The organism is Nocardiopsis sp. NPDC006832 (assembly GCF_040635885.1).
Classification (GTDB): Bacteria; Actinomycetota; Actinomycetes; order Streptosporangiales; family Streptosporangiaceae; genus Nocardiopsis.
On record NZ_JBEYLC010000031.1, the window covers coordinates 1 to 57,369 of the forward strand.

Here is a 57,369-nt window from a genome sequence, read left to right on the forward strand (position 1 = left end):
CGCCTTGACGCGTGCGGTGCGGGCGGCAACAATCACGCGGCGGGGAAGGAGGGAGAACCCACCCCCACCCCGCCCGACCACCGGCAGGTTCTCTACCTGAGGCGCCCCACCAGCAGACGTTGGGCAGCACGAAACCGGTGGTACCCAAGCTCCCCCTATATCAAGAGGAACATGCTGGGAGCTCCCGGAGCCACTGGAGATCGATGGGCTGTGGATAAGTGCACGGTGGGGATATACCGCATTGGTGATCTGGGTTCATCCCATGTCGTAAGCTGGAGGATACGAGTACTACTATGCGCTGCTACTGGTCAAGGTGGCAGCGCTTTTGAATGTTGACGGACGGGTTCGATGACTGAGGAAAGCCGATCGGGAGACCGCGAGGACTCCGGAGCACACGACCACAGCGGTAACGGCTCCGGTGGGCCTGGCGGACGCGGGCGCGGTGACGACTCCCGCTCCCGGTCCGGCTACAGGGGATCCCGGGACGATCGCCGGGATGATCGTCGTGGTGGTGGGAACCAGGGTGACCGTCGTGGTGGTGGTTATCAGGGTGGCCGGGGCCAGGACCGGGATCGTCGTGGTGGTGGGTTCCGGGGTGAGCGGGATCGTCGCGATGACCGGGGTGGTTATGGGCGTCGTGATGATCGTCCTGGCGCCAGTGCGGGTGGCGGTGGCGGCCGCGATTTCCGTCGGGACGACCGTCGCGATGACCGACGTGACGACCGGGGCGGCCAGAGCCAGGGCCGCGACCGCCGTCCTGTCGGCAACCGGGACGATCGCCGGGATGATCGTCGTGGTGGTGGTTATCAGGGTGGCCGGGGCCAGGACCGGGATCGTCGTGGTGGTGGGTTCCGGGGTGAGCGGGATCGTCGCGATGACCGGGGTGGTTATGGGCGTCGTGATGATCGTCCTGGCGCCAGTGCGGGTGGCGGTGGCGGCCGTGACTTCCGTCGGGACGACCGACGCGATGACCGACGTGACGACCGACGTGGTCCCCGTGAGGAGCGGGACCCGGCGGACCTCGCTCCGCCGCTGCCGGATGAGGCCACCTACAACCAGATCGACCCGGAGACCAAGCGCGATCTGCACTCGCTGCCCAAGTCCCTGGCCGAGCTGATCGGCAAGCACATCGTGGCCGCCGGCCTGTTCGTCGACGAGGACCCCGAGAGGGCCTACAAGCACGCCGCCTACGCCCGCCGCAAGGCCTCTCGCCTGCCGACGGTCCGTGAGGCCTCCGGCATCGCCGCCTACACGGTCGGCAAGTGGCAGGAGGCCCTCTCAGACCTGCGCGCGGCGCGGCGGATGAGCGGTCGGGACACCTTCCTGGCGGTCATGGCGGACTGCGAACGTGGTCTGGGCCGGCCGGAGCGGGCGCTGGAGATCACCAACGACCCGGCCGGGAAGGACCTGGACACCGCGGACCGGATCGAGTTGCGCATTGTGGCCGCCGGTGCCCGTAGGGACATGGGTGACGTCAAGGCCGCGCTGGCCGAGCTGCAGGTGCCGGAGCTCAAGGAACGCCGTGCCCGTCCGTACGTGGCCCGGTTGTTCTACGCCTACGCCGACGTCCTGGAGGAGCTGGGCCGTACCGATGACGCCCGCGAGTACTTCGCCCGGGCCTCTTCGGTGGACCGAGAAGGCATGACCGACGCCGACGAGCGTCTGGCCGCGCTGGAGGGCGTGGAACTGGTCGACCACGACGTCGAGGACGGCGTTGTCTGGACCGACGTCGAGGAGGACGCGGACCAGGCGGCGGAGGAGGCCGAGGAACGTAGGGGTCGGGACTGACCTTCCCCGAACCGATCGATGCGCCGTCGGGTGGTGAGAAGCCACTCGGCGGCGCCGTCGTGCGTCTGGGGGAGGTGCCCGCCGAGTACGACTCGGTGGTGTGCCTGACCTACCTGGGGGAGCGTCCCTTGATGGTCCGCAATCGTGAACGGGCCTGGGAGTTCCCCGGCGGGCATCGGGAGCCGGGGGAGGGGATCTCCGACACGGCTCGCCGTGAGGTGTGGGAGGAGGCCGGTGCCACCCTCGGGGAGATCCGGGTGATGGGTCACTACGTGCTGGCCAAGGGGCACACCACGGTGGTCACGCACGCCCGGGTGCGCGAGTTGGAGCCGTTGACCGGCCGTTTCGAGACCAGCGAGGTGCGCGCCTTCGACCGGCTGCCGGCCGACGATGAGTTGTCCTGGGCGGATGGTCTGTACGCGCACCTGCTCCGGATCCTGGACCTGCCCGGGGCGCCCTAGGGTTCAGGGCCTGCGGTAGGTCTGCTCGCTGCCGATGACGCCGTACCCGAGCCGGTCGTTGATGGCGAGCATGGGTTCGTTGTCGGCGTGGTTACCGGTGTAGGCGTACCGGATGCCCTTCTCCCGTGCGCGGTGCAGTGCCGTGGTCTTGGTGTAGGTGGCCAGCCCACGCTTTCGGTACTCGCGCAGGGTGCCGGTCATCCCCGATTCCATTCGGCCGGTGCCGTCCGAGTTGTAGCAGGAGATCGCCACGGGGACCCCGTCCAGCAGGAGCGCCAGGCTGAGGTCGCGGTCGGCCAGCGGGTTGCCCCACAGGATGCGGACCCAGTCCTCGTAGGGCAGGAATCCGTCGTCGAGGCCTCCGGGTTCGTCTTCGCTGGTGGCCTTGTCGATCTCGTAGATGGGGCGGGGGTCGTCGTCGAACTCCCGGAGGGTACGCAGTTCAGCGCCCTCGGGGGTGGGCGGAGCTTCCGGGAGCGTGGTCAGGTCCAGGCCGAGGATCTGGGCGCTTTCGGCGAGTTCGTACCCGCGGTCCAGGATCGCCCGTCGGAAGCCCTCCCCGCCGACCTGGACGCTCTCCTCGGCGGCGTCGGCGCCCAAGAGGTCGGCGCCACCGTCGACCAGGCGCCGTTCGGAGGTTTCCAGCAGCCGAGCGGGGAGGTCCCCGTGGACGAAGCGCGGTGCCACGGCGGCCATGTACGACTGCCCGTGCGTGCGCCCGTTCTCGCCCTCGTACAGACGGGAGAGGACGTGTCCGACCACTTGATCGCCCTCCACCGCGACGAAGCGTTGATCCCGGAAGTAGGTCAAGGGCCGGTCGAAGCGCTCCGTGAGGAGGGTCTCGGTGAGCACCAAGCAGGGGTAGGACGTCCGGATGAGCGCGAACGTTCCGGGGATGTCCGTGCGGCGCATCGGACGGATCTCGATCGTCATGCCGGGGACACTACGTCGCGGCCCCCTCGGGGCGCATCCGGTTTTTCTCGCTTCAAGCGCGTTCCTCTTCGGCCTTCCTCGCGGTGTCGGCCTGCTCTTGGGCGAGCCGGTCCAGCCAGTGCACGATCCCACCGACGTTGGCCTCGGCGCCGCTGAGGATGTCGAGTACCGCGGCGGCGTCGGGTGAGGCGTCCGGGGGCAGTGGCTTGTACCGGGAGATCACCTTGTCCTTGACCATGGCCACGGCGTGATCCAGGTCCCCACCGGTGTCCTGGGAGTCGCGGACGGTCTCCACCCACAGGCGTAGTTCGCGCTCGGCCCGGTCGAGTTTCTCGCCGACCCCGTCCACCGCGCCGAAGTGGGAGAACATCAGGCGCTGGGCGCCGATGTCACCGAACAGACGCAGCGTGCCCAGGCAGGCGTTCATGTCGAAGTCCGGCGGCGGGGTGGCGGGACGCAGGTCGCCGGTGAGCGGGTTGTACACGCCGAGGGCGTCGCCGACGTAGAGGTCGCCGGTGGCGGTGTCGACCAGACCCATGTGGTGCTTGGCGTGGCCGGGCGCGTAGTGCGATACGAGTTTGCGTCCCGCGCCGAGGTCGATCTCGCCGGTCTCGGCGACCGAACGGATTCGGGTCGCCTCGGTGGGACGCATGTGCCCGAAGAGGGTCTCCAACCGGTCGCCCCACACCATCTTGGCGCTGGCCATGAGCCGGCTGGGGTCGGCCAGGTGCCGGGCGCCGCGTTCGTGCACCACGATCTCGGCGTTGGGGAACAGTGCCGCCATGTCGCCGGTGCCGCCGGCGTGGTCCAGGTGGATGTGCGTGACCACGATGGTGGCCAGGTCGTCGGGGGACAGACCGAGTCGGATGACGGCGTCGCGCAGGACCGGGGCGGATCCGGCGGTGCCGACCTCCACGATGCAGGGCCGTTCGGTGCGGATGAGGTAGGCGGACACCACCCCCGGGTACCCGGCCAGCATCGTGTCGATGGCGTAGATCTCGTCGCCCAAGGGGATGATCCCCTCGGGCAGGTCGTCGGTGTTCACGTCTTTGTGCACGTCCGAGCACCCTTCTTCTACCGTTGCGGACCGAACCCGACTCTAGGGCACGGGGCCTGGACGGTCCTGTGTCGGGGGTCACCTGGGGCTCGGGTTATCCACAGATTCTCGAACGGTCTTTTCTCGCATCCTGCCGGCGGGGATCCTGGAATCAGTGCGCGCACCAGGTCACCCTCTACCGGGAAGGTTCCTCGTGCTCATCCGGAAACCCTCAGAAACCAAGGACACGACCAAGACCACGATCACGACCGAGGCCACGACAAAGGATCAGGGCCATCTCAACCAGGTGTTGGTGGTCGGGCGGATCACCGCCGCGCCGACCGTACGCGAACTGCCCAGCGGGGATCGGTTGGTCTCCTGGCGGATCGGGGTGGTCCGCCCCGAGGATCCGCGGCGTCCTGGGCATCGGCTGGACTCGCTGACCCTGGTCTCCTTCGAGGATTCGATGGTGGACCGGGTCCGGGAGTACCGGACGGGGGAGGTGGTCCGGGCGTCAGGGGCTCTGCGTCGTCGGATCTGGCGCGGCCCACAGGGGGTGCGCAGCATCCTGGAGGTCGAGGTGAGCACCGTCGCCATCGAACGGAGGCCCGTGGGGTGAGGCTCCTACCTACCAGCCCAGGACCCGAAGGGCGGCGGCCACCGACTCTCCGGTGGGGTCGATGGAGTCGTCGGCCCACACCGCGTCGCACAGGGCCCGCAGTCCGTCCAGCCGGTCACCGTTTCCGGACAGCTCGACCGCACCCGTGCCGGTGGTGGCGGTCCAACCACCGCACACCGACCGGTCGCCTTCTCGCCGTGGGCCGGGGTGGGTCTCGTTCATCCCCGACACGTCCCAGGACAGGTAACGGGGACGCTGATGGGGCGGGGCGGCCACCAGGTCGCGGGGTGTGACGACCCCGGACAGCACCAGCAGTCCGGCCGCGCCGTGGGTGGTGGCGCCCTCGATGTCGGTGTCCAACCGGTCGCCGACGATCAACGGGTCGGTGGCCCCGGTGCGGAGCATCCCCTCTTCGTGCAGGGGGCGCATGGGCTTGCCGGCGATCACCGGTTCCACTCCGGTGGCGTGCGCGATGACGCGTACGAAGGATCCGTTGGCGGGGGTGATGCCCCACTCGCCGGGGGCGGTGGCGTCGGCGTTGCTCGCCACGTAGTAGGCGCCGCGCGCCACCGCCAGCGCGCCCTGGTCGAGGAGTTCGCGGTTCATGGTGCGGGAGAAGCCCTGGACCACGGCCACCGTCGAGGTGTCGGCGATGGTGACGGGCCGCAGCCCCATACGACGTACCGCTTGCCGCAGCCCGGTGTCGCCGACCACGAGGACGTCCGAACCGGAGGGGAAACGCTCGGCGATCAGTCGGGCGGCGGCCTCCGCGGAGGTGACGACGTCCTCGGGGGCGGCCGGCACGCCCAGGTGGGTGAGGTGTTCGGCGATCCGAGCGGGGGTGCGTCCGGCGTTGTTGGTGACGAAGGCGACCTTGACTCCGGCGGCGCGTGCCTTGCCGATCGCCTCGGGTGCGGCGGGGACGGCTTCGGCACCGATGTAGACCACGCCGTCCAGGTCCAGGAGCATCGCGTCGTGGAGCTCGTTGAGCGGGCGGTCTGCTGCCTGGAGGGACATGGAGGTCGGCCCGTCTTTCCGTGTGGTGATGGTGGTCGCTTCCAGGCTAGGCGGCTCCGCCCCGCGGGGCCTCCCCACGGGGTGTGTGGTCCGTCGCAGCCGGGGCGCGGTGTTCGGTCAACCAGTCGGTGGCGAAGCGCACCGCCTCGGCGAGGGGGAAAAGGCGTGCGGTGGCGGCGCCCACGGTGTCGACCGTGACCGTGCCCGTTCGTTCCAGGTCCGTGCCCAGGGCGGCGAAGTCGTCGGCGTCGAAGGCGATGTCCTGGACGCTCAGCCAGGTCCGATCGCCATCGGGGGTTCGGACGGCGCAGGAGGTGTCGGCCCGGGCCGGGTTCGGTACCCGGTATTCGGCCAGATGGAAGGTGGTGCAGGTGTCGTAGCCGACACCTAATAGCAGGACGTGGGCGCCGAAGTCCGCCAACCTGGCCAGGGGCGATTCCTCGCCCAGGGCCGAGCCGAGCGGGTGGGGACGCATGAGGTGGTGGGCGTGGGGGCCCAACGCCGCGAAGGAGGTCTGCGGATGGGGGCTGCGTACCGCTCCCGGCCAGGTGCGCACCATCTCCGAGATCCGACCCATGTGGGCGCCGGGGGTGGCGAGGGGGTCGAACGCGGGTGTGTGTTCGCGGATGGTCGGCCACCAAGACTCGGGCACCGGCGGGTTCCGCCAGCCGGAGGGGTCGGTGTTGTCCGAGGTCTGGGTGGGCACCACCAGGGTCCCTCGGGGGCCGACCGCGTCCATCAGGGCCTGCACCACGGCCTGCTCGGCGCCGCACACCCACCCCAGGGAGCCGAGGGAGGAGTGCACGAGGAGGGAGTCGCCTCGGCGTACACCCAACCGGGCCAGGTCTCGGGCCAGGAGTACACGGGTCTGGGGGTGGTCGACGGGCATGTCCGTGTTCTCCTCTGCCGGGGTGGGAACACCCAGCGTGGCAGGGGGTGCGCGCCGGCGACAGAGGTTTTCTCGATGCCTTCGGCGACCGGGGCGCACCCTGGTCGCCCATGCGGGTCAGTCCAGAACCCGCATGACCAGGCCGGTGCGGGGTTTGGGTCCGAAGGAGGTGGATTTTCGGGGGGTGAGCTCGCCGCGGTCGGCGACGGCGTAGACCTGCTCCACCCGCAGTGGGGGCACGATGATCGCGGTGCCCCGTTCGGTGCGGGCGACGGCGATCGCTTCGGCCGGGTCGTCGTGCACCATGCGCACCTGTTCCTCGGGGACGCCCCACAGGGGTAGCAGGACCCGGTGCAGGGCGGCGGTGCTCAGGTGTCGCCACTGCGCCGAGCGTTCGGGCATGGCCCGTGACAGTGCTCGGTCGGTGAAGTCGTGCACCAGGTGGGCGGTGCCGTCGGGGGCGGCCACGATCAGGGCGGGGGAGTCCACGCCGTCCAGGTGGGTGGGGCCCGCGTCGGGAAGGGGGGAGACGGTGGCGACGGCGCGGGCCTGGTCCAGTGCCCGCGCGGTGTCCAGTCCGGGCAGGACGCGGTGGATGGCACCGAGCCGGGGCGGGTGGGTGTCACTGTCCACCAGCAGCGCCAGGCCGTGCCGCCAGGCGGGATCGGTGTGTTCGTCGCGCAGGCGTCGGTAGGCGGAGTAGCGGTGGTGTCCGTCGGCGATCAGGGCCGTGCGGGGAGCCAGGTCCTGGGCGACGCGGTGGTGGACGGCCGGGTCGGTGATCGCCCACAGGCGGTGTCGGGCTCCGTCGCCGGTGCGGGTGGAGATCAGTGGTGTGCCCTGGGCGGCGGCCTCGGTGGCGGTGGAGGCGGCTCCGCCCTCGCCCCGGTAGACCAGGAAGATCGGTTCGAGGTTGGCGCGGGCGGCGCCCATCAGCAGGAAGCGGTCGAGTACGGGGGGTTCGGCCACGTCCTCGTGCGGGCGGACCGCCGGTGTCGCCTCTTGGTCCTCGGGGAGTCCGAGGGCTCCGATGAGTCCGCGTTGGAGACGGCCGTCGGGGGTGATCTGCTCGTACACGTACAGGGCCGGTTCGGGGTCCTGGGCGAGATAACCGTCGTCGATCCAGCTGCGCAGCAGGGTGGCGGCGCCGCGGTAGCGGTGGGCGGCGGCGTCCTGGCGGGACAATTCGAAGGGGAGTGTGACCCTGGCCGCGTTGTGCGGGTCGGAGCGTTGGAGTTCCCGCGCCTCTCGGGCGTCGGGGATGTCGTAGGGCGGGGCCAGGAGTCGGGAGACGTCGAAACCATCGTCGATGAAGCGGTCGACGTCGGGCGCGGCGTAGCGGAGGCCGCGGAAGGGGGCCAGGTCAAGGGATTGGCGTGGCATCTCAGAAAGGTATCGTCCCGGCGGGCGGGCCGGGGCACCGCCCGGGATCAGAGCAGACGGCGCAGGCGCAGCAGGTCGCCGAAGCTCGCGTCGATCTTCAGACGGCGACCGAACAGGGCCTTGGCGGGGTCCAGGCGTTCCTCGGACAGGGCGACGAAGTCCTCGCTCGAAACGGTCACCGTGACCTGGGGTCCGGGGCCCGGCGTGGAGCGCGGGCGGTGGGTGACGTCGGTGAGGCCGTCGACGGTCAGGCACATGTCGAAGGCGGTGTCCAGGTCGGGGACGATCACGCTCACGGTGCGTTCGCGGATGTGCCTGCGGCGCCGTTCGAGGGGTTCTCGCAGGAGGCGCTCGTTTGCCCGGGCGATGCTTTCGAGGCACGCGTCGATGCTGCTCATCGGATCATGATGCCGTATCGGCGCGGAGATCGTCCGTTCGCGTGTCACCGGGACCGTGGGAACGGTAGCGTTGGCGTCGTCCCCCGGAACGAGGCCCCTCCCTCACCCGCGCCCTCTTTTCGTTCGTTTCCTCCCGCGGTCCCATCAAGGAGCACGTCATCATGGTCGTCGACGCGGTACGCACCTACCTCGATGCCGCCAATGGCCTCACCGAACTCTCTCGTAAGGAGGCGGTGGCGGCCGCCAAGGCGTTGTTGCGGGCCGGTGGCGCCAACGGCGCACCGGTCCCTTCGGTGGACGCCGCTCAGGGTCCGCCGCCGCGAGTGGGGCAGAACATCCAGGCGTTGGCGGGTGAGCTGATCGAGACCAGTCAGGCGAACCGGGCGGCCATCGCCGATCTGGTGCGCGCCGAGGTGGGGCGTGCCCTGGAGGAGTTGGACGTGGTGCCGCGCGCCGAGCACGACCGGTTGGTGCGCAGGGTCGCGGAGTTGGAGCGTCGCCTGGGTGCCAGGTACGCCGTGGAGCGGGTGCCCGGCCGGCTGGAGCCGGTGGCCGAGGAGGAGACCTCGAAGGCGGAGCCCGCCGAGCCCGACCCCGCCCCCGAGCCCGTGGAGGGCCCCGCCGACGAGGCCGAGCCCGTGAGCGAGCCCGAGCCCGAGTCCGCTCCCACCGAGCAGCCGGCCTCTCCCAGCGCCAAGACCGGTACCGGGACCAAGACCGCCACCAAGCCCACGGCCAAGAACACCCGTGCGCGCTCCACCGCCAAACGCACCACCAAGGGCAAGAGCGCCAAGAAGTGAACGAACGATAGTGTCGGGACGTGAGCGAGGGACGGGGGTCGTATGGGCGCCGACGAGCAGGCCGAGGCTTTGGCCGAACAGACCCTTCGGGCTACCAGGGAACGGTTGGCCGGGCTGGACGAGGTGCCCACGCACGAACACGTGGCGGTCTTCGACACCCTGCAACAGGAGTTGTCCGGTGTGCTCGGTGCGCTCGGGCAGGGGTCCCAGAGCGGGCGATAATGCCCGGTACCCTAGGTGACCATGGCAAAACGTAGTCGGCTCGACGCGGAACTGGTCCGCCGCGGTCACGCACGCTCCCGCGGTCACGCGGCCGAGATGATCGAGGGCGGATTCGTTCTCGTGTCCGGGATGGCCGCCTCCAAGGCCGCCACCCAGATCGGGACCGACCAGCCCATCGTGGTGCGCACACCCTCCGAGGAACCGACCTACGTCTCCCGTGGGGCGCACAAGCTCGTCGGCGCGCTGGACGCGTTCGAGCTCTCGGTGAAGGGGCGCCGCGCCCTGGACGCCGGCGCCTCCACCGGCGGGTTCACCGACGTGCTGTTGCGAAGAGGCGTCGAACGTGTCACCGCGGTCGACGTCGGTTACGGGCAACTGGCCTGGTCGTTGCGCAGCGACGATCGGGTCGAGGTGATGGAGCGCGTCAACGTCCGCGAACTCACCCCCGAGCAGATCTCCGAGCCTCGCCCCGACCTGGTGGTGGGCGATCTGTCGTTCATCTCCCTGAAGCTGGTGTTGGGTCCGCTGCGCGGGTGCGTCGACCCGGCCGCTGATTTCGTGATGATGGTCAAACCCCAGTTCGAGGTAGGCAAGGACCGGGTGGGCGCCGGCGGTGTGGTGCGTGAGCCGGCGCTGCGGGCCGAGGCCGTGTCCGACGTGGCCGCGCACGCCCTCACCTTGGGTCTTGGGGTGGTCGACGTGGCCGCGAGCCCCCTCCCCGGCCCCTCGGGCAACGTCGAGTACTTCCTGTGGATGCGGGCCGGTGCCGACCCGTTGGACCCCGCCCGACTCGAACGGGCGATCGAGGAGGGACCGGCCTGAGGGCGTGGCCCATGGTCGTAAGTGTCCGGTAGCGTGACCCGGCCGGGTCCGGGCGAGGCATCCGGTCGGTACCAGTGCTCCCGACCGGGGAGTGAATGTAAGGGGACGGCGATGACCGGCGGACGCAGTGTTCTGCTGCTGGCCCATACCGGTAGACCCGCGGCTGTGCGCAGCGCACGGTTGGTCCACGAAAGGCTCAGCGGGGCCGGGCTGACCGTTCGCATGCTCAAGAGCGAGCTGGAGAACCTGGCGGCCGAGGGTTGTGAGTTGTCCCCGGTGGAACCGGTGGAGGGCCCCCACGCCGCCGAGGGGGTGGAACTGGTCATGGTCCTGGGCGGTGACGGCACCCTTTTGCGGGCGGCCGAGATCGCCCGCCCCGCCGGGGCGCCGCTGCTCGGGGTCAACCTCGGGCACGTCGGGTTCCTTGCCGAGGCCGAACGCGAGGACCTGGGCGCCACGGTGCGCAGTGTGGTCCGACGCGAGTACGTCGTCGAGGAGCGCATGACCCTGGACGTGGCGGTCTTCAACGGAGGCCGTGGTGACGGGGCGCCCCCGGTGCGTTCCTGGGCGCTCAACGAGGCGACCTTGGAGAAGGCCGACACCCGCCGGATGTTGGAGATGGTCCTGGAGGTGGACGGGCGCCCCCTGTCCAGCTGGGGTTGTGACGGTGTGGTGTGCGCGACCCCCACCGGTTCCACCGCGCACGCCTTCTCCGCGGGTGGTCCCGTGGTGTGGCCGGACGTGGAGGCGTTGCTGGTCGTGCCGATCAGCGCGCACGCTTTGTTCGCCCGCCCCCTGGTGGTGGGCCCGGACGCGACCGTGGCGCTGGAGGTGTTGCCGGACACCACGCCGGGCGTGCTCTGGTGTGATGGACGGCGTATGGTCGAATTGCCCGCGGGGGCACGAATCGAGATCACCCGTGCCGATACGCCTGTTCGTCTGGCCCGGCTGCACCGCGCGCCGTTCACCGACCGGTTGGTGGCCAAGTTCGGTCTGCCGGTCACCGGGTGGCGGGGACGCGCCGGTCGCGAACGTTGAACGACTATTGCAGGAGAGGGTTCGGTGCTCGAAGAAGTCCGCATCCAAGGCCTCGGTGTCATCGACGACGCCGTGTTGGAGCTGTCACCGGGTTTGACCGTGGTCACCGGTGAGACCGGCGCGGGTAAGACCATGGTCGTCACGGGGCTGGGACTGCTCTTCGGTGGGCGTGCCGATCCCCAGCGGGTCCGGCCGGGTGCCGACCGGGCGGTGGTCGAGGGTCGGTTGACGGTGCCCGAGGGCGGTCGGGTGGCCACCCGGGTGTTCGAGGCCGGTGGCGACATCGACGACGACGTACTGATCCTGAACCGGACGGTGTCGGCGGAGGGGCGTTCGCGCGCGACCATGGGCGGTCGTTCCGCGCCGGTGAGCCTGTTGGCCTACCTCGCCGATGACCTGGTGGCGGTGCACGGTCAGTCCGACCAGCAGCGTCTGCTGCGCTCGGACCGTCAGCGTTCGTCGTTGGACCGGTTCGCCGGTGACGAGTTGGCCAAGGCGATGAAGCGTTACTCGGTGGCCTATCGGCGCCACCGCGAGATCTCGGCCGAGCTGGAGGAGTTGGTGGAGCGGGCGCGTGAGCGCGCCCAGGAGGCCGACCTGCTCCGGTTCGGGGTGGAGGAGATCGCCGCCGCCGAGCCGTTGCCGGGTGAGGACGCCGAGTTGCTCGCCGAGGAGACGCGGTTGGCGCACGCCGACGGGTTGCGGGTGGCGTCCACCACCGCGCACGAGGCGCTCACCGGGGACCCTGCCGCCGCGGAGGTGCAGGCCGACGTGGTGGGGTTGTTGTCGGCGGCGCGTCAGGCGGTGGCCTCGGTCAGCGAGCACGACCCGGACCTGGCCGCGATCGGTGGCCGGTTGGACGAGGCGTCCTACATCATCACCGACGCCGCCACCGAGCTGGCGTCCTATTCGGAGTCGGTGGACGCCGATCCGGGCAGGCTGGCGGAGGTGCAGGAGCGTCGTTCCCTGCTCACCCAGCTTTCGCGCAAGTACGGCGCGACCACCGATGAGGTGTTGACCTGGGCGGAGAACGCGGCCAAGCGGCTGGCGGACCTGGACGGTGACGACGAGCGCATCGACGCGTTGCGCGCCGAGACCGAGGACCTGGCCGCCCGTATGGACGAGGCGGCCGGTGAGCTCACCGGGATCCGTGAGGTGGCGGCCGAGCGGTTCGGTACGGCGGTCACCGAGGAGCTGATCGCGCTGGCGATGCCGCACGCGCGGGTGAGCGTGCGCATCACCACCGGTGAGGAGTTCGGTTCGCACGGGCGCGACGAGGTGGAACTGCTGCTGGCCCCGCATCCGAGTTCGCCTCCGTTGCCGCTGAACAAAGGCGCTTCCGGTGGTGAGCTCTCGCGGGTGATGCTGGCCATCGAGGTGGTCTTCGCGGGCTCCGACCCGGTCCCCACGTTCGTGTTCGACGAGGTGGACGCGGGCGTGGGTGGTAAGGCGGCCGTGGAGATCGGGCGGCGCCTGGCCCGCTTGGCCCAGCGTGCCCAGGTGATCGTGGTCACGCACCTGCCTCAGGTGGCGGCGTTCGCCGACGCCCATCTGGTGGTGGAGAAGTCCACGGAGGGTCTGGTCATCGAGAGCGGTGTGGTGCTGCTGGATCGGGCCGGCCGTGTGCGTGAGCTCTCGCGGATGCTCGCGGGTCTGGAGGACTCGGAGTTGGGGCGGGCGCACGCCGAGGAGTTGCTGGGTAACGCCGACCCCGAGCGGGCCTACCCGGCGGCCTGAACGATCGGCTCGACCTTCGCCGGTGCCCGGAATCCGGGCATCGGCGGTGTTTTGTCCTGAAAACGCCGTTCGGTCGACCGTCGTGACTCCGGGTGAGCGAAGTCTGACAGTATGCCAGCGATGAAGGTACTGCGATTCCGCCGCCCACGCGTGGAGGCCCCCGCCGGGCTGGTCGCTCCCGTTCGTTCGGACCGTCGAACCAAGAACCTGACCAGGCGCCTGCGTCCCGGTGACATCGCCGTGATCGACCACGTCGACCTGGACCGGGTCAGCGCGGAAGCGCTCGTGGGTTGCGGTGTGGCCGCCGTGGTCAACGTGGCCCCCGGCATCAGTGGTCGCTACCCCAACCAAGGGCCCGAACTCCTCGTGGGCGCGGGCATCCCCCTGATCGACGACGTCGACCCCGAGGTGTTCACCCGCGTGCGCGAGGGCGAACGGCTGCGCCTGGAGGACGACACCCTGTACCGGGGCGAAGAGGTGGTGGCGCGCGGGACCCGCCAGGATCGGGCCTCGGTCGACGCCGCCATGGAACTCGCCCGCGCCGGGCTGGCCACTCAGCTGGAGGCCTTCGCCGCCAACACCATGGCCTACCTCCAACGCGAACGCGACCTGCTGTTGGACGGTATCGGCATCCCCGTGATCGGCACCGCCATGGAGGGCCGCCACGTGCTCATCGTGGTGCGCGGGTACCACTACCGGGAGGACCTCGCGGCGCTGCGCCCCTACATCCGCGAGTTCCGTCCGGTCATCGTCGGTGTGGACGGCGGCGCCGACGCGGTCATGGAGGCCGGGTACCGACCCGACATCATCGTCGGGGACTTCGACTCCGTCTCCGACCGGGCCCTGGACAGCGGCGCCGAACTCGTGGTGCACGCCTACCGTGACGGGCGCGCGCCCGGACTGCAACGCCTGCGCGACCTGGACCACAAGGCCGTGGTCTTCCCCGCCACCGGCACCAGCGAGGACGTGGCGATGATGCTCGCCGACGGCGCCGGGGCCGCCCTCATCGTGGCGGTGGGCGCCCACGCCACCCTGGAGGAGTTCCTGGACAAGGGACGAGCGGGCATGGCCAGTACCTTCCTGACCCGATTGCGGGTGGGCGGCAAGCTCGTCGACGCCAAGGGCGTGAGCCGGCTGTACCGCTCGCGCATCTCCCCGTGGGCGCTGCTGGCGATGGTGGCCGCCTGCCTGCTCACCATCGTGGTCGCCGCGTACTGCTCACCGGCCGGCCAGGTCTACCTCACCTTCCTGGCGGCGCGTTGGGACGCGTTCGCCTATTCGTCGATGGGGCTGTTCACGTGATCGACTTCCGTTACCACCTGGTGTCCATCGTCGCGGTGTTCCTGGCCCTGACGGTCGGACTCGTGCTGGGCACCACCATGCTCCAGGATCCTCTGCTGGAGTCGATGCAGTCCGAGACCGCGGACCTGCGCGGCCAGAGCGAGGACCTGCGCGTCGAACGCGACGAGGCCGAACTGCTCAACGCCGGCGCGGACCAGTTGGCGCGGGCCACCGCCGGTGAGGTGCTCACCGACCGGCTCAAGGGTGTGGAGCTGGTAGTGGTCACCGCGCCCGGGGCCGACGAGGACGTGGTGCACGGGTTGGGGGAGCGGGCCGAGGAGGCCGGCGCCGAGGTCACCGGGCGTGTGCTGATACGGGACGCGCTCCTGGCCGAGGACGGGGCCACCTTCGTCGACGAACTCGCCCTACAGGTCTCCGACGCTCCCACGGAGCTGACCGGTGGGGCCCACGACAAGGCGGGCGCGGAACTGGGGCGGGCCCTGGTGGTTCGACAGGACGATGACGAGGGCGGACACGCCGCCGCGACCCTGGCCGCCTTCGAGGAGGGCGGCCTGATCACCGTGCAGGGTTCGCCCGCGACCGCCGCACGGGCCCTGATCGTGGTGGCCCCCACCGGGCCGGCCGAGGAGGAGGCCGAGTCCGCGACCACGGCGTTGCTCGCGCTCACCGGGGCGATGAACCGCCAAGTGGGGGCGACGGTCCTGGCCGGAGGTACCGAGGCCGCGCACGAGGGCGGGGTCATCGCCCGAGCCCTGGCCGAGGACGCCTCCTACAGCACCGTGGACGTGGCGGGCCGCCCCGCCGGTGACGTGGTCGTCGCCCTGGCCCTGGCCGAGGCCCTGGACGGTGGCCGTGGTGCCTACGGCGTGGGTGAGGGAGCCTCCGGGTTCCTTCCCGAACCCCTGCCCGAAGCCAGGAGTGGGGACGCGCCCTCGGAGATCGAGGCCGACGCGGCGGCCAGGACCACGGAGTGAACGCCGTGCGCGGACTGACCGGCGCCGCCCTGGGAGGCCTGTCCGCCCACTGCGCCTACCGGTGGCTGACACGGCGCCGCGACCATCTTTGGGAGCGGGTGAACTTCCGCGGTCGTACCGTCACCCTGCAAGCGGGGACCGCGTTGGCGTCGGGGATGTGCGCGGCCATGGCCCTGACCCCCGGAACCGACCCGAGGGTGCGGGCCGCCTCGACGCTGGCCGCCGCCGGTGCCGCCGCCTTCGGCGCGTACGACGACCTGTCCGGCTCGGCCGAGACCAAGGGCCTGCGCGGCCACCTGGGTGCGCTGGCCCGAGGCCGCGTCACCACCGGAGCGGTCAAGATGGCGGGCATCGGCGCCACCGGTGTGGCCGCCGCGTCGCTGCTGCGGCGGGGCCCGGCCGACACCCTGGTCGACGGGGCCTTGATCGCGGCCGGCGCCAACCTGGTCAACCTGTTCGACCTGCGCCCCGGGCGCGCGGTGAAGTTCGCCCTGCTGGCCGCCGCCCCGGCGCTGACCACCCCGGCCGCACCGCTGGTCGGCCCGTTGGTGGGGGCCTCCATCGCCCTGCTCCCCGACGAACTGGCCGAACGTTCCATGCTCGGCGACACGGGCGCCAACGCCTTGGGCGCCGCGCTGGGGGTGGCCGCCGTGGTGCGGGCCCCGCGACCGGTCCGGCTGGCCCTGCTCGGTGGCGTGAGCGCCCTGACCCTGGCCGGTGAGGTCACCGGCTTCTCCCGGGTGATCGACCGTGTGCCGCTGTTGCGCCGCCTGGACCACTGGGGTCGGTCGCCGACATGACCCGTGGTGTGGCCACGGCGGCCGCGCTCATCGCCGTGGTCACCGTGGGGGCGAGGTCGGCGGGTTTCGGTCGTACCGTCGTCTTCTCCCAGACGGTCGGTGACACCTGTCTGGGCACCGCCTACGTCACGGCGAACCAGCTGCCGGCGGTTCTGTTCGAGATCGTCATCGGTGGGGCCCTGACCGCCATGGTGGTCCCCGTCCTGGCGGTGGCGGTCCGGCGGGACGAACATGAACAGGTGCGGCACACCGTTTCCGCGCTGGTCACCTGGGTCCTGCTGCTCTCCCTGCCGCTGGCCGCCCTGTTGGCCCTGGCCTCGGTGCCGGCGATGACGCTGATGTTGGGGACGGGCCTGGGGTGTGATGGCGCCGCGTTGATCTCCCTGGCCGCGCGCATGCTCGTGGTGTTCGCCCCGCAGGTCGTCTTCTACGGGCTGGCCGCCGTGCTCTTCGGGGTGGCGCAGGCCCATCGGCGCTTCCTCGGTCCGGCCCTGGCCCCGTTGGTCTCCAGTCTGGTGGTGGTCGCCGCCTACCTGGCCTTCGTTCCCTTGGGGTCCGGACACCGTCAGGAACCGCAAACCCTGCCCCTCGGCGCCGAACTCACGCTCTCGTTGGGGACCACGGCGGGGGTGGTGGCCCTGTTCGTCACGGCGCTGGTGTCCGCCCGGGGCCTGGGGATCCGTCTCAGGGCACGCCTGACCTTCCCGCCCGGGGTGGGGGAGCGGGTGCGGTCCCTGGCCACCGCCTCCCTGCTGCCGTTGGTGGTGATGCAGGCGTCGCTCCTGTTGGCGGTGGTGTTGGCCAACCGGGGTGGGGGAGCGGGTGCGGCGGTGCACCACAGCTACGCGTGGGCGCTGTTCACCCTGCCCTACGGGGTGATCGCGGTGCCCGTGGCCACCAGTGCCTTCACCGAACTGGCGGTGGCGCACGCCGAACACGACCGGTCCCGGTTCGCCCGCTTGCTGGCGGGTGGGGTCAGGGCCGTGGTGGTGATCACCGCCGCGGCGGGCACCGCGCTGGCCGCGGCGGCCGGTCCGCTCGCGACGGTCCTGGCCCGGGTCGATCCCCTGCCCTTGGAACGAGGGCTGCTCGCCTACGCGCCCGGGGTGGTGGGTTTCGCGCTGGTGGCGCTGCTGAGCCGGGCCCTGTACGCCTCCCACGACGGCAGGCGGGCCGCCATCGCGCAGGTCACGGGGTGGCTGGTGGTCATGGTGTGCTCTTGTGCCCTGGTGTGGGCGTTGCCGGCCGGGTGGGCGATCACGGGGTTGGGCTCCGCCACCACCGTCGGTACGGGGCTGGCCGCGGTGCTGCTGTGCGCCGCGGTGATGAGTGTGCACGGACGTGACAGTCTGGCCGGACTGTCACGTTCGTTGGCGGCGGCGGTGCCGGCCGGGGTGGTCGGCGCGGTCGCGGGTAGGGCGGTGGCCGCGGTGTCGGCGCCGACCGGGGTCTGGGCGGCCGTGGGGACGGCGCTGGTGTCGGGCGGGGCGGCGCTGGTGGTGTTCGGCGCGGTCGTGGCCCTGTTGGACCGGTCGGCGGTGCGCGTGGTGAGCGGTCGGGCCCGGAAGGTACTCGAACGCAGGAGGGGGACACGGTGAACGGCAGGATCGCGCTGGTGGTCGGGACCAGTACCGGAGGTGTGGGCCGCCATGTGCGCTCGTTGGGGGCGGGGTTGCTCAGACGCGGATACCGGGTGGCGGTGGTCGGCCCGCCCGAGGTCGAGCGGGAGTTCGGTTTCACCGAGGCCGGGATGCGGTTCTCGCCGGTGCGGATCGGCACGGGGCCCTCATGGTCCGACCCCGGGGCGGTACTGCGGTTGCGGGCCGTGCTCGGTGGTGCGGACGTGGTGCACGCGCACGGTCTGCGCGCCGGTGCCCTGTGCGCCCTGGCCGGGGCGCGTCCGCTGGTGGTGACAGCGCACAACGGGCCGCCCCGGACGGAAGGGCCGCCGGCCGCGGTCTATCCGGTGCTGGAGCGGATCGTGGCGTTGCGCGCCGACGCCGTGCTGGGGGTCTCCGGTGACCTGGTGGAGCGGTTGCGGGCGGCGGGGGCCGAGGGCGCGCGCATGGCGGTGGTGGCGGCGCCGGGGACGGGGCGGGAGCTCAAGGGCCGTGAGGAGACCCGCCGCGACCTGGCGGTTTCACCGGAGAGACCATTGCTGCTCACGGTGGCGCGTCTGGCCGAGCAGAAGGGGATCGACATGCTGCTGGACGCGGCGTCGACGCTCGCCGGCCGGACGCCCGAACCGGTGGTGGTGATCGCCGGGGACGGACCGTTGTGGGGAGAGTTGCACGACGTGGCCGCGGAGATGGACGCGGACGTGCGCATGTTGGGTCGTCGTGACGACGTGGCGGACCTGTTGGCCGCCGCCGACGTGTTCTGTCTCACCAGCCGCTGGGAGGGTCCTTCCCTGGTGATCATGGAGGCTTTGCGGGCCGGTCTGCCGGTGGTGGCCACCCGGGTGGGCGGCATTCCCGATCTGTACGCGGGCACGGTGCTGATGGTGCCGCCCGGGGACCCTAGGGCGTTCGCCGCCGCGGTCGGGCGGGTGCTCGACGATCCCGGGCTCGCCGACGACCTGCGCGCGCGTTCACGCGAGGCGGCGCGGTCGTTGCCCACGGAGGAGGACGTGTTGGAGTCGGTGTGTTCGATCTACAAGACGGTGGCCCGATGGTGAGGGCGTTCGGCAAGGGGGATATGGCTCTCCGGAATGGTCGTTACCACCGTCGGGGCGACTTCCCCCCGGGCGTGGTTCATGGCATCCTGAGGACCGGCTCGGATGGCGTACCCTTTGTTGGTGCGCTTCTTGCGCCTGCTTCACCACGTGAGGGGAGTATCCCTGTCGCGGCGGCGCCGTCATCACGGACCACAACGTTGTGTTCCCGGTTCCGTCGGTCCACACCTTTGAGGTGCGGGCGGGAGAGACCTCCGGTTAGTTTTCGTGCGCGCACAACGCTCGCGCGCACCGACCGGAGGAGAATCCGTCAGTGAACGTTCCCCTGTGGGTCTGGGCTGCCACCATCGCGGCCATGATCCTGATCCTTGCCGTGGATCTGATCATCGTCGATCGCCCCTGGAGTAAGACCAAGGGCCCGATGGAATTCGGGATGAAGCAGGCCGGCTGGTGGGCGGTCTTCTACATCGGCCTCGCCGTGGTCTTCGGTTTCGGTGTCATGTACTTCGGCGGTGGCACCGCGGGTGCCGAGTACTTCGCCGGCTTCGTCACCGAGAAAAGCCTGAGCATCGACAACCTGTTCGTCTTCTATCTGTTGTTGACGGGCTTCGCGGTGCCCAAGAAGTACCAGCACGAGGTGTTGCTGGTCGGCATCGTCATCGCGATCGTGATGCGCGGCATCTTCATCGTCCTGGGCGCCCAGGTCATCAACGCCTGGAGCGAGGTCTTCTACCTCTTCGGCGTCTTCCTCATCTACACCGGTTACAAGATCATCCGGGACCACCTCAAGGGTGACGAGGACGACAAGGACTTCACGCAGACCCCGGTGGTCCGCCTGGTCAAGCGTTTCTGGCCGGTGACGAACGACTACCACGACGCCAAGATGACCGTGAAGCTCGACGGCCGTCGTCACGTGACCCCGATGCTGCTGGTGATCGTCGCGATCGGTGTCATCGACCTGGTCTTCGCCGTCGACTCCATCCCGGCGATCTTCGGTCTGACCCAGGACGCCTACATCGTCTTCACCGCCAACGCCTTCGCCCTGATGGGTCTGCGTCAGCTGTACTTCCTCCTGGCCGGTCTCATGGACCGCCTGGCCTACATCAGCTGGGGCCTGTCGGCGATCATGGTCTTCATCGGCGTGAAGATGATCCTGCACGCGCTGCACGAGAACGGCGTGCACGTCATCGAGGTCGGTATCGGCACCTCGCTGACCGTCATCCTGGGCATCATGACCATCACCATCATCGGCAGCCTGATCAAGTCGCGCTCGGACGAGGGCAAGGACAAGCGGGCCGAGGTGGAGACGGACAGCTCCGCCGACCGGTCCTGAGGGCCCTGGAGAACTTCAAAGAACCCCAGATATTCGAACGGTTGTTCGTCTATAGTGGTGGTGGTCTGACGCCGACGCGTCATGGCCACCACCACTTCTGCTTGGTGGAAGAAACCGTCACGGGCGATCGTTAGTCTTGGCGGACGGGGGAGGTGACCCCCTCCCCACATCCCCGCCATGGCCCGGACGGGCCTGCGACCGCCGTACCGCGAAGGATGTCTCACTCGATGGTCGAACAACTGGTGGTCCGTGGAGCACGGGAGCACAACCTCAAGGACGTCTCCCTGGATCTGCCCCGCGACTCCATGATCGTGTTCACGGGCCTCTCCGGCTCGGGCAAGTCCTCACTCGCCTTCGACACGATCTTCGCCGAGGGCCAGCGCCGCTATGTCGAGTCACTGTCGGCGTACGCCCGTCAGTTCCTCGGACAGATGGACAAACCCGACGTCGATTTCATCGAGGGCCTCTCGCCCGCGGTCTCCATCGACCAGAAGTCCACCAGCCGCAACCCGCGTTCCACGGTGGGGACCATCACCGAGGTCTACGACTACCTGCGCCTGTTGTGGGCGCGCGTGGGCGTGCCGCACTGCCCAGAGTGCCACCGCGAGATCGCCCGGCAGAGCCCTCAGCAGATCGTCGATCGGGTCATGGAGATGACCGAGGGCACCCGTTTCCAGGTGCTCGCCCCGGTCGTGCGCGGCCGTAAGGGCGAGTACGTCGAACTCTTCAAGGACCTGCAGTCCAAGGGCTTCACCCGCGCCATGGTCGACGGCCGGGCGGTGCGCCTGGACGAGACGCCCAAGCTGGGACGCTACGACAAGCACGAGATCTCCGTGGTCGTGGACCGTCTCAGCGTCAAGCCCGGATCCCTGGGTCGACTCACCGACTCGGTCGAAACGGCGCTGAAGCTGGCCGGGGGCACCATCGTCCTGGACTTCGTCGACCTGGAGAACGACGACCCCGAGCGGGAGAAGGTCTTCTCCGAGCACCTGTACTGCCCCTACGACGACCTGTCCTTCGAGCAGCTCGAACCGCGTTCCTTCTCCTTCAACGCCCCCTACGGCGCCTGCCCCGACTGCTCCGGTCTGGGCACCCGCATGGAGGTCGACGGCGACCTGCTCGTGCCCGACCCGGAGAAGACGCTCGCCGACGGCGCCATCGCCCCCTGGTCGGGCGGCCCGAACGGCGGTTACTGGGAACGCATCCTCAAGGCCCTGGGCGAGGCCATCGGCTTCGACACCGACACCGCCTGGGAGCGACTGCCCCGGCAGGCCCGCAAGGCCATCCTGGAGGGGCACGACACCCAGGTCCACGTGAGCTACCGCAACCGGTACGGGCGCAGCCGCTCCTACTACACCGAGTTCGAGGGCGTGGTGCCCTGGGTGAAGCGTCGTCACTCCGAGGTGGAGAGCGACCACACCCGTGAGCGCCTCGAAGGCTACATGCGCAGCGTGCCCTGCCCCACCTGCGAGGGCACCCGGCTCAAGCCGGTGGTGCGCGCGGTGACGATCGGCGGCAGGTCCATCGCCGACGTCGCCTCGATGTCGCTGAGCGAGAGCGCCGCCTTCCTGGCCGACCTGAGGCTTTCGGACCGCGACATGGTCATCGCCGCGCAGGTGCTCAAGGAGATCAACGCCCGCCTGGGCTTCCTGCTGGACGTGGGGCTGGACTACCTCAGCCTGGCCCGCTCCTCGGGTTCGCTGTCGGGTGGTGAGGCCCAGCGCATCCGTCTGGCGACCCAGATCGGCTCCGGCCTGGTGGGTGTCCTCTACGTCCTGGACGAGCCCTCCATCGGGCTGCACCAGCGCGACAACGCCCGCCTGTTGGAGACCCTGCAGCGGCTGCGCGACATCGGCAACACCCTCATCGTGGTCGAGCACGACGAGGACACCATCCGAGCCGCCGACTGGATCGTCGACATCGGCCCCGGCGCCGGCGAGCACGGCGGGCACGTGGTGGTCTCCGGCATCGTCGACGAGCTCTACACCGCCACCGACTCGCTGACCGGCGACTACCTGTCGGGACGGCGCGTCATCGAGTTGCCCGAGAAGCGTCGTCCCCTGACCAAGGGGCACGAGTTGGTGGTGCGCGGGGCCCGGGAGAACAACCTGGAGGGCATCGACGTCACCTTTCCGCTGGGCGTGTTCACCGCCGTCACCGGGGTGTCCGGTTCGGGCAAGTCCACGCTGGTCAACGAGATCCTGTACAAGGCGTTGGCCAAGGAGCTCAACGGCGCCCGCGACGTGCCCGGGCGGCACCTGCGGGTCAACGGGATGGGCAAGGTCGACAAGGTGGTGCACGTCGACCAGAGCCCCATCGGTCGTACCCCGCGCTCCAACCCGGCCACCTATTCCGGGGTCTTCGACCACGTGCGCAAGCTGTTCGCGCAGACCACCGACGCCAAGACACGCGGCTACCAGCCGGGCCGGTTCTCCTTCAACGTCAAGGGCGGACGCTGCGAGTCCTGCTCCGGTGACGGCACGCTCAAGATCGAGATGCAGTTCCTGCCCGACGTGTACGTGCCCTGCGAGGTGTGCCACGGCGCCCGGTACAACCGGGAGACCCTGCAGGTGAAGTACAAGGGCAAGAACATCTCCGAGGTGTTGGAGATGCCGATCGCCGAGGCCCTGGAGTTCTTCGAGCCGATCAACGCGATCCGGCGCCACCTGCAGACGCTCGTGGACGTCGGCCTGGGGTACGTGCGGTTGGGGCAGCCCGCCACCACGCTCTCCGGCGGTGAGGCCCAGCGGGTCAAGCTCGCCTCCGAGCTGCAGCGCCGATCCACCGGCAAGACCGTGTACGTGCTGGACGAGCCCACCACGGGTCTGCACTTCGAGGACATCCGCAAGCTGCTGGGCGTGCTCGACAGGCTCACCGAGAGCGGCAACACCGTGATCGTCATCGAGCACAACCTCGACGTGATCAAGACCGCCGACCACGTCATCGACATGGGCCCCGAGGGCGGCTCCGGCGGTGGCCTGGTGGTCGCGCAGGGCACCCCGGAGGAGGTCGGCGCGGTCGCGGAGTCCTACACCGGACGCTTCCTCGCCAAGATGCTCTGAGGCCGTCGCCGAGCGGGGGCCGGGACGGGGCACCCCACCTGAGCTACTACAGTTCGTAGTGGACTTTCAGGCGCAGGTGAGGAGCGTTCGGTCGTGGCCGGAATGAGGACATGCGGGTGCGGGATGAGCAGGCGACGTCTGCTCGGTGCGGCGGGCGCGGCCACGGCCGTCGGTGCCGTGAGCGCCTGCGGGGAACCTCCCGAACCGCAGGAGGTGCGCCGCGGCCAGGTGATCGGCCAGACCACCGAGGTTCCCGAGGGCGGCGGAACGGTGTTCAGCCACAGCAAACTGGTGGTGACCCAGCCGGAGAAGGGTGAGTTCAAGGCCTTCGACGCCGCCTGCACCCACGGTGGTTGCACGGTCCAGGAGGTGGACGAGGAGCTGATCCGGTGCCTGTGCCACGGCAGCGAGTTCGACTACACCTCAGGCGAACCGGTGGCCGGGCCCGCCCGGGACCCCCTGGAGCCGTTCACCGTCACCATCGACGGCACCGACATCATCCTGGATTAGCGGATCTCGGATCCGACATGAGGGAGCCCCGACCGGATGTGACCGGGCGGGGCTCCCTCATGTTCGAGAGGACGCGGGGGCTCAGGCCTCTTCCGGGTCCCCCGAGCGTGCGTCGCCGTTGCTCTGGTGCACGGCGCCTGAGGCGGCGGTGGCACGGCGGAAGGCCGAGGTGGGGAACCGCGCGGCGTAGTCGGACTCTTCCTCTTCGCCGCTGGAGACGAACTCGGTGCGCTTGCGCGGCAGCGACTGCGGGTAGTGCGTGGCCAACCAGGTGACGAGGTGCTCGCGGATCTCGCAGGCGACGTTCCACTGACCGCCGGTGTCGGCGGCGGTGGCGACCACGCGGACCACGACCTCACCGGACTCGCTGATGTTCACGACCTGGCAGGACCAGCTGCGGCCGTCCCAGTTCTTGCTGGAGGTGATGAGCTTGCCGGCCTCCTCGCGGAGTTCGGCGATGGGCACCTCCCAGTCCAGGGGGAACTCGACCTTGGCGGTGATGTTGGTGCCGGACTTGGTCCAGTTCTCGAAGCTGGTCGTGGTGAAGTTGAGGACCGGGACCACCAGTCGGCGCTCGTCCCAGATCTTGATGGTGACGTTGACCAGGCTCAGTTCCTCGACCCGGCCCCATTCGCCCTCGACCACGACGACGTCGCCGATGCGCAGGGCGTCGCTGAAGGCCAGCTGGAGTCCGGCGAACAGGTTGCCCAGGGTCGACTGCGCGGCGACACCGGCGACGATACCGATGACACCGGCCGAGGCCAGGAGTCCGGCCCCCAGAGCGCGCACGGAGTCGAAGGTGAAGAGGATGGCGGCGATCGCCAGGACCACGATGATGGACGTGACGACGCGGCGCAGCAGGCGGACCTGGGTCTGGAGCCTGCGGGCGCGGCGGTCGGCGTCGCCGTTGCTGACGGACAGGCGCTGCAACACCATGTCGGTGGCGGCGTAGGCCAGGCTGAGGCCCAACGCGGTCAGCGAGCCGATCATCAGGATCCGCATCGCGTGTTCGATGGTGGAGTAGGTGCTCCAACCCACGTCGCCCACGCTGGGCAAGGCCAGGTTCGCGCCGACCACCGCGGCCGCGGTGTAGGCGGTCACGGCCGAACGCGAGACCACGTAGCGGGCCATCGGCCAGATCTTGCCCAACTTGTGGTTGAGCACCCAGTGCAGCACGAAGACGAGGGCCATGGAGACCGCGACGGCGATGCCGATCGCGATCCAGTGCGCAACGGTCACGGCGTGGACCTCCTTGTCGTCAATGTCGGGAAGTTGCTGAGTTACTCGCCCAACTTAGGGCATGTGGATACTCAATCGTGACGTTTGAGTGAACGATCATTGTGATTCGCGGAGGTAGGTGGGCCCTCGGACGTCGGGCAGGTGGCCGTCTGTCCTCGCGACCCACCAGAATGGGGGCATGGCTGCGACTCCTCACCTGCGACCGGCACCAGGATCGATCCCGACCGAACCGGGCGTCTACCGATTCAAGGACACCGCCGGCCACGTCATCTACGTGGGCAAGGCCAAGAACCTGCGGTCACGCCTGTCCTCCTACTTCCGTGACTTCGCGGGGCTGCACCCGCGCACCCAGCAGATGGTCTCCACCGCCGCCGACGTGGACTGGACCATCGTCGGTACCGAGGTCGAGGCGCTTCAGCTGGAGTACTCCTGGATCAAGCAGTACAACCCGCGCTTCAACGTCAAGTACCGCGACGACAAGAGCTACCCCTACCTGGCGGTGACCCTCAACGAGGAGTTCCCACGAGTACAGGTGATGCGCGGAGCCAAACGCAAGGGGGTGCGGTACTTCGGCCCGTACTCGCACGCCTGGGCCATCCGCGAGACCGTCGACCTGATGCTGCGGGTCTTTCCGGTGCGCACCTGCTCCGCCGGGGTGTTCCGGGGGGCGCGCAACAGCGGCCGGCCCTGCCTGCTCGGGTACATCGGCAAGTGCGTCGCCCCATGCGTGGGAAAGGCCACACCCGAGGAACACCGTGACCTGGCCGAGGACTTCTGTTCGTTCATGGCCGGGGACACCGGACGCTTCATCCGCGACCTGGAGGGCCGGATGAAGGAGGCGGCCAAGGAACAGGAGTACGAGCGGGCCGCGCGGATCCGCGACGACATCGAGGCCCTGCGCGCCGCCCTGGAGAAGCAGGCCGTGGTCCTGCCCGACTCCACCGACTGCGATGTCATCTCCATGGCCGAGGACCCGTTGGAGGCCGCGGTCCAGATCTTCCACGTGCGCGGCGGCCGGATCCGTGGTCGACGCGGGTACGTGGTCGACCGGGTCACCGACGCCGACTCCGGCGATCTCATGCAGACCTTCCTGCGTCAGATCTACGGCGGCCTGGACGGTGGGGAGGAGACCGAGGGCACGGGTACCTCGGTGCCGCGCGAGGTCCTGGTCTCCCACGAACCCGTCGACCAAGACGCCGTCGCCCGATGGCTGTCCGGACACCGCGGTTCCACGGTGGACCTTCGGGTGCCGCGACGGGGCGACAAGAAGTCCCTCATGGAGACGGTCGACAAGAACGCCAAGGAGGCACTGGCCCGGCACAAGACGCACCGTGCCGGCGACCTGAGCACGCGTTCTCGGGCCCTCAACGAGATCCAGGAGGCCCTGGACCTGACCGAGGCCCCGCTGCGCATCGAGTGCTTCGACATCTCCAACCTGCAGGGTGAACACGTGGTCGCCTCCATGGTGGTGTTCGAGGACGGGCTGGCGCGCAAGTCCGAGTACCGGCGCTTCTCGGTGCGCGGCAGCGGCGAGGGCGGGAGGGAACTGCACGACGTGGCGGCCATGTACGAGGTGGTCAAGCGTCGGTTCCGCCGTTACCTGGAGGAGAGCTCCAAGGCCGGTGAACTCGCCCGCATGGGTGAGACCGGCGACCATGGCGCCCCGCCGGACCAGGCCGAGGGCGAGCCGGTGCCCGGCAAGTTCGCCTATCCGCCCAACCTGGTGGTGGTGGACGGTGCCCGGCCCCAGGCCGAGGCGGCCCGGCGGGCCCTGGACGAACTGGGCATCGAGGACGTGGCCGTGTGCGGTCTGGCCAAGCGGCTGGAGGAGGTGTGGCTTCCCGACGACGAGGATCCGGTGATCCTTCCGCGCAACGGGGAGGGGCTCTACCTGCTCCAACGGGTGCGCGACGAGGCCCACCGGTTCGCCATCCGCTACCACCGGCAAAAGCGTGCCAAGGCGCTCACCGGCAGCAGCCTGGACGAGCTGCCCGGGCTGGGCCCGGCCCGGCGGAGCGCGCTCATCAAGGAGTTCGGCTCGGTGAAAAGATTGGCCGAGGCCGATGCCGAGGAGATCGCGGCCGTTCCCGGAATCGGTGCCAAGCTGGCAGAGGCGGTACACGCGCACCTGTCCGGTGGCCCCGCCGGACAGGGTGGGAAGGGCCCGGGGGCGACGGCAGAGCAGAGTACCGACGGGGGAGGAGACAAATGACGGTCGAACTGGGTGGGGTACTTCCACCCGAGGTGGTCGTCGTCACCGGCATGTCCGGTGCGGGACGCAGTACGGCGGCCAGGGCGCTGGAGGACCTGGACTGGTTCGTGGTGGACAACCTGCCGCCGGGGCTGTTGCCGACGATGATCGAGCTGGCGGGCCGCACCCACGGTGCGGTACCGCGGGTGGCGGTGGTGGTGGACGTGCGTTCGCTGGCCTTCACCGAGGACCTGCTGTCCACGGTCGAGGAGTTGCGCAAGCGCGACATGACCGCGCGCGTGCTGTTCCTGGAGGCCTCCGACGAGGCCCTGGTCCGTCGATTCGAGGGGGTGCGCCGGCCCCACCCCCTGCAGGCCGAGGGACGTCTGACCGACGGGATCGTCCGTGAGCGCGAGACCCTGCTCGCGATCCGGGGCGAGGCCGACCTGGTCATCGACACCTCCCAGCTCAACGTGCACCAGCTCAAGGCGAGGGTGATCGGGTTCTTCGGGGAGAGCGACGAGGCGCGCACCCGCGCCAACGTGGTCTCCTTCGGGTTCAAGCACGGTCTGCCGGTCGACGCCGACCTGGTGTTGGACTGTCGTTTCCTGCCCAACCCCCACTGGGTGCCCGAGCTCAGGCCCATGAACGGGCGTGACGAGCCGGTGCGTGACTACGTCCTCTCCCAGGACGGCGCCAAGGAGATGTTGGAGGCCTATGTCGAGGTCCTCAAGCTGACCATCGCCGGCTACCAGCGCGAGGGCAAGCACTACATGACCCTGGCCGTGGGCTGTACCGGGGGTAAGCATCGCAGCGTGGCCATGGCGGAGCAGTTCGCCGAGAGACTGCGCGGACAAGGGGTGGACGTCAACGTCGTTCACCGCGACGTCGGCCGCGAGTGACCAGGAGGATCCCGGCCCGAAACCGCGCCGACACCGTCCGGTGAACCGAATCGCCAAGAGGGGCGTCTTCACTTACATTGGCCCGATCACGGTCGGTTCCTCGGCCCCGTGCAGGGACTCGGGCACGGTGGGCCGGGGTGTCCGTTGGACCAGGGGACGAGGGGACAGGCCGAAGGCATGCCGAAGAGCACCGAGCCGGACGAACCAGATGAACCGGACGGGGAGGACGTTTCGCGTCCACCCCGGGTGGTGGCGCTGGGAGGCGGACACGGCCTGTACGCCTCGCTGTCGGCGTTGCGCAGGGTGACCACCGACGTCACCGCGATCGTGACCGTGGCCGACGACGGCGGCTCCAGCGGTCGTCTACGCGAGGAGTTGGGGGTGCTTCCGCCGGGGGACCTGCGGATGGCGCTGGCGGCCCTGTGCGGGGACGACGAGTGGGGCCACACGTGGACCCAGGTCCTGCAGCACCGCTTCCGATCCGAGGGCGACCTGCACGGTCACGCCGTCGGCAACCTGCTGATCGTGGCGTTGTGGGAGCTGCTGGGCGACTCCGTGGCGGGCCTGGACTGGGTGGGGCAACTGCTCGGTGCCCACGGCCGGGTCCTGCCGATGTCATCGGTGCCGTTGGAGATCTCCGCCGAGGTGGCGGGGCTGGACCCCGATCGACCCGACGAACTCACCACGGTGCGCGGCCAGGTGGCCTGTGCGAGCACCAACGGGCGGGTGCGTTCGGTGTCGCTGCTGCCCGAGGAACCCCCTGCCAGCACACAGGCGGTCAAGGCGGTCAGGGAGGCCGACTGGGTGGTGTTCGGCCCCGGGTCCTGGTTCACCAGCGTCCTGCCGCACCTGCTGGTCCCCGAACTGGCGAACGCCCTGGTCACCACGCGGGCCAAGCGGATGGTGGCGTTGAACCTGTCGCCGCAGAAGGGCGAGACCGACGGCTTCCGCCCGGAGACCTACCTGGAGGTGCTGCGCGAACACGCGCCCAAACTCGGGGTGGACGTGGTGCTCGCCGACATCGGGATGGTCGAGGACCCGTTCCCGCTCATGTCGGTGGTCGGTGAGCTGGGCGGCCGGCTGGAGTTGGCCGACCTGAGCCGCGGCGATGGAACGCCTCGGCACGACTCCGACAAGCTCGCCGCGGCGTTCGAACGCGTACTGACCTCCCCCGAGGAGGACGAACCTTGACGGTCCGGGTTCGTGTCGACCCTCATCGGGGAAGGGCGATCGCATGACCGACGAGCACCGTATCCACCTGGAACGTGTCTATGACGAGGTCCGCGCTCGAAAGCATTCCGAGGAGGAGCCGCCGCCCGGTGAGCGTTTCCTCGTGGATCGCGTGTGGCCGCGCGGGGTGAGCAAGGACGCCATGGCGGACGTCACCTGGCTCAAGGACGTGGCGCCCGGTTCGGACCTGCGCACCTGGTTCGGGCACGACCCGGATCGCTTCGAGGAGTTCGCCGAGCGGTACCGCACCGAACTGGAGGAGAACTCCGGGGCGCTCGAACCCCTACTGAAGGCGGCCGAGCGGGGACGGGTGACCCTGCTGTACGCGGCCAAGGACACCGAGCACAACCACGCGATCGTGCTGCGCGACCATCTGGAGACCCTCAGGGGCTCGAAGGGATCCAAGGGTTCGAGGGGCAATTGACCCCACATCGCCACGAAGGCCGACACGCCGCCTGTGACCTGGGGCGGCGGATCGACGACACGCCGTACAGGGGTCGGTACGAGGGCCCGGGTCACGTAGTCTGCGACGAGTAGGTCGCCCGGTTCCCACACCGGGCGGCGGTGGCCGGTGTGGGGTGTGAACACCGGTTTCCTGACAGCTCAAGGGGAGGATCGCGGCGATGGCGATGACCGGCGTGGTGAAGGACGAGTTGAGCCGTCTGGCGATTCTCAAGCCATGCTGCCGTAAGGCGGAAGTGTCCACCATCCTGCGCTTCACCGGAGGCCTGCATCTCGTGGGCGGCCGGATCGTGATCGAGGCGGAGTTGGACACGGGGGCGGCCGCGCGCCGGTTGCGCAAGGACATCTCGGAGGTCTTCGGGCACGAGTCCGAGGTGGTCGTGCTGTCCCCGAGCGGGTTGCGCAAGGGCAACCGGTACGTGGTGCGGGTGATCAAGGACGGCGAGTCCCTGGCCCGGCAGACCGGCTTGGTGGACAACAACGGTCGTCCGGTGCGGGGGTTGCCGCGGCACGTGGTCGCCGGTGGCGCCTGTGACTCGGAGTCGGCCTGGCGTGGAGCCTTCATCGCGCACGGCTCCCTCACCGAACCGGGCCGGTCGATGTCGCTGGAGGTCACCTGCCCCGGACCGGAGGCGGCGCTGGCCCTGGTGGGCGCGGCCCGTCGACTCAAGGTGCACGCCAAGGCCCGCGAGGTGCGCGGGGTGGACCGGGTGGTGGTCCGCGATGGCGACTCCATCGGGGCGTTGCTGACCCTGCTGGGCGCCCACCAGAGTGTGCTGGCCTGGGAGGAGCGGCGGATGCGCCGTGAGGTGCGCGCCACCGCCAACCGTCTGGCCAACTTCGACGACGCCAACCTGCGGCGCAGCGCCCGCGCGGCGGTCGCGGCGGGTGCTCGTGTGGAGCGGGCCCTGGAGATCCTGGGGGAGGACGCCCCCAAGCACCTGGTGGCCGCCGGTCAGTTGCGGTTGGCGCACAAGCAGGCCTCGCTGGAGGAACTGGGACAGCTCTCGGTGCCGCCACTGACCAAGGACGCCATCGCCGGGCGTATCCGGCGGCTGCTGGCCATGGCGGACAAGCGGGCGGGCGACCTGGGCATCGAGGGGACAGAGGCGAACCTCACCCCGGACATGATGGTGCCCTGAGGACGTAGGACCCCTCGGTTGGGTTCGTACGCCCCCGGTTTCGGAGCGCCGGAGATGTTCACCTTTGTTAACTGCGGAAACTCCCGGATAACTTCCGAAAATGGTATAGACCTCTTTGGTTCGTGGTGCCAGGATGGGTAGTGAATCCGCGAGGGTGGAAGGGTCGTCGAGCGTGGGGTCCGAGCGGTTCTCCGCCGGCGCTCCGCTAGGCTCTTTGTGAACACCTGTTATGCGTTCACGCTGTTCAACATGGTCGATCCGGGTCGTGCAGGCCTTGGATCCCCCGGACGTGAACGCCCGGGTGAAACTGCTGTGCGATGAATGAGGAGAATGGTTCCGTGACCATCCGTGTAGGCATCAACGGCTTCGGTCGTATCGGCCGCAATTTCTGGCGTGCGGTCGCCGCCGCTGGCAGCGACATCGAAATCGTCGCGGTCAACGACCTCACCGACACCAAGACGCTCGCGCACCTGCTCAAGTACGACACCGTCCTCGGCACCCTGCAGGTCGACGTCGAGGCCGGCGAGGACTTCATTCGCGTCGGCGACAAGACCGTCAAGGTCCTCGCCCAGCGCGACCCCGCCCAGCTGCCCTGGGCCGACCTGAACGTGGACGTGGTCGTGGAGTCCACCGGCATCTTCACCAAGGCCGAGGACGCGCAGAAGCACATCGACGCCGGTGCCAAGAAGGTCATCATCTCCGCCCCGGCCAAGGGCGAGGACATCACCGTCGTCATGGGCGTCAACGACGACAAGTACGACGCCGCCAACCACCACATCATCTCCAACGCCTCCTGCACCACCAACTGTGTGGCGCCCATGGCGAAGGTGCTGCTGGACAACTTCGGTTTCCAGCAGGGCTTCATGACCACGGTGCACGCGTACACCAACGACCAGGTCATCCTGGACCTGCCGCACAAGGACCTGCGTCGCGCCCGCGCCGCCGCGCAGAACATCATCCCCACCAGCACCGGTGCCGCCAAGGCCACCGCCCTGGCCATCCCGGAGTTGGCGGGCAAGCTGGACGGCATGGCCATGCGCGTGCCCGTGCCGGACGGCTCGGCCACCGACCTGGTCGTCACCGTGGACCGTGAGGTCACCAAGGACGAGGTCAACGCCGCGTTCAAGGCCGCCGCCGAGGGCCCGCTCAAGGACGTGCTCGTCTACACGGAGGACCCGATCGTCTCCTCCGACATCGTCGGCACCGCGCCCTCCTGCACCCTGGACGCCGGCATGACCATGGTCATGGGCAACCAGGTCAAGATCCTGGGCTGGTACGACAACGAGTTCGGTTACTCCAACCGCCTGGTCGACCTGACCAAGCTGGTCGGCTCCAACCTGTAACCACGGGTATCTCACGGCTCATGGCCGCGCACGCCTGACACGGCACCCCTACCGCCCGGCGCGGTAGGGGTGCCGTCGCGTGCGTGCCCCCAGACTTCACAAACTCCAACGAGGAGACCAACATGCGGACGATCGACGACCTCGACGTCTCCGGAAAGCGCGTGTTCGTCCGGGCCGACCTGAACGTGCCCCTGGACGGCGAGCGCATCGCCGACGACGGGCGCATCAGGGCCGCCCTGCCCACCATCACCAAGCTGCGCGAGCGCGGTGCCCGCGTCATCGTCGCCGCCCACCTGGGTCGACCCAAGGGCGCCCCGGACCCGAAGTTCTCGCTGCGCCCCGTCGCCGCCCGCCTGGGCGAGCTGCTCGGCACCGAGGTCGCCTTCGCCACCGACACCGCCGGTGAGTCCGCCCTCGCCACCGCCGAGGCCCTGACCGACGGTCAGGTCGCGCTGCTGGAGAACGTGCGCTTCGAGCCCGGTGAGACCAGCAAGGACGACGCCGAGCGCGGCGAGCTCGCCGACCGCTTCGCCAGGCTGGCCGACCTGTACGTGGGCGACGCCTTCGGTGCCGTGCACCGCAAGCACGCCAGCGTCTACGACCTGCCCGGCAAGCTCCCGCACGCCGTGGGCGGTCTGGTGCTGACCGAGGTCGAGGTGCTCAAGAAGCTCACCGGTGACCCGCAGCGCCCCTACGCCGTCGTCCTCGGCGGCTCCAAGGTCTCCGACAAGCTCGGTGTCATCGACAACCTCCTGGGCACCGCCGACCGTCTGCTCATCGGCGGCGGCATGGTGTTCACCTTCCTCAAGGCCAAGGGCTACGAGGTGGGCTCCAGTCTCCTGGAGGCCGACCAGCTCGACACGGTCCGCGGCTACCTTGAGCGCGCCGAGCGCGAGGGCGTGGAGATCGTCCTGCCGGTGGACGTGGTGGCCGCCGAGAAGTTCGCCGCCGACGCCCCGCACGACGACGTCGACGTCGACGCCATCCCGGCCGACCGGATGGGTCTGGACATCGGCCCCAAGAGCAGGCTCCTGTTCGCGGAGAAGCTGGCCGACACCAAGACGGTCTTCTGGAACGGCCCCATGGGCGTGTTCGAGATGGAGCCCTACGCCGGCGGCACCCGTGCCCTGGCCAAGGCGCTCATCGACTCCGACGCCTTCACCGTCGTCGGTGGTGGTGACTCGGCCGCGGCCGTGCGCGCCCTGGGCTTCGACGAGGCGGCCTTCGGTCACATCTCCACCGGGGGCGGTGCCAGTCTTGAGTACCTGGAGGGCAAGGACCTGCCCGGCATCGACGCCCTCGCCGAATAGCCTCGGCACCATCCACAAGACCTCGTAAGGAAGTGACGACGATGTCCAAGCGCCTGCCGCTCATCGCGGGCAACTGGAAGATGAACAACAACCACCTGGAGGCGATCGCGCTCGTCCAGAAGCTGTCCTTCGCCCTGAACGACAAGGACTACGACAAGGCCGAGGTCGTCGTGGTACCGCCCTTCACCGACCTGCGCAGCGTGCAGACGCTGGTGGACGGGGACAGGCTGAGCATCAAGTTCGGTGCTCAGGACATCTCCGCCCACGACAAGGGCGCCTACACCGGTGAGATCTCCGGTTCGATGCTCGCCAAGTTGGAATGCTCCTACGTGCTGGTGGGCCACTCCGAGCGTCGTGAGTACCACGCCGAGGACGACGCCCTGGTCAACGCCAAGGTCAAGGCCGCGTTCAAGAACGGCATCGTGCCGATCCTGTGCGTGGGCGAGGGCCTGGAGGTCCGCAAGGCGGGACAGCAGGTCGAGCACGTCCTGGCCCAGTTGGACGGTGCCCTGAAGGAGGTCCCCGCCGAGCAGGCCGAACGGATCGTCGTGGCCTACGAGCCGGTGTGGGCCATCGGTACCGGTGAGGTCGCCACCCCCGAGGACGCCCAGGAGGTGTGCGCGGCCATTCGCGTGCGTCTGTCCGAGCTGTACTCCGGTGAGGTCTCCGAGGCCGCGCGCATCCTCTACGGCGGTTCGGTCAAGGGCGACAACATGGCCGGCATCATGGCCAAGGACGACGTCGACGGCGGCCTGGTCGGTGGCGCCAGTTTGAAGGCGGACGAGTTCGCCAAGGTGATCCGTTTCGGAGAGAACGGCTGACCGAACGTCTTGTTTCGCCCCATCCGTCACGCTCCGATGTCCAAGCGTGACGGATGGGGTGCCCGACAGGTGCACGGTTCGGGCTAGACTTCGCTCAGGGGTTCACCGTGCCTCGCGGTTGACCCTTCCGTGTCCGCAGGGCGCGGTAAAATCTGAAAACGTCCCCGGCTCTCCTCCTTCCACGGCCCGCTCCCGGACGGCACCCTCATGTCGTCGCAGGTGATGGGTGGGGAAAGGGGGGCCGAGGTGTCCATCCCCCCGCTGCGGGGTCGAGCTACGGGTGAGCGTGTGATCCTCGGTCTGTCCATCTTCGTGATGCTTCTCAGTGTGCTGCTGGTCCTCCTCGTGCTGATGCACAAGGGCAAGGGCGGTGGCCTTTCCGACATGTTCGGCGGTGGCGTCACGTCCTCGCTCGGTGGGTCTTCGGTGGTCGAGCGCAACCTCGACCGGATGACCGTCGGCGTGGGGGTCGTGTGGATCGTGACGATCGTCGTTCTCGGCCTGCTGATCAACCGGGGGATGTAGCGCCGGTCGCGTTCCCTCGTCCACAGTCAAGCTCGCCCGAGTCAACCGGTGAGCGAGTTCGCCGAAGGAGTTTTTCGTGGGTAGTGGCAGTGCCATCCGTGGCAGCCGAGTCGGAGCCGGCCCGATGGGCGAGGCGGAGCGGGGCGAGGCCGCTCCGCGAGTGAGGGTTCCGTTCTACTGTGCGAACTTGCACGAGGTCGTTCCCAGTTTCGCCAGCGAGGCCGCGGTCCCCGATGAGTGGGATTGCCCGCGTTGCGGTTTCCCCTCGGGCAAGGACAAGGCCAACCCGCCGGCGCCGCCTCGTACCGAGCCGTACAAGACGCACCTGGCGTACGTGAAGGAGCGGCGTAGCGAGGAGGAGGGCAAACTCATCCTGGATGAGGCGCTCGCCAAGCTGCGCGCCGACCGCGCCGCGGTGGAGGCTCACATGAAAGCCTCCCAGAACTGATCTACCGGATTCTCCGGATCATCGTCGGGGCCCGCGCCGAACGCGCGGGCCCCGACATGTTTCTCAGGGGGACACGGTTTTCAGGAGGCACGGTCTCCGGGCGGTGGGGGTACATGAGAAGCGCTACGACTTTCTCATTCACGAGACCGGTGTGGCTGGTGGGAAATACGATGACCGACGCACCCCCGAAGCCCCCTTGCCTTGAGGAGATGGTGTCGATGTCCACGTGCCCCACCGGAGGAGACCACGACTGGATCCTCGGCGACGACCGTAAGTTCCAGTGCGCCAAGTGCGGGGCTCAGAGCGCCAGGCGGCTCTGAGGCGTTTCACCCGGTCGGGCCGTCCCACCCTCATCCGGCTCGTTCTTGGCCCTGGCCCTCCAGGTCACCGGCACACCCAGACTCTCGGCCACACCCTTGGCCCACCGTTCCAGCGGCGCGAAGCGGTCGGGGCCCTCCTCGGCGAGCATCGTCCACCCTCGGTAGACCACTCCGTCCTGAACCAGGACCTCACCGTCGACTTCGAGGACCGTCTCGTACTCACGTGTACCGCGTCTCATGGGCAGGACTGTAGCGGTCGCCGCCACCCGACATCAGGCATTTCACGCAATCCATACTCCAAGACGGACACCGTGCCACAAAACCTGGCACAGTAGGGTGAGTCGGCGCACAAAGCGCCCCCCGAACTTGAAAGAATGGGGACATGGCTTCCCCCGAACACTCGGAACTCCCCTCCGACGCACCGGGCCTTCCCTCCGACCTGACCGGGGCCCCCGGGAGCGTGTCCCACCTACGCCGCTACGTCAGTCTGCGCGGGCCCAACGCCCGTATGTGGATGACCGCCGCCTACTTCTCCGCCGCGCTCACCCTGGGCTTCCTCGTGGTGGTGGGTTCGATGATCTGGCACGTGGCCAAGGAGGAGAGCACGGTCGGTTCGGTCTCCCTGTGGGCCTTCGCGGCGCTCATGATGTTCTTCATCGGCCCGGGCGGCAACGTGTTCCTCGTGCGAGGGCTGCCCCAGCGCATCACCCGCCAGGGCATCAGTGCCGACAGCGACGGCGTCACGGTCCTGCAGGAACGCAAGTGGTGGTTCCCCGGGGAGGGCGCCTTCATCGCCTGGCCGGAGATCCACCGCATCCGTGAGGTGCACACCGGTGGGCGCCGGATCCTGTACTTCATCGAGTTCGCGCTGGACACCCACCGCACCGAATCCGAACTGCCGAGCTGGGCCGAGAGCGCCGAGAGTCTCGATCTGGAGGCCGACCCCGACGCGGCCACGCAGTTCTACGTGCAGGTGCCCCGCGAACACAAGGAACAGATCCTGCGCATGTTCGAACGGACCGCACCACTGCCCGCCATCGTCGAACGCAGCGCGCCACTACGCTGAACGACCGTTGAGTCGACGGGTGAGCTCGTCGGCGGCGTCGCGCACCCGCGCCGCGAGCGCGCCCGGTGTCACCGGTCGGGCGCTGGGCACGGTGAGGCTGATCGCCGCCGCGGGGCGTCCGTTGTGGTCGGCCGCGGCCGCCGCCACCGACACGAATCCCTCCGTGACCTGGCCGTCCTCCAACGACCAGCCCTGCCCGCCCTCCTCGGCCAGTAGTGTGCGCAGGTCGCCGGGGGAGCTCGGTCCGCGGCCGGTGCGGTCGGTGAAGGCCGCCGCGTTCGGGTACAGGGCACGCACCTGGGCCCGTGGCAGCCGGGCCAGCATCGCCCGACCCGACGCCGTCAGGTGGGCGGGAAGTCGCACACCCACTCCGGTGATCAGCGTGGGCGCGTGCGGTGGCTGTTCCTTGAGGAGGTAGAGGGTGTCGGCCCCGTGCAGGACCCCCAGGTGGGCGGTGGCTCCGGTGGACTCGGTGAGTTGGTGCAGCAGGGGGCGGGCCAGCCGTTCGATGCCGTCGTGGCGCAGGTAGGCGGAGCCGATCTCGAACGCCGCGACCCCCAACCCCCACCGGCGTTCCTCGGGCAGGTGGGTCACGAACCCCTCCTCGGCCATGGCCTCCAACAGCTGGTAGACGCTGGACCTGGGCAGCCCGAGTCCGTTCGCGATCGCGGTGGCCGACACCGGGCCCGGGCGCGAGGCCAGGAACCGCAGGAGACGTAACGCCCGCGTGGCCGCCGGAACATGACTCATGCTCCGATCGTCCCACAGGAACATGTGGCGCCATTATGGCGCCGAACAGTGTGTGATGGGCGCCCGCGCGAGCCCTCCTGTTTGTTACTCTGGCGCCATGGCTGCCATTCAGATCAAGGACGTTCCGGACGAGGTCAGAGACATCCTGACCGTGGAGGCCAAGCGGGCGGGCAAATCACTCCAGGCCTACCTGCTCGGTGTCCTGGAAAAGGAAGCGCGTTTCGCGCGGAACCGGGAGATCGTGGAACAAACACCCCTGCCAGGGGCCGGCCTCGGCATGGACGAGATCGTGGCCGCGGTGCGCCGAGCCCGTGGAGACGGCGATCCCGAAACCGAAAGTGGAGTCGCGTGATCGTCGTCGACACCTCGGTGCTGATCGACCTGTACCTGGGGTCGCCCGGGCGCACGTCCACCATCGCTCGAAGGGTGGTCGGATCGGACGTCGAGTGGTACGCACCGAGCCATCAGTCGGTGGAGCTCCTCGGCTCACTGCGCGGATTGGTCCTGGGCAGGAAGATCTCTTCGGCCGATGCCGAGGCCGCTCGCAAGCTTTACGGGTTGCAGACCATCGTGCAGGTCGAGGTGGTCGGGTCGGTCGCGGATCGTGTCTGGGAACTGCGGCATAACCTCACCGCCTACGACGCGGCTTATGTGGCGGTGGCCGAAGCGCTGGATTGCGCGCTGGTCACCGGAGACGCTCGCTTGGCGGCCGCGCCGGGGATCGAATGCGAGGTGCGTGTGATCCGCTGACGTCAGTCCCGGGTGTCCGGGATTTCGGACGGAACTCACGTGTCAGCGCTTCCGGCGGGGCGGCGGGCGGGGTCGAATGGGGGCATGTCCACAGCAGTCTCTTCCGTCGCCGTCGGTGGCGCCCCGCTCACCCCGGCCCAGGTCCTGGCCGTCGCTCGCGACGGCGCCCACGTCTTCCTCGGTGAGGAGACCCGCAAGGCCGTCCGGCACGGCCGAGAGCGGGTCGAGTCCCTGGCCCGCGGCGAGGTTCCCGCCTACGGGGTCAGCACCGGGTTCGGCGCCCTCGCCACCCGTCACATCGCCCCCGAACTGCGGGCCCGCCTGCAACGTTCGCTGATCCGTTCGCACGCCGCGGGTGCCGGCCCGGAGGTGGAGAGCGAGGTCGTGCGCGCCCTGATGTTGCTGCGGCTGCGCACCCTGGCCTCGGGCAACACCGGTGTCCAGCCCGTCACGGTCGACACCCTCGCCGGTCTGCTCAACGCCGGGATCACCCCCGTGGTGCACGAGTACGGCAGCCTGGGCTGTTCGGGTGACCTGGCGCCGCTGTCCCACGTGGCGCTCGCGCTGATGGGGGAGGGGAAGGTCCGTGACGCCTCCGGTGGGCTCAAGGAGGCCGCCGACGCCTTGGGGGAGGCCGGGATCGCCCCCGTGGAACTGGGCGCCAAGGAGGGGCTGGCCCTGATCAACGGTACGGACGGCATGCTGGGCATGCTCGTCATGGCCTGCGTGGACCTGGAACGGTTGCTCAAGGTCGCCGACGTCACCGCGGCCATGAGCGTGGAGGCCCTGCTGGGCACGGACCGGGTCTTCGCCGCCGAACTCCAGGCGCTGCGCCCCCACCCCGGGCAGGCCGCCTCGGCCGGCAACCTGCGCGCCCTGCTCGCCGACTCCCCGGTGGTGGCCTCCCATCGAGGTCCCGACTGCAACCGGGTCCAGGACGCCTACTCGCTGCGCTGCGCGCCCCAGGTGGCAGGCGCCGCCCGCGACACCCTCTCCCACGCCCTGCTGGTGGCCGGTCGTGAACTGGACAGCGTCATCGACAACCCGGTGGTGCTCGACGACGGTCGGGTGGAGTCCAACGGCAACTTCCACGGCGCGCCCGTCGCCTACGTGCTGGACTTCCTGGCGGTGGCGGTGGCCGACGTGGCCTCCATCGCCGAACGCCGCACCGACCGCATGCTCGACGTCTCCCGCTCCCACGGTCTGCCCGCGTTCCTGGCCGACGACCCCGGCGTCGACTCGGGCCACATGATCGCCCAGTACACCCAGGCCGCCATCGTCTCCGAACTCAAGCGCCTGGCCGTGCCCGCCAGCGTCGACTCCATCCCCAGTTCCGCCATGCAGGAGGACCACGTGTCCATGGGGTGGGCGGCCGCCCGCAAGCTGCGCCGCGCCGTGGACGGGCTCACCAACGTGCTGGCCGTGGAGCTGCTCACCGCCGCACGCGCCCTGGACCTGCGCTCGCCCCTGGAACCGGGACCGGCCACCGGCGCCGTGCGGAACCTGGTGCGCGAGAAGGTCGCCGGTCCCGGACCCGACCGCTACCTGGCGCCCGAGATCGCCGCGGTGGCGGAGCTGGTCGCCGACGGCTCCGTCGTCGAGGCCGCCGAGTCCGTCACCCCGCTCGCCTGAAACCGTCTGAGGAGACCCGTCATGAGCACGCCACGCACCGTACGCGCGGCCCGCGGAACCACCCTGTCGGCCAAGGGCTGGCAGCAGGAGGCCGCCCTGCGCATGTTCCACAACAACCTCGACCCCGAAGTCGCCGAACACCCCGAGGACCTCGTGGTCTACGGCGGCACCGGTCGGGCCGCGCGCGACTGGCGCAGCTTCGACCGCATCACCGCATCCCTGCGCGACCTGGAGGGCGACGAGACCCTGCTGGTGCAGTCCGGGCGACCGGTCGGCATCATGCGCACCCACGAGTGGGCGCCGCGCGTGCTGTTGGCCAACAGCAACCTGGTGGGCGACTGGGCGAACTGGCCCGAATTCCGCCGTCTGGAGGCCGAAGGGCTGACCATGTACGGGCAGATGACCGCCGGTTCGTGGATCTACATCGGTACCCAGGGCATCCTGCAGGGCACCTACGAGACCTTCGCCGCGGTGGCCGCCAAGTTGGGTTCGAGTGAGCACGGTGGCGGCACACTGGCGGGCACCGTCACCCTCACCGCCGGACTCGGTGGAATGGGCGGCGCCCAGCCGTTGGCCGTCACCATGAACGGCGGCGTGGCGATCGTGGTCGAGTGCGACGGCAGCCGCATCGACCGACGGATCCGACACCGCTACCTGGACGTGCGCGCCGAGAACCTCGACGAGGCCCTCGACCTGGCCGAGCGTGCACGGGCGGAGCGTCGTCCGTTGTCCATCGGCGTCCTGGGCAACGCCGCCGAGGTCTTCCCCGAACTGCTCTTCCGCGGCGCCCCGATCGACATCGTCACCGACCAGACCTCCGCGCACGACCCGCTCGCCTACCTGCCGGCGGGCGTGCCCTTCGAGGATTGGAAACGTCTGGCCGCGGACAAGCCCGAGGAGTTCACCGCGCGTGCCCGTGAGTCCATGGCCGCGCACGTGGCGGCGATGGTCGGTTTCATGGACGCCGGCGCCGAGGTGTTCGACTACGGCAACTCCATCCGCGACGAGGCCCGCCAGGGCGGGTTCTCCCGCGCCTTCGACTTCCCCGGCTTCGTGCCCGCCTACATCCGACCGCTGTTCTGCGAGGGCAAGGGCCCCTTCCGCTGGGCCGCCCTGTCGGGTGACCCCGCGGACATCGCCCGCACCGACCAGGCGATCCTGGACCTGTTCCCCGACAACGAGCACTTGGCCCGATGGATCCGGATGGCCGGGGAGAGGGTCGCCTTCCAGGGGTTGCCCGCGCGCATCTGCTGGTTGGGTCAGGGTGAGCGGGCCGCCGCCGGTCGGCGCTTCAACGAACTCGTCGCCTCCGGTGAGATCTCCGCGCCATTGGCCATCGGCCGCGACCACCTGGACACCGGTTCGGTGGCCTCGCCCTACCGGGAGACCGAGGGCATGAAGGACGGTTCGGACGCCATCGCCGACTGGCCGCTGCTCAACGCCATGGTCAACACCGCCTCCGGCGCCTCCTGGGTGTCCATCCACCACGGTGGGGGCGTGGGTATGGGGCGCTCCATCCACGCAGGTCAGGTCAGTGTCGCCGACGGCACCGATCTGGCCGCGGCCAAGCTCCAGCGCGTGCTCACCAACGATCCCGCCATGGGTGTGGTCCGCCATGTCGACGCCGGTTATGAGGAGGCCGAGCGGGTCGCCGACACCCACGGCATCCGCGTGCCGATGAAGGAGGGCGAGTGAGCTTCGACCGACTCTGGGCCGAACTGGCCCCCGTCGGACGTTCCGCCGACGGCGGTGGCTACCACCGGTACACCTGGGCGGGCGCCGACACCGACGCCCGCGCCTGGTTCACCGAGGCGGCCGTCGCCCGTGGCCTCGACGTGCGCACCGACCGCAACGGCAACCTGTGGGCCTGGTGGGGCGCGCCCGGCCCGGGCGCCGTGGCCACCGGTTCCCATCTGGACTCGGTGCCCGACGGCGGCGCCTTCGATGGTCCACTCGGGGTGGTCACCGCCCTGGCCGCCGTCGACGAGTTGCGTTCACGTGGTTTCACACCGAGCCGGCCGCTGGCGATCGGTGTGTTCGTGGAGGAGGAGGGCGGCCGGTTCGGGGTGCCCTGTCTGGGCAGCCGCCTGGCCACCGGGGAGATCGACCCGGGCCGGGTCCGTGCCTTGACCGACGCCTCCGGTACCACCTGGGCCGCCGCCATGGCCGCGGCCGGGCTGGACCCGGACGGGATCGGGCCGGACCCCGACCTCATCGGCGGGTTCGACGTCTTCGTGGAACTCCACGTGGAACAGGGGCGTGCCCTGGCCGACACCGCCCATCCGGTGGGGGTGGCCGGTTCGATCTGGCCGCATGGGCGGTGGCGCATGGACTTCACCGGCCGCGCCGACCACGCGGGCACCACCCGCCTGGACGACCGGTCCGATCCCATGTTGCCCCTGGCCCACACGATCCTGGCCGCGCGGGCGTCGGCCCGAAGCCATGACGCGCGCGCCACCGTCGCCAAGACCCACGTCACCCCCAACGGCACCAACGCCATCCCCTCGTTGGTCAGTGCCTGGTTGGACGCGCGGGCGGCCGACCAGCCCACTCTGTCCGCGGTGGTGGAGGAGGTGCGCGAGGCCGCCCTCCGCGCGGCACACGACCACGGGGTCGTCTTGGCCGTGGCCGCGGAGTCCGCCACGCCCCTGGTGGAGTTCTCCCACGCCCTGCGCGATCGCCTGGCCGCCACGGTGTCCGACCGGGTCCCCGAGTCGGCGGGGCCGGTGCCGATCCTGCCCACCGGTGCCGGGCACGACGCCGGTGTGCTGTCCGCGCACGTGCCGACCGCCATGATGTACGTGCGCAACCCCACCGGGGTGTCCCACTCGCCCATGGAGTGGGCCGACCCGAAGGACTGCCACGCCGGGGTCACGGCCTTGGCCGACGTCCTCGCCGACCTGCTGGCCGAACCGGGGAGGCCCGCGTGAGCCCACGACGCCTGTGGTGCGAGCGGGCGTGGCTCGGCGGCCGTGACCCCGAGCCCGGGGTGCTCCTGACGGTCGACGCCGGTCGGTTGACCTCGGTGACCTCCGGTGTCGAACGTCCCGTCGACGCCGAACACCTGAGCGGGCTCACCCTGCCGGGTCTGGCCAACGCCCATTCGCACGCCTTCCACCGCGCGCTGCGCGGACGCACCCACTCCGACGGTGGATCCTTCTGGACCTGGCGTGAGGTGATGTACCGGGCGGCCGAACGTCTGGACCCCGATTCCTACCACCGACTGGCCCGGGCGACCTTCGCCGAGATGGCCCTGGCCGGGGTGGTGTGCGTGGGCGAGTTCCACTACCTGCACCACGGGCCCGGAGGCCGTCGCTACGCCGACCCCAACGCCATGGGGCACGCCCTGGTCGCGGCCGCCGCCGAGGCCGGGGTGCGGATTACCCTGCTCGACGTGTGCTACCTGGCCGGGGGGTTGGGGGAGGACGGTCGGCACCTACCGCTCGTGGGCCCCCAACTGCGCTTCGGTGACGGCACCGTGCGGGCCTGGGGCGAACGCGTGGCCGACCTCGCCCCCGAAGGGGACCACGCGCGGGTGGGGGTGGCCGCCCATTCGGTGCGGGCCGTCGCGTCGTCGGACCTGGCCGAGGTGGCGCGCTTCGCCACAGGCGGGGGACGGCCCCTGCACGTCCATGTCTCCGAACAGCCCGCCGAGAACACCGCGTGCCTGGCCGCGTACGGGCTCACGCCCACTCGGCTGCTGGCGGAGGCCGGTGCGCTCACCGAGCGCACGACCCTGGTGCACGCCACCCACCTGACCGACGAGGACGTCGCCACCGTCCGGGCGCACGGTTCGGCGGTGTGCCTGTGCCCCACCACCGAGCGCGACCTCGCCGACGGGTTGCCGCGCACCGGCGACCTCGTCGCCGGACCGGACCCGGTCCCGCTGAGCCTGGGCAGCGACCAGCACGCCCGAACGGACCTGTTCGAGGAGGCGCGGTCCGTGGAACTGCACGAACGTCTGCGCACCCATCGGCGCGGAACCCTGGACGCCGGGGCGTTGTTGCGCGCCGCCACCATCGACGGGCACACCGGTCTGGGTTGGGACGACGCGGGCACACTGGCCCCCGGGGCCCGGGCCGACCTGGTCAACGTCGCCCTGGACGGGGTGCGCCTGGCCGGGACCGACCCGGACCGGGCCGCCGACGCCGTGGTCTTCGCGGCCACCGCGGCCGACGTGCGCCACGTGATGGTGGACGGCGCCTGGACCGTTCGCGACGGCGTCCACACCCGACTGGGCGACACCGCCCGCGAACTCGACTCCGCGATCAAGGAGCTTCTGTGAGCACCGACGTCCCCGGCACCGTCCTGGTCGACGGCATGGCCACCCTGGTCACCAACGATCCCGCCCTGGGCAAGGGGCCGCTCGGCGAGATCCGCGACGCCGCCCTGGTCATCGAGGGCGAACGCGTCGTCTGGGCCGGCCCGAGCGCCTCGGCCCCGGCCGCCGACGTGCGAATCGACGCCGATGGTCGCTGTGTCATCCCCGGGTTCGTGGACAGCCACTCCCATGTCGTCTTCGCCGGGGACCGCAGCCGTGAGTTCGCCGCCCGGATGAGCGGCACCCCGTACTCGGCGGGCGGCATCCGCACCACGGTCGCCGCCACCCGGGCCGCCTCCGACTCCGAACTCCTGGCCGGCGCCCGTCGTCTGGTCCGTGAGGCCGCTACCCAGGGCACCACCACCCTGGAGGTCAAGTCCGGGTACGGGCTGACCGTCGAGGACGAACGTCGCTGCCTGGAGGTGGCCGGTCGCGTCACCGACGAGGTCACCTTCCTGGGCGCGCACGTGGTCGCCCCCGAGTACGCCGACGATCCGGAGGGCTACGTCGACCTGGTCACCGGCCCCATGCTGGACGCCTGCGCCCCACACGCCCGTTGGGTGGACGTGTTCTGTGAACGGGGGGCCTTCGACGAGGCGGCCTCCCGCCGGGTGCTCTCGGCCGGGATGGAACGGGGTCTGCTGCCCCGGGTGCACGGCAACCAGCTGGGGGAGGGGCCGGGGGTGCGCCTGGCGGTGGAACTGGGCGCCGCCTCGGTCGACCACTGCACCTATCTGAGCGCCGAGGACGTGGACGCGCTGGCCGAGGCCGCCCGTCGCCCCGAAGCCACCGTGGCGACCCTGTTGCCCGGGGTGGACTTCTCCACCCGCCAGCCCTATCCGAACGCCCGGGAGCTGCTCGACGCCGGAGCCCTGGTGGCGCTGGCCAGCGACTGCAACCCGGGTTCGTGCTTCACGTCGAGTCTGGCGTTCTGCGTCGCGGTGGCGGTCCGGGACATGGGGATGACCCCGGACGAGGCGGTGTGGGCGGCGACCAAGGGCGGGGCGATGGCCCTGCGCCGCACGGACGTCGGGCATCTGTCCCCCGGCGCCCGCGCCGACCTCACCCTGTTGGAGGCGCCCAACCACCTGTACCTGGCCTACCGTCCGGGTGTGCCCCAGGTGGCGGCGGTGTGGAAGGACGGCGCGCTCATCGCGGGACGTCCCTGAACGCGGACGGGGGCCGGCGGACACCGAAGCGGTGTCGGTCGGCCCCCGTTACGCTGCGGGGTGTGGCGTGCTACTCGTCGTCGGTGTCGGCGCCCTCGGCCTCGGGCTTGTCGTCCGAAGTCGGGGCGGCCTTCTTGGCGCGACGCTTCTTCACCGGACGGGAGTAGTCGACCAGCGGCTCGAAGCGGGTCTCGTGCTCCTTGAAGCACTCCTCGCAGGCGTCGACCTCGCGGACGGCGCCTTCCCAGGCGAACTGGATGACCTCAGTCGCCTCGACCTTCTCCTCGCGAACGGCGTGGGGATCGCAGTACTTGCGCGTGAAGACCTCGGTGACCACGGCGGGGATTTCCCTTCGGTTTCGCATGAACAGTGTGGACCCCTTAATCATACACATGTACGAACGACGAGACCGGGATTGATCCGGTTCGCCGTCATGGGTTCGGGGTCGCCCCGAAGCCTAGCGAAGACGGAGGGGTCTCCGCGCCGAGCGGAGGTCCGCGCGTCCTGTGTGACCTGCTTCTCCCCGTGGTGCCCTCCGGGCCGTGATCAGCCTCGCGCCATTCGTGTCAACCGATTTGTGCATTTGGGGAACACGGCGGTCCACCGCTCGTTAGGGTGATGCCCGATCGGAACGGTGTACGGCGAATCGCGCGGATCTACGCAGCGGCGGCCGAACCGTTCCAGAAGGGGACACGCCGTGGGGGAACGGCGCCCGAAAAACCGCGCAGAGATCGTTGGGGGACGAGTCGTGGTCGAGTACATGGAAGGCACGTCCAGAGGGCGTGCGGAGTCCGATGGCGGGGGTGACCGGCCCGGGGGCAGGTCCGCGAGGGCCCGCGCCCGAGCCGAGGCCGACGCGGCGCACACCTGTGAACGCGTCTCCGTCGATCCGCGTTTCGTGAAACTACGGCGACGATTCGCCCTGCAATTCACACTCCTGGTGACCACCTTCCTCGGTGGTTACATGGCCTATCTGTTCCTTTCGGCCTACGCGCGCGATTTCATGCGCGTGCAGATCTTCGATTCGATCAATGTCGCCCTTCTCCTGGGAATCGGACAGTTCTTGCTCACCTTCGTCCTGGCCTGGGCGTTCAGCCGAATCTCCGCCCGCGCGATCGACCCGCTGGCCGAGGAGATCCGCGACCGCGCACGGGATGAGGACCGGATCGACGGACGGGTGATGGACTGATGGGCCCACTCGACCTCGCCCACGCCTGGACCATCGGCCTGTGCGCCGTGTTCGTCCTCACCACCCTGGCCATCACCATTCGGGCCCGCAGCACCACCAAGGGCGCCGTCGACTTCTACGCCGGCGGTCGCGGCTTCTCCAGCACCCAGAACGGACTCGCCCTCACCGGCGACTACCTGTCGGCGGCGTCCTTCCTGGGCATCGCCGGGATGATCTCGTTGCAGGGCTACGACGGCTTCCTGTACTCCATCGGCTTCCTGGTCGCCTGGCTGCTGGTCCTGCCCATGGCCCAGCTGATGCGCAACACCGGGCGCTTCACCATGGCCGACCTGCCCGCCTTCCGCATGCGCAGGATGCGCGTTCGCCTGGCCTGCACCATCTCCACCGTCACGGTGTGCGTGTTCTACCTGGTGGCCCAGATGGTCGGCGCCGGAGCCCTGGTCGCGGTCCTGCTCGGTTTGCACGACGGCGGAACCTTCCTCGGGATGAGCGCCGGCCAGACCCGCACAGGCGCGATCGTCCTGGTGGGCGTGCTGATGATCATCTACGTCATGTACGGCGGAATGAAGGCCGCCACCTGGTTGCAGATCATCAAGGCGGTCGTGTTGCTGACGGCCACCGGCCTGCTCACCGTCATGGTGCTGGCCGTGTTCTCCTTCGACCCGCGCGCCCTGCTCTCCGGCGCGGCCGACGCCAGCGGTCACGGGCAGGCCTTCCTCGAACCCGGGCTCGGCTTCGGGGTGGAGGTGCCCGGTGAGTCCGCGCGGACCTTCTTCAACAAGATCGACCTGATCAGCCTGGGGTTGGCCCTGGTCCTGGGCACCGTCGCGCTGCCGCACATCCTCATCCGCTTCTACACGGTGCCCGACGGCCGCTCGGCGCGCGCCTCGGTCAACCGCACCATCGTGATGGTCGGCGTGTTCTACCTGATGACCCTGGCCTTGGGGTTCGGCGCCGCCGCCCTGGTGGGTTCGGAACGCATCATGGCCCTGGACCCCTCGGGCAACTCCGCGGTGCCGATGCTCGCCGAGGAACTGGGCCGGCTCACCGCCGGTCCGGTGGGCGCGGCCGTGCTGCTCGCGCTCATCTCCGCGGTCGCCCTGGCCACCATCCTCGCGGTCATCGCCAGCCTCACCCTGGCCTCCTCGTCCTCCATCGCGCACGACCTGTTCGGCCACATCCTCATGTGGGGGCGACCGCGCGAGTCCCAGGAGGTGAGCGTGGCCCGCTTCTCGGCCTGTCTGATCGGTGCGCTGTCCATAGCCCTGGCCGTTCAGGCCCAGGAACAGAACGTCGCGTTCCTCGTGGGGTTGGCCTTCGCGATCGCCGCCGCGGCCAACCTGCCCGTCATCGTCCTGACCATGTTCTGGCGCCGCTTCAACACCAATGGCGTGGAGTGGGGCATCTACGGCGGGCTGTCGGCCACCCTGCTGCTGATGCTGTTCTCCCCGGTGATGTCGGGCAAGACCGACCCGGTCACCGGTGAGAACCTGTCGATGCTGCCGGCCTGGATCGACATCCAGTACTTCCCCCTGGAGAACCCGGCGCTGGTCGCAGTTCCCATCGGGTTCGCCTGCGCCGTCATCGGCAGCCTGCTCTCCTCCGAACGCAACAGCGCCCGCTTCACCGAACTGCGGGTGCGCTCCCTCACCGGGTGGGGCGCCGAACGTGACTGACGGCCATCGCCTCGGCGACCTCGTCCAACAGCCCCGGTAGGGCGGGCAGGCCCCGGGCCGTGTCCGCCCAGGACCGTTCCACCTCGGCCACCCACCGCTCCACCGACATCTCCTCGGAGCGGCGCATCGACCGCAGCATCGCCCAGGCCGCGACCGCCACCAGCGGTCGGGCCGGGCCGCGGCCGCGCACATCCAGGGAACCGGCCACCGACCATCGCCCGTCCGGGGCGGGGGAGGGCAGCGCCTCACCGACGGCGCGCACGAACGGATGGCCGACCTCGAACCGGACGGGGGCCGCCGCCCCCTCGACGCCCGAAAGCGCCGCGTACCAGCCGGGCAGGTCGACGTGGACGTCCACTTCCACCCGGAGCAGGGAGGAGTTCTCGCCGACCATGCTCATCGGCGCGGGGAACCTCATCCGGGCGTGGACGGACAGGGCTTGGGCGGCCCGGTCGTGCACCACGGTGCCGCTCGTCACCGAGTCCTCGAAACCGGTGACCGCGGGGTCCTCGCGCATGGCGAAGTCGACCGCGCACCGGCCCTCCGGGTCCCAGGAGGTGATGGTCAGGTCGGTGCCCATCCACCCCTCGACCTCCTCGGAGAAGTCCGGCTCGCCCCTCTCGTCCAGGACACTGAGCAGGTAGTGGGCGCCGGGGACCAGGTGCTCGCCGGAGAGCAGCCGTAGCGAGTGCTCCATGTCCGGCGCGGCATCGGTGTCCTCGTTCCTGTGGACCACCCCGAGTTCCTCGGCGCGCCGCTCCAGTCGCTCCCGTTCGGCTTCGTCGGGGACCAACAGGTGCCCTTCGGCGTCGAACCGGGCCTCGCGCAACACCCGATGCGCCCCGGCGATCGAACCGGCGACGTCCTCGCGCCTCAACGCGTCCAGGTCCAGGGTGTGGCCCAGGCGTGGCATGTCCCCTCCGCTTCGGCTGGTGGATCGGTACGGGCCCGCTCATTGTGGTCTGCCGAGGTGATGGTCGACAAGTGGGCCGGGCACTGTCCGAGAGGAGTTCCCGGTGAGCCGAGCACATGAGGAAAGGGGTGGGGGCGGTGCCCAGACGGTGGACCGTGATCCTCAAGGACCGAGCCGACGCGGCGCGTCCGATCCGTCCGGAGGACTGCCACGGGTTGCTCAACCACTGGTGGCCCCAGTCCGACCGTGAACACACCGTGGCCAAGCGTTGGGCGATGAACGGTTGGCCCCTGCCCTTGGGGAACCGTCTGCACCACTGGACCCTCACCTGGTTGGACGACGAGGATCCCGCGCCCCTGGACCCGGCCGAACTGGTCGGTGTCCCCCAACGCATCGGCGACCACCTGCTGGAGCCGCTGTCGGTCACCCGCACCTTCGACCGCACCTACGCCGAGATGCTCACCGAGGGATACGGTCGCTTCCCGGCCCGTGCGGCCGAGATCCGCGCCATGACGCCCGTGGTGACCACCACCCGCGACACCACCGGCGAACGCGTCCCGCACATCTGGCCCAATCCCCGGCGGCTCTTCGGCGCGGTCCACCGTTCCGGCGGTGGGATCGTCGGCGGCAGCGGCGCGGTGGGCGCGGTGGCCCGCTTCGCCCCATCCGCCCTGGCCGCTCCCTGGCTGGAACGCGCCCTGCTCGACCTGTCACAGTTGCGCCGCTCCCCGCTGCCCGGGGAGGAGGTGCGCCTGACCGAGCACCACCACGCCGAGAAGCGCAACGTGCTGGGTTGGCTGGGCGGGCTGCGCCTGGACTCCGCGGCCGGCGCACGTCGTTCCGTCGACACCTTGGCCACCCTGTTGGAACTGATCGAACTCACCGGGGTCGGCAAGTACACCGCCCAGGGGTTCGGCGCCATCCGGGTCGACGGCGTCACCGGCGGCCGCCCCGCCGTGGAGGTCCCGGCCCCTCGGGACGGCCACGGCACGCACCCGGTCCGTCGTGCCCGGCCGCGTCACGTGGGAGGCACCCGAGCCCACGCGGTGGCCGAAGCCGAGGAGTTCGGCGGCGCCCTGTTCGATTGACCCCCGAACCGCCGGTTCCCGCCCGAGGACGGAGGGCGGGGGCCGGTGCCCAGTGGTCGGCTCCCACCCGGTGGACGGGGTGGGAGCCGACCCTTTCGCACCCCTCAAGTCCGCCGTGTGTGTGGGGCCGGAGCGTGCTCGGCCCCTTGTGCCCGCAGGGTGCGGGCCAGATCGCGCAAGTGCGGAACCAGGTTCTGCGGGGTCAGGAGGGGACCGGAGAGCTTGGTCGCGGAGGGACGTTCCCGTTCGGACAGTCCGAGTGGTTCGTGTGGGTGCGGGCTCGGCATCGGCGGCCTTTCTCGAAGGTGGGGAGGTGCATGTGCGCCGGGCGGAGACGGTGGGGCATCGACGCGTCCTCCAAGGACGTCTCTCGGACAGTGCGTCGATCACCGGTGACCGGATGGGGCCGGCGGGGTGACGCCGCGGTGTGACTCCTGGTATCCGTGGTGAGGTCGGCGTCGCCGTCCGAGAGGAATCCCCGAAGGACGCGTCGACGTCGTGACATCCACGTATAAGGAGTCCGCCACGGTGCCCCCTGCCCCCGCCCACCGCGAGCCACCGGCCGATCCCCCCGCCCGCGGGGTCCTGGTCGGTGTGGACCTGCGGGGCATTCAGGCCTACGTCTACAGCGGGCGCCGGATCCTGGACGCGGTCGGGCGGGCCGCGCTGGTCGCCGAACTCACCGACACCTCCGACGCCCGTCACGGGGTGGCCGACCTGGTACCCGAGGATTGCCTGACCCTGCGCGACGCCGGGGGCGCCCTCACCGTGGTGCTGCCGGACGTGGACACCGCCCGTACCTTCACCTCCCGCTACACGAGAAGGCTCCGTGACCGCGCCGGGGAGCTCACCCCGGTCGTGGCGTTCGTGCCCTACGGGCCGGGGACGCCCGAGCCCGACCTGGACTCCGCCCTGGCCGCGCTGCCGGTACGCCTGCGCCTGGCCCGCCGCCACATGTCGGCTCTGCACGCCCCCGCGCACGGGTACGGGATCACCGCGGTGTGCTCGGTGAGCGGGGCCCCGGCGGAGTCGGTGGACAGCAGCCGTTCGGACCACACCCGGGCGCACGAACGGGTGTCCGCCGACGTGGCCAGGGCTCGCGGCATCGGTCGCCGTTGGCACCGGGCGCACGGCGACGCCTGGCTGGCGGACGCGGTCACCGCCACCGGCTCCCCGGAGTTGGCGCTGCCCATGGAGGTGGACCGGCTCGGCCGCGACCACGGAGGGGTGAGCCGGGTCGCCGTGATGCACCTGGACGTCAACGGGCTGGGCGCGATCCTGGGCGAGTACCGGGAACTGGTGGGCGACCCCGATCGGCCCGGATCCGGTGCCCTCGCCCAGCGGGGGTTGTCCACCCGCATCGCGGGGCTCACCAAGGGGTTGGCCCGGGCGATGGTGCGGGCGGTGACCGCGATGGTCCACGCCGCCCCGGGGGAGGCGCCGCACGTTCCGGGAACGGGGACGGGCGGTCCCATCACCCTCGACCACGAACCCGGGGGCCCGGTGCGGTTGCCGGTACGACCGATCGTGGTCGCCGGCGACGACCTCACGGTCCTGTGCGACGCCCGCCTGGCCCTGGCCCTGGTGCGCTACGCCCTGGACTGGTTGGACACCGACCCCGAACTGATCCAGGACGCCGACGACCCGAGGGTGGCCCTGCACCGGGACCTGGCCGCCGCCTACGGCACCGGTGGCCGTCGGGTGCCGGGCGGCGGGCACACCACCTTCGTGCCCACGATCGGTGTCGGTGTCGCGATGCAGCCGGTGGGCGCGCCCCTGTCCTTGGGCTATGACCTGTGCGAGGCGATGTGCCGGGTGGCCAAGGCGCATCGAGTGGCCCGCGCCGAACACGATCCAGTGGCCGCGGAGGACCACACCGTCGCCTGGACGACCCGCTTCGACGGGGTCGAACGGGTCCTGCGCCGGATGGAGGCCGCACAGGAGGCCACCCCGCCGCGCACCGCCCGGCCGATGAGCGGCGCCGACTTCACCCGCTTCCTCGATCGTTACCTCGGCGGAGGCGACGGCGATGGCGGCCCGCTCGTGGACGGCGACACCCGCGGACGCGGCTGGCTGGTGTCCTCCCTGGTCCCCCTGTTGGAGTCGGGGGTCGATCCCGCCCCCGAACTGGCCCGTCGGGCCCGAGTGACCGGAAGTCCCGTCGTCCTGCCCCGGGGATGGAGCACCGGTGAGCTGTTGGACGCCGTCGACGTGATGGACCTGTACCTGGAGCCGGAGGGTGGGCGCTTGTGAGCACACCGGATCGGATCGTGGTGCGGCTGGTCTCCCCGGCCCTGTTCGTCGGTGCCAGCGCCGACGGCACGGGTGCCGACACCGATGTGGTCACCGACGGGCACGGCCTGCCGCACCTGCCTCGACACCGGTTGGCGGCGCGGCTTCGGCAAGGGGCGCTGGACGCGCTCACCGTCGCCCCCGAGTTGGATGAGGTGGTGGACCGGGTCTTCGGCAAGGGGCGCTCGAACGGTCGGGATCGAATCCTGAGAGTGGGCCACGCGGTCACCGGCGACCCCGTGCGCGCAGCGGTCGCCCACGCCCTGGCGGGCCGCGCCGAACCCTTGCGCTCCACCCTGCGGCGCGCCGTCACCGGTGCCTACACCACCCTGGAGTCGGGGGTGGAGATCGGCCCCGACGGCGCCCCCGAGGCGGGGCGGCTGCGCACCAACCGGGTCCTGCTCCCGGGACTGACCCTGGTCTCCGCCCTGACCTGGTCCATGCCCGCGGGAACGGACGAGTGGCGCTGTTTGGCCATGGCGTGCCTGGCCACCGACCAGATCGGACTCAAGGCCACCCGGGGGCGCGGCCGGGTCGACGTGCGACTGTCCACGCCGGGCGACCCCGATCCGCACGCCACCACCCTGCGGCTGGCCGGGGCGCCGGGCCGTGGAGAGGGGCCTGGGCCATGAGCCACACGGTCGTGGCCTACCTGCCGCTGCGGTACGTCCTCACCGACTCGGTCACCGTGCGCACCTCCTTCGACCCGTTGCGCACCGACCCGGTGCTGAGCGGGCGGGCCCAACGGGGCATGCTCGCCGCCGCGCTGGCCCGCGCCGGTCTGCACGAGGAACTCACCGCGTGGGTGGCGCGCGGCGAACACGTGCACTTCTCGCCCGCCCACCCGCGACTCGAACAGCACGCGCGTCCCGGGGTGCAGGTGGTCGCCCACCCGCCTCCCGCGTACCTGTACACCCCGGGCAAGGACGGCGACACCCTGGTGGACTCCTTCGCCGGGGGCACCGACGACCCGAGCCTGCCCTACAAGACCGTGCGCGACCCCCTCACCCCGGACCGGTCGCTGCGCGCGACCGTACGCACCACCGCCGAGCGCTACCTGGGTCGACCACGGACCGCGGAGACCGGACCGGGGCGGCCGTTCTTCACCACGAGCCTGGACCCCGGCCAGGTCTTCGAGGCCAGGTGGCGGCTGAGCGGGCCCGACCACGCGTTCCTACGCGCGCTGGCCGAACGGATCCTGCGGGTACTGGAGTCGGCTCGCGGAGCGCTCACCCTGGGCGCGGGGGGCACCCGCGCGCACGGCGGGGTGGAGGTGGGACCGGTGGACCCCGAGCGCCCCCTGTCCCCGGACCGGGTGGCGTGGCCCCGAGCGGATCGCTCCAGGGACGCCGGGCAGGAGGTCGACCTGCTGTTGCTCTCGCCCGCGATGGTGGTGGGCGCCCAAGGGCAGCACCGCCCGCACGCCTTGGTACCGGCCGTGCGCGAACTCTGGGAGCGGCGTCTGCCGGGTCTTCGGCCCGAGGTGGTGGCCGCGCACGTCGAACCCGTGCTCGTGGGCGCCTACCACCGCGGCTACCGGGGGCCGATGACCGAGCGCCGGGCGGCCGCCGCGGGTTCGGTGGTGCGACTGCGACCGATCACGGAACTGAGCACCGCCCAGGTCCGCGACCTGGAGGCGCACCCGCTGGGAGAACGGGCGGTGGACGGGTACGGCCAGTTCGTTCTCCTGGACCCTCCGCGCGCCCCCGAACCGCTCGTGCCGCCCTCGACACCGATACCCGCCCGCCGACCGGGGACCGTGACCCTGACCGACGGCAGGGCCCTGCCCGAACCCGGAGTGCCGGACCCGGCGGCCGACCCGCAACTGGCCGTCCTGTACGACGCGTTGCTGTGGAACGCCGCCGCGCAGCCGGTCCGCGACCACGCCCGCGATCTGGCCCGCGCCTCCGCGGCCACCCTCGCCCCGCTCACCCCCAGCCTGCTGGGTCGGCTGCGCGAAGTGGTCGCCCACCCGCACCGCACCCCCGACGAGGCGCTGACCGTCCTGCACACCACCCTGACCGGGGATCCCGGGCAGGGGGCGCACAAGGTACTGCGCGAACGTGCGGTGCGCGCCCTGGAAAGGGCCCGCCTGAGGGGCTCGGGTCGGGGTGGACGGATCACCGTCCACCGTTGGCTGAGCGAGCTGGCCGCAGGTGAGAGAGCCGTGTCGTGGTGGCGGTCCCACCGCCCCGGCGACGCGCCGGACTCGGCCTACCCCCGCGCGCTGGCCGCCGTGGACCTGGCTCGCCCCGACGGCCTGCCCGACCTGGCGCGGGACAGTGGGCTCTCACCCCGGGCCGAGGCCTGGGAACGCCAGGCCGCGCCGCGGCTCTGCCTGCTGCTGGTCTCCTCCTGGATGGCGGAGGCGGCACGGGTGCTGCGCACGGCCCCGGACGGAGGTGGGACACGGTGAACCGTCTGGTGTGGGAGTTCACCACCCGCCTGCTCCTGCTCGGTGACGCCCACGTGGGCGCGGCCCGGGCCACCCCCCGGCACGCCGCCGAGAGCGACGTGGACCTGCCCCTGGACCGCGCCCCGTACAGCGGCCTGCCTCGGCTGCGCGCCACCACTCTGGCCGGACTGCTCCGTCACGAGCTGCTGGCCCGAACCGATCGGACGGCCGTGACCTCGCTGTTCGGCATCGACGACGGTAGCTCGGGCTTCGGGGCGGGAGAGGCGGCCCCCGTGCCCAGTGCCCTGGACCTCGACGACGCCCACGCCGTCCTGCCCGACGACACCTCCGTGTCCGTACGGGTGGGCACCCGTGTCGACCCGACCACCGGCACCGTGCACCCGGGGCGCATGTGGCAGTGGGAGGTCCTGCCCGCGGGCACCGAGTTCACCTGCCACCTGCGCCTGTGGGTTCCCGATCCCGCCGTCGAAGCGCGCCTGCTCACCCTGTTGGTCCTGGCCACCCGGGGTCTGAGGGGGGAGGGGCCCGGTATCCGGATCGGTGGCCGCACCGGGCGCGGGTACGGCCCGGTCCGCGCCACCCACTGGGCGGCCCGCAGGCACGACCTCACCGACCCGGGCGGGTGGTTCGACTTCCACGCGCGCACGTGGGACGAACGGGCGGGCCAAGGCGCCGAGGCCCTCACCGACCCCCCGCGCGATCTGCCCGAACTCCTCGACACCAGGCTGCGCGAGAACGGCCGCGAGGCGGTCGCGGCGCACGTGGGCGCCCGATCGGCCCGTCCCGACCCGCGACACAGGGCCGAACTGCGTCTGGAACTGCGCGTGGCCGAACGCACCGACCCCCTCGCACCCGGACCGTTGCGCCCGGGGCTGCTCATGATCGGTGACGTGCCCGAGGCAGAGCGGCTCGCCGAGGTCGACCGCGCCCACCGGTGGCGGCCCACGGTCACCGACGAGGGGAAGGTGCACCGGGCGCCGGTGCTCGGCGACACGGCCTTGTTCGCCCTGTTCAAACGGATCGGCGGTCGCCTGGCCCGGGACGCCGCCGAACACCTGGGCGCGCCGGCGGACCGGTGGCGACAATGGCACGGTCACTGGTGGGGTGCCGACCCCACCGAACAGGGCGCGCCCCGGCCCTCCCGGATCCGTCTGCGCGCCACCCCCACCCTCATCGGTGGGGCGCCGCTGACCACCACGCGCATGACGGTGGACTCGCTGTTCGGCGACGCCGTGGACGGCCGTCTGTTCACCACCGACGTGCACTGTGGCGGCAGGGCCGAGGTCGTCCTGGACGTGTCCGAACCCGACGATTCCGTGCTCGGACTGCTCGCCCTGGTGGTCCGGGAACTGTCCACCGTCCCCCTCGACACCCTGGGCGCGGGAGCGGGCGGGGGCAACGGCCGGCTCACCGTCACCCACGCCCACCTGGTCACCCACGGCCGGTCGAGGGAAGGGCCGGACACCGTGGACCTGATGGCGGCGCTCGACGAACCCGAAGGCCCCGAGGGCGAGATCGTCCGCGGCCGGCTGCGCGCCCTGCACACCCGACTCGGCGAGGAGGGATCCCCGTGAACGTCCATGCCCACGAACCACCCGACCCGGTCGGGGTCGACGTCGAACGACTCGGCCCCGAACGGATCGACGCCGTCCTGGTCGACGTGTTCGACCACGGTGTGCGCTGTCGCGAGCTGGATCGGGCCCTGGACGGTTCCCCACCGGGCCCCCAATGGCTCCTGGCCGAGTTCGGCGACGGGCGGGTCACCGGTGCCTGCCCCCGGGAGCGCTGGCGGCGCTCCGACGGTGACGCCGCCGACCGATGGCGGATCCTGGAGGTCCTGGTCTTCACCGCGCACGCCCAGATCCGCCTGGGCGAGGGCGCCCGGTCCGGATGGATCGCCAGGGACGCGGTCGGGGACCTCCCCGAGTGGCTGCGCCCCCGTGATCGTTCCTTCCTGCTCCAGGGGTGGGTCGGCGCCGAACACCGGAGCGTCCTGGAGGGGGAGGTACCGATGACGGTCACCCGAGAACCCTCGGGCACCGAAGCGGTCCTGCCCGTGCCCTGGACCGACTTCTCCGGCCGACTGCGCCCCTTGTCGGAGCCGGGCCGTAGCGCCCTGGAGAGCACCGGGACCTGGTTGACCGTCCGCGAGTACTGGGCCGCCGACCCCGCCACCGGGGCGGTGGGGGTGGCCTTCCACCGGCTCACCGGGATGTGCGCCGGGACCAAACCCACCGGTCCCGAGTTCGAGGTGGGCACCGGGGACCGGGTCGAGGAACTCTGATGGTGGATCCCCGAGACCTCGCGTCCCGGCTGGCCAAGGGCGGACAAGAGCCGGGGCACCGGGCCACGGCGCCCTACGGGCTGGTCCGTCTG

General features: G+C 70.4%; 55 protein-coding genes (1 of these 55 only partly in view). 44 read left to right on the forward strand and 11 right to left on the reverse strand.

The genetic code is table 11. From position 1 onward, the window contains the following. The first annotated feature begins 496 nt into the window (after positions 1-496). From ABZ717_RS15965 to ABZ717_RS15975, 3 genes are read left to right on the forward strand one after another with little or no spacing between them, the layout of a single operon-like run. Entirely contained in the window at positions 497-1,117 is a 621-nt protein-coding gene (locus tag ABZ717_RS15965) for a hypothetical protein (RefSeq protein ID WP_358510480.1), read from the forward strand. Positions 1,118-1,131: 14 nt separating this feature from the next. Then, positions 1,132-1,788: a hypothetical protein gene (locus tag ABZ717_RS15970; protein WP_358510483.1), complete on the forward strand. Its 657-nt coding sequence runs from the start codon at positions 1,132-1,134 to the stop codon at positions 1,786-1,788. A gap of 59 nt (positions 1,789-1,847) precedes the next feature. Then, a complete protein-coding gene (locus ABZ717_RS15975; RefSeq protein WP_358510486.1) occupies positions 1,848-2,249 on the forward strand; it encodes an NUDIX domain-containing protein in 402 nt (133 codons plus the stop codon). A 3-nt stretch (positions 2,250-2,252) separates the two neighbouring features. Here ABZ717_RS15975 and ABZ717_RS15980 read toward each other — a convergent pair whose 3' ends face one another. Together ABZ717_RS15980 and ABZ717_RS15985 are read right to left on the reverse strand one after the other, a co-directional pair. Continuing rightward, entirely contained in the window at positions 2,253-3,182 is a 930-nt protein-coding gene (locus ABZ717_RS15980) for a GNAT family N-acetyltransferase (protein WP_358510489.1), read from the reverse strand. 52 nt (positions 3,183-3,234) lie between these two features. Further along, complete coding sequence (locus tag ABZ717_RS15985; RefSeq protein WP_358510492.1) at positions 3,235-4,239, reverse strand: MBL fold metallo-hydrolase; 1,005 nt, start codon at positions 4,237-4,239, stop codon at positions 3,235-3,237. A gap of 193 nt (positions 4,240-4,432) precedes the next feature. Here ABZ717_RS15985 and ABZ717_RS15990 point away from each other — a divergent pair, with 193 nt between their 5' ends. After that, positions 4,433-4,837, forward strand: a complete 405-nt coding sequence (locus ABZ717_RS15990) for a single-stranded DNA-binding protein (protein WP_358510495.1) — start codon at positions 4,433-4,435, stop codon at positions 4,835-4,837. A gap of 9 nt (positions 4,838-4,846) precedes the next feature. Here the strand turns inward: ABZ717_RS15990 and ABZ717_RS15995 are convergent, their stop codons facing one another. From ABZ717_RS15995 to ABZ717_RS16010, 4 genes are all read right to left on the reverse strand, one after another. Further along, positions 4,847-5,854, reverse strand: coding sequence for an HAD-IIA family hydrolase (locus ABZ717_RS15995; RefSeq protein WP_358510498.1), 1,008 nt, complete (start codon positions 5,852-5,854; stop codon positions 4,847-4,849). Positions 5,855-5,900: 46 nt separating this feature from the next. Continuing rightward, the gene (locus ABZ717_RS16000) at positions 5,901-6,743 is read right to left on the reverse strand and encodes an AAC(3) family N-acetyltransferase (RefSeq protein ID WP_358510501.1); all 843 of its coding nucleotides are present in this window, start codon (positions 6,741-6,743) and stop codon (positions 5,901-5,903) included. A 117-nt stretch (positions 6,744-6,860) separates the two neighbouring features. Next, a complete protein-coding gene (locus ABZ717_RS16005) occupies positions 6,861-8,126 on the reverse strand; it encodes a DUF1015 domain-containing protein (RefSeq protein WP_358510504.1) in 1,266 nt (421 codons plus the stop codon). Between the two features lie 47 nt (positions 8,127-8,173). Next, on the reverse strand, positions 8,174-8,524 hold the full coding sequence (locus tag ABZ717_RS16010; RefSeq protein ID WP_358510507.1) for an SCP2 sterol-binding domain-containing protein: 351 nt from the start codon (positions 8,522-8,524) through the stop codon (positions 8,174-8,176). A 161-nt stretch (positions 8,525-8,685) separates the two neighbouring features. Here ABZ717_RS16010 and ABZ717_RS16015 point away from each other — a divergent pair, with 161 nt between their 5' ends. The 13 genes from ABZ717_RS16015 (at position 8,686) to ABZ717_RS16075 (ending at position 23,798) form a co-directional block, all read left to right on the forward strand. Continuing rightward, positions 8,686-9,324, forward strand: coding sequence for a membrane fusogenic activity family protein (locus ABZ717_RS16015; RefSeq protein ID WP_358510510.1), 639 nt, complete (start codon positions 8,686-8,688; stop codon positions 9,322-9,324). Between the two features lie 42 nt (positions 9,325-9,366). Then, positions 9,367-9,546: a hypothetical protein gene (locus tag ABZ717_RS16020; protein ID WP_358510513.1), complete on the forward strand. Its 180-nt coding sequence runs from the start codon at positions 9,367-9,369 to the stop codon at positions 9,544-9,546. Between the two features lie 21 nt (positions 9,547-9,567). After that, entirely contained in the window at positions 9,568-10,368 is an 801-nt protein-coding gene (locus tag ABZ717_RS16025) for a TlyA family RNA methyltransferase (RefSeq protein WP_358510516.1), read from the forward strand. Positions 10,369-10,479: 111 nt separating this feature from the next. Then, a complete protein-coding gene (locus ABZ717_RS16030) occupies positions 10,480-11,406 on the forward strand; it encodes an NAD kinase (RefSeq protein WP_358510519.1) in 927 nt (308 codons plus the stop codon). Positions 11,407-11,430: 24 nt separating this feature from the next. Beyond that, on the forward strand, positions 11,431-13,143 hold the full coding sequence (gene recN, locus ABZ717_RS16035) for a DNA repair protein RecN (RefSeq protein ID WP_358510522.1): 1,713 nt from the start codon (positions 11,431-11,433) through the stop codon (positions 13,141-13,143). 129 nt (positions 13,144-13,272) lie between these two features. Further along, positions 13,273-14,445, forward strand: a complete 1,173-nt coding sequence (gene steA / locus ABZ717_RS16040) for a putative cytokinetic ring protein SteA (protein ID WP_358510654.1) — start codon at positions 13,273-13,275, stop codon at positions 14,443-14,445. Then, positions 14,442-15,419 carry a copper transporter gene (locus tag ABZ717_RS16045; protein WP_358510525.1) on the forward strand — a complete coding sequence of 326 codons (978 nt, stop codon included), beginning with the start codon at positions 14,442-14,444 and terminating at the stop codon, positions 15,417-15,419. The genes steA and ABZ717_RS16045 overlap by 4 nt, the downstream gene beginning before the upstream one ends. Then, positions 15,416-16,219, forward strand: a complete 804-nt coding sequence (locus ABZ717_RS16050) for a hypothetical protein (RefSeq protein ID WP_358510528.1) — start codon at positions 15,416-15,418, stop codon at positions 16,217-16,219. Before ABZ717_RS16045 ends, ABZ717_RS16050 begins: the two co-directional genes overlap by 4 nt. Further along, on the forward strand, positions 16,216-17,817 hold the full coding sequence (locus tag ABZ717_RS16055; protein WP_358510531.1) for a lipid II flippase MurJ: 1,602 nt from the start codon (positions 16,216-16,218) through the stop codon (positions 17,815-17,817). The genes ABZ717_RS16050 and ABZ717_RS16055 overlap by 4 nt, the downstream gene beginning before the upstream one ends. After that, on the forward strand, positions 17,814-18,896 hold the full coding sequence (locus tag ABZ717_RS16060; RefSeq protein WP_358510534.1) for a glycosyltransferase family 4 protein: 1,083 nt from the start codon (positions 17,814-17,816) through the stop codon (positions 18,894-18,896). The genes ABZ717_RS16055 and ABZ717_RS16060 overlap by 4 nt, the downstream gene beginning before the upstream one ends. A 310-nt stretch (positions 18,897-19,206) precedes the next feature. Continuing rightward, positions 19,207-20,226 (forward strand): TerC family protein, encoded by a 1,020-nt coding sequence (locus ABZ717_RS16065; protein ID WP_358510536.1) that lies wholly within the window; start codon positions 19,207-19,209, stop codon positions 20,224-20,226. 227 nt (positions 20,227-20,453) lie between these two features. After that, on the forward strand, positions 20,454-23,288 hold the full coding sequence (gene uvrA, locus ABZ717_RS16070; RefSeq protein WP_358510539.1) for an excinuclease ABC subunit UvrA: 2,835 nt from the start codon (positions 20,454-20,456) through the stop codon (positions 23,286-23,288). A 123-nt stretch (positions 23,289-23,411) separates the two neighbouring features. Continuing rightward, positions 23,412-23,798: a Rieske (2Fe-2S) protein gene (locus ABZ717_RS16075; protein ID WP_358510542.1), complete on the forward strand. Its 387-nt coding sequence runs from the start codon at positions 23,412-23,414 to the stop codon at positions 23,796-23,798. An 81-nt stretch (positions 23,799-23,879) separates the two neighbouring features. Here the strand turns inward: ABZ717_RS16075 and ABZ717_RS16080 are convergent, their stop codons facing one another. Continuing rightward, positions 23,880-25,037 (reverse strand): mechanosensitive ion channel domain-containing protein, encoded by a 1,158-nt coding sequence (locus ABZ717_RS16080; RefSeq protein WP_358510545.1) that lies wholly within the window; start codon positions 25,035-25,037, stop codon positions 23,880-23,882. Positions 25,038-25,215: 178 nt separating this feature from the next. On the opposite strand from ABZ717_RS16080, the gene uvrC reads away from it, so the two are divergent. From uvrC to ABZ717_RS16130, 10 genes are all read left to right on the forward strand, one after another. Then, the gene (uvrC, locus tag ABZ717_RS16085) at positions 25,216-27,249 is read left to right on the forward strand and encodes an excinuclease ABC subunit UvrC (RefSeq protein WP_358510549.1); all 2,034 of its coding nucleotides are present in this window, start codon (positions 25,216-25,218) and stop codon (positions 27,247-27,249) included. Next, complete coding sequence (gene rapZ / locus ABZ717_RS16090) at positions 27,246-28,130, forward strand: RNase adapter RapZ (RefSeq protein WP_358510552.1); 885 nt, start codon at positions 27,246-27,248, stop codon at positions 28,128-28,130. The genes uvrC and rapZ overlap by 4 nt, the downstream gene beginning before the upstream one ends. A 177-nt stretch (positions 28,131-28,307) precedes the next feature. Then, the gene (gene yvcK / locus ABZ717_RS16095; protein ID WP_358510555.1) at positions 28,308-29,321 is read left to right on the forward strand and encodes a uridine diphosphate-N-acetylglucosamine-binding protein YvcK; all 1,014 of its coding nucleotides are present in this window, start codon (positions 28,308-28,310) and stop codon (positions 29,319-29,321) included. A 43-nt stretch (positions 29,322-29,364) separates the two neighbouring features. After that, positions 29,365-29,784 (forward strand): DUF488 family protein, encoded by a 420-nt coding sequence (locus ABZ717_RS16100; protein ID WP_358510558.1) that lies wholly within the window; start codon positions 29,365-29,367, stop codon positions 29,782-29,784. A gap of 199 nt (positions 29,785-29,983) precedes the next feature. After that, positions 29,984-30,964 carry a DNA-binding protein WhiA gene (gene whiA / locus ABZ717_RS16105; RefSeq protein WP_067605321.1) on the forward strand — a complete coding sequence of 327 codons (981 nt, stop codon included), beginning with the start codon at positions 29,984-29,986 and terminating at the stop codon, positions 30,962-30,964. A 338-nt stretch (positions 30,965-31,302) separates the two neighbouring features. After that, entirely contained in the window at positions 31,303-32,307 is a 1,005-nt protein-coding gene (gene gap / locus ABZ717_RS16110; RefSeq protein ID WP_358510561.1) for a type I glyceraldehyde-3-phosphate dehydrogenase, read from the forward strand. A 122-nt stretch (positions 32,308-32,429) separates the two neighbouring features. Continuing rightward, positions 32,430-33,617, forward strand: coding sequence for a phosphoglycerate kinase (locus tag ABZ717_RS16115; RefSeq protein ID WP_358510564.1), 1,188 nt, complete (start codon positions 32,430-32,432; stop codon positions 33,615-33,617). Between the two features lie 41 nt (positions 33,618-33,658). Further along, on the forward strand, positions 33,659-34,438 hold the full coding sequence (gene tpiA, locus ABZ717_RS16120; protein ID WP_358510567.1) for a triose-phosphate isomerase: 780 nt from the start codon (positions 33,659-33,661) through the stop codon (positions 34,436-34,438). Between the two features lie 288 nt (positions 34,439-34,726). Further along, positions 34,727-34,963 (forward strand): preprotein translocase subunit SecG, encoded by a 237-nt coding sequence (gene secG, locus ABZ717_RS16125; RefSeq protein ID WP_067605382.1) that lies wholly within the window; start codon positions 34,727-34,729, stop codon positions 34,961-34,963. A 76-nt stretch (positions 34,964-35,039) separates the two neighbouring features. Beyond that, positions 35,040-35,411 (forward strand): RNA polymerase-binding protein RbpA, encoded by a 372-nt coding sequence (locus ABZ717_RS16130; RefSeq protein WP_087097472.1) that lies wholly within the window; start codon positions 35,040-35,042, stop codon positions 35,409-35,411. A 298-nt stretch (positions 35,412-35,709) separates the two neighbouring features. Here the strand turns inward: ABZ717_RS16130 and ABZ717_RS16135 are convergent, their stop codons facing one another. Then, positions 35,710-35,970 (reverse strand): hypothetical protein, encoded by a 261-nt coding sequence (locus tag ABZ717_RS16135; RefSeq protein ID WP_067605311.1) that lies wholly within the window; start codon positions 35,968-35,970, stop codon positions 35,710-35,712. Positions 35,971-36,113: 143 nt separating this feature from the next. Here ABZ717_RS16135 and ABZ717_RS16140 point away from each other — a divergent pair, with 143 nt between their 5' ends. Next, positions 36,114-36,797: a hypothetical protein gene (locus ABZ717_RS16140; RefSeq protein ID WP_358510570.1), complete on the forward strand. Its 684-nt coding sequence runs from the start codon at positions 36,114-36,116 to the stop codon at positions 36,795-36,797. Here the strand turns inward: ABZ717_RS16140 and ABZ717_RS16145 are convergent. Further along, complete coding sequence (locus ABZ717_RS16145; RefSeq protein WP_358510573.1) at positions 36,789-37,547, reverse strand: IclR family transcriptional regulator; 759 nt, start codon at positions 37,545-37,547, stop codon at positions 36,789-36,791. The genes ABZ717_RS16140 and ABZ717_RS16145 overlap by 9 nt on opposite strands. Positions 37,548-37,644: 97 nt before the next feature. Between ABZ717_RS16145 and ABZ717_RS16150 the strand changes: the two genes are divergently transcribed. From ABZ717_RS16150 to hutI, 7 genes are all read left to right on the forward strand, one after another. After that, complete coding sequence (locus ABZ717_RS16150) at positions 37,645-37,899, forward strand: hypothetical protein (protein ID WP_358510576.1); 255 nt, start codon at positions 37,645-37,647, stop codon at positions 37,897-37,899. Beyond that, positions 37,896-38,297, forward strand: coding sequence for a type II toxin-antitoxin system VapC family toxin (locus ABZ717_RS16155; protein ID WP_358510579.1), 402 nt, complete (start codon positions 37,896-37,898; stop codon positions 38,295-38,297). Before ABZ717_RS16150 ends, ABZ717_RS16155 begins: the two co-directional genes overlap by 4 nt. An 84-nt stretch (positions 38,298-38,381) precedes the next feature. After that, positions 38,382-39,929, forward strand: a complete 1,548-nt coding sequence (hutH, locus tag ABZ717_RS16160; RefSeq protein ID WP_358510582.1) for a histidine ammonia-lyase — start codon at positions 38,382-38,384, stop codon at positions 39,927-39,929. 21 nt (positions 39,930-39,950) lie between these two features. Further along, the gene (gene hutU / locus ABZ717_RS16165; protein ID WP_358510584.1) at positions 39,951-41,624 is read left to right on the forward strand and encodes a urocanate hydratase; all 1,674 of its coding nucleotides are present in this window, start codon (positions 39,951-39,953) and stop codon (positions 41,622-41,624) included. Next, positions 41,621-42,859: an allantoate amidohydrolase gene (locus tag ABZ717_RS16170; RefSeq protein ID WP_358510587.1), complete on the forward strand. Its 1,239-nt coding sequence runs from the start codon at positions 41,621-41,623 to the stop codon at positions 42,857-42,859. The genes hutU and ABZ717_RS16170 overlap by 4 nt, the downstream gene beginning before the upstream one ends. Next, complete coding sequence (locus ABZ717_RS16175) at positions 42,856-44,214, forward strand: formimidoylglutamate deiminase (RefSeq protein ID WP_358510590.1); 1,359 nt, start codon at positions 42,856-42,858, stop codon at positions 44,212-44,214. Before ABZ717_RS16170 ends, ABZ717_RS16175 begins: the two co-directional genes overlap by 4 nt. Positions 44,215-44,249: 35 nt before the next feature. Then, positions 44,250-45,419 carry an imidazolonepropionase gene (gene hutI / locus ABZ717_RS16180; RefSeq protein ID WP_358510658.1) on the forward strand — a complete coding sequence of 390 codons (1,170 nt, stop codon included), beginning with the start codon at positions 44,250-44,252 and terminating at the stop codon, positions 45,417-45,419. A 70-nt stretch (positions 45,420-45,489) separates the two neighbouring features. Here the strand turns inward: hutI and ABZ717_RS16185 are convergent, their stop codons facing one another. Continuing rightward, positions 45,490-45,756 (reverse strand): hypothetical protein, encoded by a 267-nt coding sequence (locus tag ABZ717_RS16185; protein ID WP_358510661.1) that lies wholly within the window; start codon positions 45,754-45,756, stop codon positions 45,490-45,492. 411 nt (positions 45,757-46,167) lie between these two features. Here ABZ717_RS16185 and ABZ717_RS16190 point away from each other — a divergent pair, with 411 nt between their 5' ends. Together ABZ717_RS16190 and ABZ717_RS16195 are read left to right on the forward strand one after the other, a co-directional pair. Further along, positions 46,168-46,608: a DUF485 domain-containing protein gene (locus tag ABZ717_RS16190; protein ID WP_358510593.1), complete on the forward strand. Its 441-nt coding sequence runs from the start codon at positions 46,168-46,170 to the stop codon at positions 46,606-46,608. After that, complete coding sequence (locus tag ABZ717_RS16195) at positions 46,608-48,284, forward strand: cation acetate symporter (RefSeq protein ID WP_358510596.1); 1,677 nt, start codon at positions 46,608-46,610, stop codon at positions 48,282-48,284. Before ABZ717_RS16190 ends, ABZ717_RS16195 begins: the two co-directional genes overlap by 1 nt. Here the strand turns inward: ABZ717_RS16195 and ABZ717_RS16200 are convergent. Then, positions 48,256-49,197 carry a hypothetical protein gene (locus ABZ717_RS16200; protein WP_358510599.1) on the reverse strand — a complete coding sequence of 314 codons (942 nt, stop codon included), beginning with the start codon at positions 49,195-49,197 and terminating at the stop codon, positions 48,256-48,258. The genes ABZ717_RS16195 and ABZ717_RS16200 overlap by 29 nt on opposite strands. Before the next feature lie 137 nt (positions 49,198-49,334). Here ABZ717_RS16200 and cas6 point away from each other — a divergent pair, with 137 nt between their 5' ends. From cas6 to ABZ717_RS16235, 7 genes are all read left to right on the forward strand, one after another. Then, the gene (gene cas6, locus ABZ717_RS16205) at positions 49,335-50,285 is read left to right on the forward strand and encodes a CRISPR system precrRNA processing endoribonuclease RAMP protein Cas6 (RefSeq protein WP_358510602.1); all 951 of its coding nucleotides are present in this window, start codon (positions 49,335-49,337) and stop codon (positions 50,283-50,285) included. A gap of 528 nt (positions 50,286-50,813) precedes the next feature. Next, entirely contained in the window at positions 50,814-52,538 is a 1,725-nt protein-coding gene (locus ABZ717_RS16210; RefSeq protein ID WP_358510604.1) for a hypothetical protein, read from the forward strand. After that, on the forward strand, positions 52,535-53,209 hold the full coding sequence (locus ABZ717_RS16215) for a hypothetical protein (protein WP_358510607.1): 675 nt from the start codon (positions 52,535-52,537) through the stop codon (positions 53,207-53,209). Before ABZ717_RS16210 ends, ABZ717_RS16215 begins: the two co-directional genes overlap by 4 nt. Then, entirely contained in the window at positions 53,206-54,993 is a 1,788-nt protein-coding gene (locus tag ABZ717_RS16220) for a type III-B CRISPR module-associated Cmr3 family protein (RefSeq protein WP_358510610.1), read from the forward strand. The genes ABZ717_RS16215 and ABZ717_RS16220 overlap by 4 nt, the downstream gene beginning before the upstream one ends. Then, complete coding sequence (locus tag ABZ717_RS16225; RefSeq protein WP_358510613.1) at positions 54,990-56,567, forward strand: RAMP superfamily CRISPR-associated protein; 1,578 nt, start codon at positions 54,990-54,992, stop codon at positions 56,565-56,567. Before ABZ717_RS16220 ends, ABZ717_RS16225 begins: the two co-directional genes overlap by 4 nt. After that, entirely contained in the window at positions 56,564-57,277 is a 714-nt protein-coding gene (locus ABZ717_RS16230; protein ID WP_358510616.1) for a hypothetical protein, read from the forward strand. Before ABZ717_RS16225 ends, ABZ717_RS16230 begins: the two co-directional genes overlap by 4 nt. Next, positions 57,277-57,369 carry the 5' portion of a TIGR03986 family CRISPR-associated RAMP protein gene (locus tag ABZ717_RS16235; protein WP_358510619.1) on the forward strand. 2,094 nt of this gene lie beyond the right edge of the window, so the window shows 93 of its 2,187 coding nt (coding positions 1-93); the start codon lies at positions 57,277-57,279; the stop codon falls past the right edge of the window. Before ABZ717_RS16230 ends, ABZ717_RS16235 begins: the two co-directional genes overlap by 1 nt.

Bases quoted from the DNA above. Each gene is read 5' to 3' on its own strand.
- ABZ717_RS16055 (WP_358510531.1), top strand. From the start codon at position 16,216: ATGACCCGTGGTGTGGCCACGGCGGCCGCGCTCATCGCCGTGGTCACC.
- ABZ717_RS15980 (WP_358510489.1), bottom strand. From the start codon at position 3,182: ATGACGATCGAGATCCGTCCGATGCGCCGCACGGACATCCCCGGAACG.
- ABZ717_RS16150 (WP_358510576.1), top strand. From the start codon at position 37,645: ATGGCTGCCATTCAGATCAAGGACGTTCCGGACGAGGTCAGAGACATC.
- ABZ717_RS16140 (WP_358510570.1), top strand. From the start codon at position 36,114: ATGGCTTCCCCCGAACACTCGGAACTCCCCTCCGACGCACCGGGCCTT.
- whiA (WP_067605321.1), top strand. From the start codon at position 29,984: ATGGCGATGACCGGCGTGGTGAAGGACGAGTTGAGCCGTCTGGCGATT.
- ABZ717_RS15995 (WP_358510498.1), bottom strand. From the start codon at position 5,854: ATGTCCCTCCAGGCAGCAGACCGCCCGCTCAACGAGCTCCACGACGCG.
- tpiA (WP_358510567.1), top strand. From the start codon at position 33,659: ATGTCCAAGCGCCTGCCGCTCATCGCGGGCAACTGGAAGATGAACAAC.
- ABZ717_RS16195 (WP_358510596.1), top strand. From the start codon at position 46,608: ATGGGCCCACTCGACCTCGCCCACGCCTGGACCATCGGCCTGTGCGCC.
- ABZ717_RS16075 (WP_358510542.1), top strand. From the start codon at position 23,412: ATGAGCAGGCGACGTCTGCTCGGTGCGGCGGGCGCGGCCACGGCCGTC.
- ABZ717_RS16025 (WP_358510516.1), top strand. From the start codon at position 9,568: ATGGCAAAACGTAGTCGGCTCGACGCGGAACTGGTCCGCCGCGGTCAC.
- hutU (WP_358510584.1), top strand. From the start codon at position 39,951: ATGAGCACGCCACGCACCGTACGCGCGGCCCGCGGAACCACCCTGTCG.
- ABZ717_RS16220 (WP_358510610.1), top strand. From the start codon at position 53,206: ATGAGCCACACGGTCGTGGCCTACCTGCCGCTGCGGTACGTCCTCACC.
- hutI (WP_358510658.1), top strand. From the start codon at position 44,250: ATGGCCACCCTGGTCACCAACGATCCCGCCCTGGGCAAGGGGCCGCTC.
- ABZ717_RS16000 (WP_358510501.1), bottom strand. From the start codon at position 6,743: ATGCCCGTCGACCACCCCCAGACCCGTGTACTCCTGGCCCGAGACCTG.
- ABZ717_RS16010 (WP_358510507.1), bottom strand. From the start codon at position 8,524: ATGAGCAGCATCGACGCGTGCCTCGAAAGCATCGCCCGGGCAAACGAG.
- ABZ717_RS16015 (WP_358510510.1), top strand. From the start codon at position 8,686: ATGGTCGTCGACGCGGTACGCACCTACCTCGATGCCGCCAATGGCCTC.
- uvrA (WP_358510539.1), top strand. From the start codon at position 20,454: ATGGTCGAACAACTGGTGGTCCGTGGAGCACGGGAGCACAACCTCAAG.
- hutH (WP_358510582.1), top strand. From the start codon at position 38,382: ATGTCCACAGCAGTCTCTTCCGTCGCCGTCGGTGGCGCCCCGCTCACC.
- ABZ717_RS16005 (WP_358510504.1), bottom strand. From the start codon at position 8,126: ATGCCACGCCAATCCCTTGACCTGGCCCCCTTCCGCGGCCTCCGCTAC.
- ABZ717_RS15965 (WP_358510480.1), top strand. From the start codon at position 497: ATGATCGTCGTGGTGGTGGGAACCAGGGTGACCGTCGTGGTGGTGGTT.
- ABZ717_RS16115 (WP_358510564.1), top strand. From the start codon at position 32,430: ATGCGGACGATCGACGACCTCGACGTCTCCGGAAAGCGCGTGTTCGTC.
- ABZ717_RS16020 (WP_358510513.1), top strand. From the start codon at position 9,367: ATGGGCGCCGACGAGCAGGCCGAGGCTTTGGCCGAACAGACCCTTCGG.
- rapZ (WP_358510552.1), top strand. From the start codon at position 27,246: ATGACGGTCGAACTGGGTGGGGTACTTCCACCCGAGGTGGTCGTCGTC.
- ABZ717_RS16200 (WP_358510599.1), bottom strand. From the start codon at position 49,197: ATGCCACGCCTGGGCCACACCCTGGACCTGGACGCGTTGAGGCGCGAG.
- ABZ717_RS16145 (WP_358510573.1), bottom strand. From the start codon at position 37,547: ATGAGTCATGTTCCGGCGGCCACGCGGGCGTTACGTCTCCTGCGGTTC.
- uvrC (WP_358510549.1), top strand. From the start codon at position 25,216: ATGGCTGCGACTCCTCACCTGCGACCGGCACCAGGATCGATCCCGACC.
- ABZ717_RS16135 (WP_067605311.1), bottom strand. From the start codon at position 35,970: ATGAGACGCGGTACACGTGAGTACGAGACGGTCCTCGAAGTCGACGGT.
- yvcK (WP_358510555.1), top strand. From the start codon at position 28,308: ATGCCGAAGAGCACCGAGCCGGACGAACCAGATGAACCGGACGGGGAG.
- ABZ717_RS16030 (WP_358510519.1), top strand. From the start codon at position 10,480: ATGACCGGCGGACGCAGTGTTCTGCTGCTGGCCCATACCGGTAGACCC.
- ABZ717_RS16100 (WP_358510558.1), top strand. From the start codon at position 29,365: ATGACCGACGAGCACCGTATCCACCTGGAACGTGTCTATGACGAGGTC.